The sequence below is a fragment of the Alsobacter sp. R-9 genome, assembly GCF_054612375.1.
The window spans coordinates 113,108-169,044 of sequence record NZ_JBTSWJ010000002.1; the positions used below are offsets into that span (position 1 = coordinate 113,108).

Sequence of the window (55,937 nt, forward strand, 5' to 3'; positions counted from 1 at the left end):
CGATCCCAAGGCCTCCAAGCGAGTCTCCGAGATCGCGTCCGCGGTGAAGGGCGCCGACCGGCTGATCCTCGCCACCGACCCCGACCGCGAGGGCGAGGCGATCTCCTGGCACATCCTCGAGGCGCTCAAGGCCCGCCGGGTGCTGAAGGACGTGCCCATCGAGCGCGTCACCTTCAACGCCATCACCAAGGACGCTGTGAAGGAGGCGATGGCGCAGCCGCGCGAGATCGACCAGGCGCTGGTCGATGCCTACCTCGCGCGCCGGGCCCTCGACTACCTCGTCGGTTTCCGGCTTTCCCCCGTGCTGTGGCGCAAGCTGCCCGGCGCCCGCTCGGCGGGCCGCGTGCAGTCCGTCGCCCTGCGGCTGGTCTGCGATCGCGAGCGGGAGATCGAGAGCTTCGTGCCGCGCGAATACTGGTCGCTCGTCGCCCATCTCGCCACGCCGGCCGGCGCCGCGTTCGAGGCGCGGCTCGTGGGCGCCGACGGCAAGAAGATCAGCCGCCTCGACATCGGCAAGGGCGAGGAAGCCGAGCGCTTCAAGCGCGACCTGGAGCAGGCCCGCTTCACGGTGACGGGCGTCGACTCGAAGCCGACGAAGCGCCACCCCTGGCCGCCCTTCACCACCTCCACCCTGCAGCAGGAGGCGAGCCGCAAGCTCGGCATGGCGCCGGCGCGCACCATGCAGGTCGCCCAGCGGCTCTACGAGGGCATCGACATCGGCGAGGGCACGGTCGGCCTCATCACCTACATGCGAACCGACGGCGTCGACCTGGCGCCCGAGGCCGTGCACGCCGCGCGGCGCGTCATCGGCAAGGAGTTCGGCGACGCCTACGTCCCGTCCGTGCCGCGCAAGTACACCTCCAAGCAGAAGAACGCGCAGGAAGCGCACGAGGCGATCCGCCCGACGGACATGGGCCGCCATCCGCGCGAGGTTGCCCGCTACCTCGAGCCCGAGCAGGCCCGGCTGTACGAGCTGATCTGGGTGCGCACGCTCGCCTGCCAGATGGAATCGGCCGAACTGGAACGCACCACCGTCGATATTGCGGCGCTTGTCGGCCTCCAGGGCACCAGCCCGCGCCACCTCGACCTGCGCGCCACCGGGCAGGTGGTGAAGTTCGACGGCTTCCTGCGCCTCTACCAGGAGGGCAAGGATGACGAGGGCGAGGACGAGGAGAGCCGCCGCCTGCCCCCGATGAATGCGGGCGACCCGCTCACCAAGCGCAAGATCGACGCGACCCAGCACTTCACCGAGCCGCCGCCGCGCTACTCCGAGGCGTCGCTCGTGAAGCGCATGGAGGAGCTCGGCATCGGCCGGCCCTCGACCTACGCCTCCACGCTCGCGGTTCTGAAGGACCGCGAATACGTCCGCCTCGACAAGAAGCGGCTCTACGCGGAGGACAAGGGCCTCCTCGTGACCGCGTTCCTGGAGAGCTTCTTCCGCCGCTACGTGGAATACGACTTCACGGCGGGCCTCGAGGAGGACCTCGACCGCATCTCGAACCACGAGGTGGACTGGAAGGAGATCCTGCGCCGCTTCTGGCAGGATTTCTCCGGGGCCATCGAGGGCACGAAGGACCTGCGCATGGGGCAGGTGCTGGAAGCCCTCAACGAGATGATGGGCCCGCACATCTTCCCGCCGAGGGGTGACGGCAGCGACCCGCGCGGCTGCCCGAGCTGCGGCAACGGCCAGCTGTCGCTGAAGCTCGGCCGCTACGGCTCCTTCATCGGCTGCTCGAACTACCCCGAGTGCAAGTACACCCGGCAGCTCGCGGCAGGCGGCGCGGACGGCGAGGCGGCCTCGGCGGACGGAACCGTCAGCGGCGGCCCCCGCACGCTCGGGCAGGATCCCGAGACGGGCCTCGACGTCACGGTCCGCGACGGTCGCTTCGGCGTCTACGTGCAGCTCGGCGAGGGCGAGAAACCCAAGCGGCAGACGCTGCCCAAGGGCATGACGCGCGACGGCGTCGACCTCGACACGGCGCTGCTGCTGCTGTCCCTGCCGCGCGAGGTTGCGCGGCATCCCGAAACGGGCGAGCCGATCCTCGCCGGCATCGGCCGCTTCGGACCGTACGTCCAGCACCGCAAGACCTATGCGAACATCGGCAAGGACGACGACGTTCTGGCGATCGGCGCCAACCGGGCGATCGACCTCATCGTGGCCAAGGAGAGCGGCGCCAGCTTCCGCCGCGGAGGGGCCGCCAACGCCGGCCGCGTGCTCGGCGACCATCCCGACGGCGGGCCGGTGACGGTGCGCGACGGACGGTACGGGCCCTACGTGAACCACGGCACTGTCAACGCCAACCTGCCGACGGGCACGGCGCCGGACACCGTGACGCTCGAGCAGGCGCTCGAGTGGATCAAGGCGCGCGCCGCCGCGGGCGGCGGCAAGGCGAAAGGCAAGGCGCGGGCCTCCGGCGCCGGGGCGCGCTCCGCCGGGACCAAGACCACCGCCGCCAAGGGGGCCGCCGGGAAGACGACGGGCGCCAAGGGCGCCGCCGGAAAGGCGGGCGGGAAAGCCTCGCCGGCCAAGTCTGCTGCCGGAAAGTCTGCCGCCGCCAAGAAGACCTGACGCGCCTCGGCCGGCGCCCGTCGCCTACCGGGACCGCGATCCGGGACCTCGACGGGCGGCGCGCAGTGCCGCCGTGCGCCCTCGTTGATCGGGGTCGCCCCGGGACGCGGCGTCAAGCCCGTGCATCGCGGGGCGACATGCTCCTGCACGCGCCATCGTGCGTCGCAGGACGGAGGGTTTGGCGAGCAGTCGCCTTGCGCCGCAAGCGATCCGACCCTGCCGCCTCCTTCGAAGGCACGGCGCGGACGACCCTCTGGCGGCGCGGAAGCGATGGCTCGGCCCTGCGCCTTGCCCGGATCTCAGGGGGCGGTCAATTTCGCCTGACGCCACGCCCGTGTGTCGTCCGGGGCTCCCAGCCGCGCCATTCGCGAGTCGGACCACTGCCGTTGGCCGGGCCCCCGCGGCAGGTCGTCGCGAGGTGACGATCACTGCATTCTGAATTCAGACAAAACGATGGAGCGGAATGAAAACAATCATGAGTTGAATACTACTACCATGGGCTGTGTTCGCTGTGATCATTTCGCAACATCAGCGTCTTGAGCGTTTTCAGGCGAGGATTGATCTCGCGAAGACTGTTGCAGTGAGGCGCCCGGCTGCTCATGGTCTGCTCAGCCCCGGGAAGGATTGTCCCGACGGCACTCTTTTTCAGGAGCCATTTCAATGCGTCTCAGCACCCTCCTTCTGTCCTCGGCGGCCCTGGTCGCCTCCGGGACCGTCGGCTTCGCGGCCGACCTGCCGTCGAAGAAGGCGGCCCCCGTCGAATACGTCCGCGTCTGCTCCCAGTTCGGTGCCGGCTTCTTCTACATCCCCGGCTCGGACACCTGCCTGAAGGTCTCGGGCCGTATCCGCGCGGATTACGCCTATGCGGAGCAGTTCACACGGGGCAACTCCGCGGCTACGAGCGCTGGAGCCAAGGGTGACGCTGTCACGCTCCGGGCCCGCGGTTACCTCGCGCTGGACTCGTATACGGCGACCGACTGGGGTCCGGTGCGCGCCACGACCCGCATCTATGTGACGAAGGACTCGGGCTCGGCTGCCACGACGACGCTCGACTGGGCCTACATCCAGTTCGCGGGCATCACCGCCGGCCGTCTTGCTACATCGATGTTCGAGTTCGCTCCGTTCGGCGGCATCTCGTATCTCGGCGGTGGCGCCAACGGCCGTGGTTCGGACCTTGGTTCGGTGAATGCTCTCGCCTACACCGCCACGTTCGGGGGAGGGTTCTCGGCCACTCTGTCGCTCGAGGACGGCACGGAGCGTCGCGTCGGCATCAACAACGTCTCCGACAATCTCCTGGTCAGCACCATGGGATCGCTCACCGGAGTGGCGGGGCAGCCGACGTTCGGCGGCAACGTGATGCCGGACGTTGTCGGACGCCTGGATTACACTGCCGGCTGGGGCCAGGTGGCCCTGACGGGAGCGGTCCATCAGACGCGTGTCGGTTCGCCCAGCGCGGTCACGTCATCGACCCAGACGGCCCCGGCTGGCGGCGGGGCGCTGGTGACCAACAACGTCTACGGCAACAGCTACGGCGGTCTCGTCGGCGATACCGAGTATGGGTTTGCCGTTCAGGGCGGCGTGAAGATCAATCTTCCCATGCTCGCCCCTGGCGACGCCCTGTTCATGCAGGCGGCCTATGCCACCGGCGCAAACAGCTACACCGGGTGGGGTACGGCCGGCTTCGGCACCGTCTCTCTCCCCACGGCTGACGTGATGTACGATACGAATGGGAACGGTCATCTGACCCAATCCTGGTCGGTGACCGGCGGTATGCTCCATTATTGGATTCCGACCGTCCGTCAGGGCCTCTACGCCGCGTACGGCGCGGTTGATCAGTATGGCCCGTGGTATGACATGTCGGCTTTCTCGATCGGCACCAACTTGATCTGGTCGCCCGTAAAGGGGCTCGACATCGGCGCTGAGGTGGGTTGGCAGTCGATGGTCGACAAGCCGAACTACATCACGCTGGCGCGGACGTCGACGTCCAACCCGTTCTATGGCGCCAACGACTCGCAGTGGTTCGGCCGCCTGCGGTTCCAGCGCGACTTCTGATCCGTCTGTCCTAAAACGTGGCGGAACCCCGGCGCAAACGCGCCGGGGTTTTTCCGTTTTTTGGCGCTGCCGAGCCCGTTCGGGAACTCCCGGCCGAGGTCAATTCGGCGTCGTCGAATCATCTGGGACTGATGTGGCGATCCCATCGTGCGAGCTGATGCCGGCCGGCTGAATCGGCAAAGCCTGCGAAAGACTTAGGCAGGGTGCACGTATCGAAAGCAAACTCGACCTTTGCAGTGTGGCCCGACAAACACAGCCGTTGAACGTTGTTTGTCGGAGTGCCGTTCAGGTCGCTTCAGTTGATTGCATGGAAGGTTTTGCGCTCCCAAGCTGACGTCACTTCGGCATTGCACAATGCCTGTGACCGGGTCGGGTTGGAGCATCAGATGCGCATCACTTCCCTGCTTCTCGGTTCGGCTGCGGCGATCTCGGCGGTGGCCGGGGCGTCTGCGGCGGACCTTCCGTCGAAGAAGGCAGCACCGGTCGAGTATGTCCGCGTGTGCTCCATCGGAGACGTGACCGGCTTCGTCATTCCCGGGACGGACACCTGCCTCAAGATCGCCGGCCGCATCCGCGCCGAGTACTATTACAACCAGCCGTTCAGCCGGAACGACAACACCACGTCGACCCGCGCCCGCGGTTACCTCACGCTCGACTCGATGACGAACACGGACTGGGGTCCCGTGCGCGCCACGACGCGCGTCTACGTCACCAAGGACAGCGGTTCGAGCGCGACGCCCACGCTCGACTGGGCCTACCTGCAGTTCGCCGGCATCACCGCCGGCCGCATCGCCACCTCGTTCTTCGAGTTCGCGCCGTTCGGCGGCATCTCCTTCGCCGGTGGCGACACGCTCGGCCGCGGGTCGGACCTGGGTTCCGTCAATACGCTGGCCTACACGGCCGCCTTCGGTGACTTCGCCGCGACCATCTCGCTCGAGGACGGCACGGAGCGCCGCGTCGGGCTTCAGAACGTCGGGATCAACTATCTCGCCGTGTCGACGCCGACCTACGGCGGCAACGTGATGCCGGACATCGTGGGGCGCCTCGAGTACAACCCGACGTGGGGCCAGGTGGCCTTGACCGGAGCCATCCATCAGTCGCGTGTCGGCGCGGGCAGCTCCGGGGCCGGCGCCAACGTGACACCCGCCGCCACCATCCTCGACACCACGTACGGCTTCGCCGTCCAGGGCGGCGTGAAGGTCAACCTGCCGATGCTCGCCCCTGGCGACGCGATCTTCCTGCAGGCGGCGTACTCGGACGGGGCCAACAGCTACACCGGCTGGACGAGCACAACGGCCGGCACGCTGGCGCCGAGCACCTGGGACGTCGTCTACGATGCCGCCGGCAACGCCAAGACGTCCAACGCCTGGTCAGTCACGGGCGGCCTGCTGCACTACTGGACGCCGACGATCCGCCAGGGCCTGTTCGCCGCCTACGGCGCGCTCGACCAGTACGGACCCTACTACGATACCGCTGCCTTCTCGGCCGGCTCCAACGTCATCTGGTCGCCGGTGAAGAACCTCGAGATCGGCGCCGAGGTGGTCTACAGCAAGCTCACCGACGTTCCGCTGAGCCTGCTCCCCGTCGGCCCCGGCAACTCCCGCGACAACTGGGCAGGCCGCATCCGCTTCGAGCGAGACTTCTGAGCTTCCGCGCCATCCCTGACGGAAGGCCCCGGCAGCGCCCGGGGCCTTCTGCGTTCAGGGCCTTCAGCCGCCCGCCGGCCGCGGCGCGTCCACGCCGTCCTCCACATGCGCGACGAACGATGCGATGGCGTTGATCGTGGCGCTGTCGCGCAGGAGCGGCGCGTGTCCCTGCCCGGGCACGGTGAGGGCCTGCAGCCCCGGATGGGCCTCCTCCATCGCGTCTAGGGTGGCAGCGCTCAGCAGGTCGGAGTTCTCGCCCCGGATGGCCATCACCGGCAAGGCCTTCAGCGCATGGAAGTAAGGCCAGATCGGCGGCAGCGGCGCCTCGAGGTCGAGCGCCGCGAGACCGCGGAAGAGCTGGGTGTCGTAGCTCGACACGAGGCGTCCGTCCTTCTCCGTCCACGAGCCGCGGGCCAGTGCCATCCAGTCGTCGTCGTCGAGCGCCGGGAAGCGGGCGTCGGAGATGCGCCGCAGGATGTCGACCGCCTCCTGCCAGTTGCGCGGCGGCGGCAGCTTCCCGACGTAGGAGCGGATGCGGATGAGCCCCTGCGCGTCGATCACGGGTCCGATGTCGTTGAGGACCACCCCCTTGAGCAGGCCGGGTCGGGCCGCCGCCAGGCCCATCGTCACGAGGCCGCCACGCGAGGTTCCGACAAAAACGGCATGCGCGACGCCGAGCGCGGCCAGCTGGTCCATGACGTCGGCCACCTCGATCCGCGGCTCGTAGCGCCGCCAGTCGGTGTCATGCTGCGACAGGCCACGGCCGCGCAGGTCGATCGAGACGACCCGGCGCGGCCGGTGGCGGTGAGTCGAGAGAGCCAACGCGAGGTCGTGGAAGTCGGTCGCGTTGCGGGTCAGGCCGGGCAGGCACACCACCGGAAGGCGCGGCGAGGACCGCTCGCCGTAGTCGCGGGCGTGAAGCTTCAACCCGTCCTGCGAGGTCGTGAAGACGCTTGCGTACTCGGTCATGGCGATGCTCCCGGCGCAGCGGCGCCGGCCCTGTCTTAGACGAGTCAGTCGTTGCCGGGAATGAGCGGGCGCCCGCTACCGGGCTGCGTCGCGGCGCACGACGGCGCCCCGGAGCAGGTCGGTGTCGATCAGCAGGGCCTGGTCGTGCCCGAGCCGCGAACGGTAGACCTGCAGGTTCTCCATCACCCGCTGCACGTAGTTCCGGGTCTCGTAGAAGGGGATGCGCTCCACCCAGTCGATGGCGTCGACCGAGGTTTGACGCGGATCGCCATAGGCTTCGATCCACTTCTTCACGTTGCCGGACCCGGCGTTGTAGGCCGCGATGGTGAGGATGTAGGAGCCCTTCCATTCCTCCACGAGGTCGCCGAGGTGGCTGGCGCCGAGCATTGCGTTGTAGGCGGGGTCGCTGGTGAGGCGTTCGAGGGCGAAGTCGACGCCGACCCTGCTGGCGGTCTGCTTCGCTGTGGCCGGCATCAGCTGCATGAGGCCGCGCGCCCCGGCGGGCGAGAGGGCGAAGGGATCGAACGAGCTTTCCTGCCTCGCGATCGCGAAGACGAGCGGCGTCTCCACGCCGTCGGCGGGCAGCTGTCCGGCCGGCAGGCCGCCCACCGGGAAGGCATGGCTGTCGAGCGGAAGGCCGCGCTGCACGGCCGCCTTGCCTGCCGCGACAAGGCCTCGCGTGTCGCCTGCGGCGGCGGCGGCATCGGCTGCGGCGGCGATGACGCCGGCGTCGGTTCCCCGCTGGGCGAGGTCGATCAGCAGCGGCATCGCCAGTTCCCGCGCGCCGGCGGCATAGAGGAGACGAACCGCCTGGACGGCAGGTGGCTCGTCGTCGGCTCCGGCTTCAGGCCGACGCACGGGCAGGTCGCGCTGACCGAGCCGGGCACGGGCCAACTGGCCATAGTAGGTCGTGGCGTGGACGGCGGCGCGCTCGTAATGCTCCTGCGCCGGCTGCGCCTGGGCCTCGGCGGCCCGGCCCTGCCAGTAGGCGGCGCGGGAGCGGGAGATCGGGGTGGTCGCCTCGGCGCCGGCGGCGGCGAAGTGGCGGGCGGCCACCTCCGGCTTCCCGAGGAACCGGAGGGCGATCCAGCCGGCATGGAACTCCGACTCGATCCGGACCGCGCCGGAGGACGGCGGCATGCCGGAGGCGACCGCATAGGCGCCGGCAGCGTCTCCCGAATCCAGCAGCTTGCGGGCGAGGGCGCGGCGCTCGTCCCACCACGCCTCGGCCGCGACCGGACCGGGATCCTTTCCGTTCTGCGAAAGCACGAGTTTCGCCGCGTCCGCCGCCTTGTCCTTCTTGCGCAGCGACTGGGCGCGGGCGAGCACGCCGCCCGGGTCGTCCTGCAGGGGCTTGGGGATCGCTTCCACCAGCTTGGGCGCGTCGCCGGCGTTCCGGGCGGCGGCGATGCGCGCGCGGATCAGCTTCAGGACGTCGTCGCCGGCGCGGCCGGCGGCGCGCAGCGCGTCCGTCCAGTCGCTGTCCGCGAGGAAGCGCTCCGCCCGGATCCGATGGTCGGTCGGCGTCAGGAGGCGGGGGAAGGCCTCGAGGATCCGGGCCTCGAGCTCGGGGCCGAAGTCGTCTTGGCGCCACGTCTCGCGGATCATGGCGCCGGCCTGGTGCGCCTTGCCCTCGGCGGCGAGGATTCGGGCGAGCGCGATGCGGCCGAGGACGGTCTGCGGCGGTTGATCCGCGAAGAAGGCCTTGACCGCGGCGGGCGGGCGCCTTTCGGCCAGCAGCGCCTCCTCGGCCCGACGCCGCAGCATGGGCTGCGTCGGATAGCCGGCATGGGCGGCAATGAAGGCCGTGATGCGCCTGAACCCGGCCTGCGTGGGGGCGAGCCGGAGGGCGAGCCACTCCGCGAGGATGCGCGCATCGCCTTCTGGGAGCGTTCGGGCCAGCGCATCCCCGCCGGGAAGGTCGCCGCGTCGATAGGCCTCGATCACGGCCTTCAGCGTCGTCACCTCGGGCGGCACGGGCTCGGCGACCGCGCGATCCGCGAGCGGTCCGGACGGGGGATCGAACTCCTCCAGCGCCGCCAGGGATCCGGCTGCCGGCTCGCCGTCGGCCGGCAGGATCTCGCTGCGGTCGGCCGGAACGACGGATCCGGTCTGCAGACGGTCGTCGGGGGACCGCACGGCCGGGGCGTCGGTTCGATTGGCCGGGAGGGTGGCGGAAGACGTCGGCCGCTCGTGTCCCGCGTCGCGCGTCGCCGCCCAGTATCCGGCGGCGGCGAGGCCCGGAAGGGCGACGGCCGTCAAGAGTGCGGTGACGCGGCGCGTCCGTGTCCAGCGGCCCATCCGGAGTCCGATCCGTTCAGCACGCCCCCGGTTCCAGCTTGCGGATGGCCCGTTGACGGCTCGTTAAGCAAGCAGGGTCGCGGCGTTGCCTATCCGCCATCCTTGTCCTCAATCCGGCAGGAGTAGGGCAGAGGCGGGTCGCCGAGCGACGGCGCGCCGGGACTTTCGCGGCGGCCCGCAAGCGTTTATGGAAAAGGGCGCGCGGCCCGGATGCCGCGCCAACAGCACCGCACGCAGGGACGAGGGCACGCCCGATGACGAAGAGCCGCATGTTCAAGGGGTCGCTGACGGCGCTCGTCACCCCGTTCAAGGACGGCGAGCTCGACGAGGGCGCCTTCCGCAGCCACGTCGACTGGCAGATCGAGAGCGGCACGCACGGCCTCGTCCCCGTCGGCACGACGGGCGAGAGCCCGACGCTGACGCACGATGAGCATCGCAAGGTGGTGGAGTGGTGCATCGCCGAGGCGCGGGGCCGTGTGCCCGTGATCGCCGGCGCCGGCTCCAACAACACGCGTGAGGCGGTGGATCTCGCCCGGCACGCCGAGAAGGCGGGGGCCGACGGCGTTCTGGTGGTGACCCCGTACTACAACAAGCCGACGCAGGAAGGGCTCTACCAGCACTTCAAGGCGATCAACGACGCCATCGGCATCCCGATCATCATCTACAACATTCCCCCGCGCTCCGTGATCGACATGTCGGTCGAGACGATGAAGCGTCTCTACGAGCTCAAGAACATCGCCGGGGTGAAGGACGCGACGAACTCCGTCGCCCGCATCTCGCAGCAACGTGCCGCCATGGGGCCGGATTTCATCCAGCTGTCGGGCGACGACATCATCGCGATGCCTTCGGTGGCGGCCGGTGCGGTCGGCACGATCTCGGTCGTCTCGAACGTGGCGCCGCGCCTGTCGGCGGACCGCATGGAGGCGGCGCTGGCCGGGAACGCGCAGCAGGCGCTCGCCCTGCAGGACCGGCTGCTGCCGCTCGACATGGCGATCTTCATGGAGCCGGGCGTCACCGGGTCGAAGTACGCTCTGTCCGTGCTCGGCCGGATGTCGGACGAGGTCCGCCTGCCGCTGATGCCGGCCGGCGAGGGCACGCGCAAGGCCATCCGCTCCGCGATGGTCCATGCCGGGCTCCTGAACGCCTGAAGCGCAGTCAGGGGTTATCGTGGCCATCAAGGGGAAGAACGATCCGAACTACAGGATCGCGGCGGAGAACCGGAAGGCCCGGTTCAACTACGAGATCGGCGAGACCTTCGAGGCCGGGATCGCGCTGTCCGGCACGGAGGTGAAATCCCTGCGCGGCGGCAAGGCGACGATCTCGGAGAGCTATGCCGGCGAGAAGAACGGGGAGATCTGGCTCGTCAACGCCTACATCCCCGAATATCTGCAGGCGAACCAGTTCAACCACGAGACGAAGCGTCCCCGGAAGCTGCTGCTGCACAAGCGCGAGGTGAACAAGCTCATCGGCGCGGTGCAGCGCGAGGGCATGACCATCGTGCCGCTGAAGATCTACTTCAACGACCGCGGCCGCGCGAAGGTCGAGATCGGGCTCGCCCGAGGCAAGAAGCTGCACGACAAGCGCGAGACGGAGAAGGCGCGCGACTGGAGCCGCGAGAAGGCCCGCGTCCTGCGCGACAAGGGCTGACCTCGCCGGGGCTCAGCGGGCCGCCGGCGTGAATCCCGTCGCGGTCGTGACGTCCCGCCACGCCCCCCGGAATGGGTGGAACGAGAAGATCACTGTGTGCCGCCCGGCCGGGACGGCCACGGCCCGGAAGAGCACGTTGGCGCGCAGGAGCCGTGCCGGCTGCCCGTCGACGGAGACCTCCCACCATGGGTGCCAGACGTCGTTGAGCACCAGCCAGCCTCCCTGGGGAGAGTCGGCCTCCACCTCGACGCGAGTATTGGCATAACGCAGGATCCGGGCCGTTCCCGCAGGTCGGGCTGCGCTCCCGCCTGCGAGCCCCGGCGACGCATCGAGCAGGACCGTCCGACGCGGATCGAATCCCTCGGGCCAGCGTCCTGTCGCGATGATCGCCTCGAAGTCGGCGCCCGCGGCCTGCGGCACCATCATCACCCGGGGCAGGGCACGCGGGTTCTCGTAGAGGAATGCGTCGGCGGTGCGCCCGATCTGCACCACGTCGCCGGGGCGCAGCGTGGGGTCCATCTGCTCGATCGGAACCCGCGTCGCGATGATCCGCAGCCCGAGCATGTCGGCGAGGAGAGAGCGGTACGAGGGGAAGAGCGCGGAGAAGGTGCGCTGGCTGGGAAGCGCGACGTGGTCCTGCGCCCCGGTAGCCCGCGTGTAGGCGTCGAGATGGACGGGGTTGTAGCCGAGCGTGTGGTCCATCCGGTGGACCATCGTGGCGTTCGGCCAGTGGAAGTCGATCCCGGCGAGTTCAACCCGGTCGCGGCGATCCGGGCCGACCTGTCGCGCGAGGGCGTCGCGGATCAGCGCGATGGTCTCGTTGGCCGTGTCGGCGCGCAGGACGTCGTAGGTCGCGGGCGGCAGCGCGGTGGATTCGTTGGGCCCGTTGTTCACCGCGAGGTCGGCGACGGTGACCCCGGCCAGCAAGGCGGTGGCCAGCACCGGGACTCTCGGTGCAAGGCGCGGCGCGGCCCAGAGGACGGCGATCGACAGGAGCGTGAAGCCGCCGGCGATCGCCAGCGGCGCCGTCGCCTGACCGAGCTTGCCCTTCCAGAAGGCCACGGCTGTGCTGGCGGCGAAGCCGGCGGCCAGCAGTCCGAACGCGAGCAGGAGGCGGGGGCCCGTCCACACCGGCAGGCTGCGCGTCATGTGGCGGTGGATGCAGTAGCCCGCGAGGATGGCGCCGAGGGCGCCGATGAGGAACAGCGCGTCCGCGGGCCGTCGCCAGAGGCCAACGCCAGGCAGGTGGAACAGGAGCGCGAAGGCCGGCGTGTACCGGCCCAGCGCGTAGAGCATGAGCACGACGAAGGCGGCGAGCAGGAACCGGATCTCGCGGGCGGCAAGGGCGCCCCGCGCGATGCCGAAAGCCAGCAGGGCCACGAGCGGCAGCGCGCCGAGATAGGCGTCGCTCATGTTCCGGGCGAGGAAGAGATCGGTCGGGCCCCAGTCGGGGCTCGGCTGGCCCCAGAAGTCCACGAGGGGCCCGTCGGTGCCGTAGATGTTGGCCACGAAGGCCGTCAGCAGCGACGCGGGGTGGAGCGAGCCGCGTTCGGCGCCGGCGAGGTCGATGACGCTCGCCCGGCTCACCTGCGAGGAGAGCAGCAGCGTCAGGACGAGCGGAACCAGCGTCACGACGGCGCCGGCGACGGTCGCGGCGGCGAGGGGCCTGACGGCGCCGATGAGGGCCCCGGTCCAGTCGGCGCGGAAGAACACCGTCGTCACGACGCGGGCCGCGAGCACGTAGGCGCCCAGCATCGCCACCTGGTCGCGCCCAAGCACCATGAAACCGGCGAAAAGCCCCGCGGCCATGCCCCATCCGGCCGACGATCGGGCCAACGCCCGTTCCAGAGCCCAGTAAGCGAGCGGGAACCAGCCGAGGCTGATGATCTGCCCGGTGTGCTGGACCCGCCATGCCGCGGCGGCGCCGAAGGCGAAGGCGAGCGCCGCGACGACGGCCCCCGCCGGGTGCCAGCCACGGTCGCGGAACAGGAGCACGATGCCCAGCGCGCCGAGCAGCAGCATCCCGAAGACGACGGCGTCGGCCGCGACGAGGCCCGGGGAGGGGTTCAGGGCAGCCATCGCAAGGTGAAGCGGCGAGAACACCAGCGACTGCGGGTCCGCCACGTGGGGGGAGCCGGCGAAGACGTAGGGGTTCCAGAACGGGCTTTCGCCGCGGTGCAGGCTGTCGGCGAGGAACTGCAGCTGCGGCTGGAAATGCGCCTTGGCGTCCCAGGGGATCGTGACACGTCCGCTCAGCCAAGGCGCCGCGAGGGCCGCCCAACCGAGCATGACGAGCAGCACGGGCGCGGCCAGCGGCCAGCGCGCGGTGCTGCGTGCGGTCATGGGAGCGACGGGCTCAGTCGTCGTTCGGGCGATGCGCGACGAGGTCGTCGAGGTCGATGAAGTGCCCCGCGCGGTCGCGCTTCGACGCGAGGTAGAGCACGTTCTCGTTCGTGCGGCGGCCGAGCACCCGGCGCTCCTCCACCACCTCGAGGCCGGCGCGCTTCAGGGCAGCGATCTTGACCGGGTTGTTGGTCATGATCTCGACCTGCTTCACGCCGAGCTGCTTCAGCATCTCCGCGGCGAAGTCGAACCGGCGCTGGTCGAGGTCGAAGCCGAGCATCTCGTCGGCGTCGTAGGTGTCGTAGCCCTGGCTCTGCAGCTTGTAGGCGCGGATCTTGTTGGCGATGCCGTTCCCGCGGCCTTCCTGGTCGAGGTAGAGCAGGATTCCGCCGCCGTTCTCGGTCATGAAGCGGATGGTGCCACGCAGCTGGTCGCCGCAGTCGCACTTCAGGCTGCCGAAGAGATCACCGGTCAGGCAGGCCGAGTGCAGGCGAACCGGCACTGGAAGGGAGAGGTCCGGCTTCCCGACGACGATCGCGACCTGGTCGCGGAGGCCCTCGCCGCCGCGGAACACGACGAACTCGGTCTCGCTGGCGCCCTCGAGCGGGACCGGCGCGCGGCTCACGAGCCGGGCGGTCTGGCCGGCCGACTGACGGTAGGCGCGCACAGCCTCGCCATCGACCCGGAGCACGTCGGCGGAGACGGCGGCGGGATCGACGGGAATGACCAGAACGGCCGGCAGCACCAGGGAGATCGTCGCGAGTTCGAGTGCGAGGAGATCGACGCCGGTCGCCGCGGCCACGGGCGCGTCGGCCCTGGCCTCGATCTTCAGCGCGAGCGCCTCGACGCGCTGGCGGTCGACGGTCGGGAAGGCGATCGAGCCGGGGGTCGTGCGCTCGAGACCCAGGCGGCGCAGGCGCGCCGACGGGAGCACCAGCCTCGCCCGCCCCGACGCGACCGCGTCGAGTTCGGCCGCGGCGGCCTCGTCGATCGCCTCCACGCCGATGACGAACGCCGCCTGATCGTCGGACAGGACGAGAACGGGTCTTCCCGAACGGAACTCGGCAATGGATCTTTCGGCGGCGGTGTGGGTCTTGTCCGCCACCAGACCAATGGAACGCTCGGGACGCAGCATCGAGACCTCGCGCCGGTAGGGCACCGGCAAGCCGCTGGAATTGACCGACATACGATAGGGTCTAGGTTTGTGTCTTCAAGTTGGCGCGGGACGCCGACCTGCCACAACCGAGACGTTAAACCCCGGACCCACGTGCTTCATTCACACGCCGATCGCCCAAAAGGCAAGCAGGACGACAACGCCGCGCCTTTCGCTTCGTTGCAAAGTCACGAAGGGCCGGAGCCCTACGTCGTCGCCCAGCTCGGCCAGTCGCTCGACGGCCGCATCGCCACCCCCACCGGACATTCTCGCTGGATCAACCGTGACGCGGCCCTCGATCACCTGCACCGGCTGCGTGCGAACGTCGATGCGGTGGTCGTGGGGGTGGGAACCGTCATCGCCGACAACCCGCAGTTGAACGTCCGTCGCGTCGAAGGCCGCAACCCGGTCCGGGTGGTCATCGATCCGGCGGGGCGCCTGCCGCCGGGCATGGCGTGCATGGCCGCGTGCCAGACGCCGCGGATAGTCTTCCGCAGCGCCCCGGGCCCGCTGCCGGGACCCGGGGTCGAGGAGATCGTGCTGCCGGCCGACGGGCGCGGCATCGCGCCGCGGGCGATCCTGGGGGCGCTGAAGGAGCGCGGCATCCGCCGCATCCTTCTCGAAGGCGGCGCCAACACCATATCCCGCTTCATCGATGCCGGCTGCGTCGACCGCTTGCACGTCCTTGTCGCGCCGATGATCATCGGCTCGGGAAAGACCGGGCTCGACCTCGCGCCGATCGACACGCTCGCCGGGGCGCTGCGGCCGCACACGACGGTGACGGTTCTGGCGGACGGGGACGTGCTGTTCGACTGCGACCTGCGCCGCCCGGCCTGAGCGGCGAGGTCCCCTGCGAGGAGGGAGCCATGGCACTTGCGACGTCCGATCCCGCCGTCAGGGGCTATTCGGCTCCCGCGAGGGCGCTGCACTGGCTTGCCGCGCTTTTCGTCGCGATCCTCGTCCCGGTGGGCCTCGCGATGACCCGCACCCCGGAAGGGGCGCTGACGAACGCGCTCTACGAGATCCACAAGTCGTTCGGGATCCTGATCTTCGTGGTCATGATCGCGCGGACGGCCCTGCGGCTCGTTCTGGGAGCGCCGCCGCCGGCACCGAGGCTCACCCGTTTTGAGCTGGTGCTCTCCAAGGCAGTGCACATCGCGCTCTACGTGCTGCTTCTCGGAATGCCGATCTCCGGGTTCATCGGCGTGTCGATGTGCTGCGCGCCGGTGAACCTCTTCTGGACGTGGCCGGTGCCGATCCAGTTCTCCGGCAGCGAGGCGACGGTGAAGCAGATCCTCGGCATGCACGAGATCGCCGGATACCTGCTGATCGGCCTCTTCATCCTGCACATGGCCGGCGTCATCCAGCACGCCATGATCCGCAAGGATGGCGTGCTGGCGCGGATGTGGCCGATCCGTTGAGGATCAGCCGGGCGGGAGCGCCAGGATGTCGACGTGGCCGACGACGGCCGACGCGCCGGCGCGTGCGTCGGCCCACGCCTTCGCGTCCTCCGCGGTGACCCGGCCGGTCTCGGCCGCGGCGCCGGCGATGCCCGAAGCCAGCTCGCGCACGAGCCCAGCGTCCGTTGAACCCAGCCGCCATGGGCTGCTGGCCGTCCCGACGCTGTAGCCGGCCCGACCGAACGCTTCGGCGAGGGCGTTGCCTGCAGCCGGCCCCGCGGCGGGACCGAAGCCCTTGTCGGTGCCCTGATGCGCGTGGAACGCGGACAGGACGGCGGCATCGAGCGGATGCGGCGGCGACCACTCCTCCGTCCCGTCATAAGTCAGCACCGTGTAGAGCGGCAGCGACCGGGCCGCCATCGACCCTGCGAAGCCCTCGATCCACGCCGTCGAGACGAGGTCGAAGAGCGCGGCGGCCGTGACGAGGTCGGGCCGCAGGTCGAGGCAGGCGTCGAGGTCCTTCGTCAGGTCGGCCTGCCGGAAGCTCACAGCCGCCTCGCGACCCTCGCGGGCGATGACGATGCCATCGGCGGTCTCCCGGTGGTGTTCGGCCCAGGCGCAAAGCCTGGCGCGGGCGGCGTCGAGCAGCCGCGCGTCCCAGTCCACCAGCGTCCACGCCTGCCGGGCGGGCAGCAGCGGCATCAGGGCGCGCAGGTTCGAGCCGGTGCCGCAGCCCATGTCGAGAACGCGGACATCGGGCCGCGCCGACAACCATGACGATAGCCTGCGGGCGAGGCCGGCGTCGCGGGCGCGGTGGTCCGCGGGCTCGCGCAGGGCGAGCCAGTCGGGCGAGAACCCGCTCATGATGCGTCTCCCGCGACCATCCGGAGGACCGCGGCGACACGCGCGGCGGTCTGCGTCCAGACCGGCAGCCGTTGCCCGGCCTGCCAAGCCGCGTCCGACAGGGCCGTCCGGCGGGCCGGATCGTCGATGAGGCCGGCAATCGCGGCACGCAACGCCGCTGCATCCCCCGGCGGCACCTTCAGCCCGGCGCCGTCGGGGACGGTCTGCGCCGCGGCGCCGCCGGTGGTGCAGACGATGGGAAGCCCGCGGGCCAGTGCCTCGGCGAGGACCATGCCGTAGCCTTCGTAGAGCGAGGCCATCACGAAGAGATCGGCCTTCGCGTAGGCCGCCTCGAGCTCGTCCGGGGCGAGCGCGCCGTCGAGGCGGATGCGGTCGGTCAGCCCGCGCTCGGCGATCAGCGACCGGACGCGGTCGGCCTCGGCCGGATCGCGGTCGTCCGGACCGACGATGCGCAGGGTCCATGGCCGGTTTGCGAGACCGGCGAGGGCCTCGATCAGGATCGGGTAGGCCTTGCGCGCGGTCACCGAGCCCACCGCCAGAAGGGCCGGGACGTGCGATCCGGACCCCATGGCCCGGGGCGCGGGGTCCGTGCCCGGCTCGGCGACGGTGATCTTTTCGCCGGGCACGCCGAAGTCGGCGACGAGGCCCTCGGCGGTCGGGCGGCTCGTGACGATGACCGCTCGGGCGCGGGCGAGGGCGCTTTTCTCGCTGGCGTGGAGTGCCCGGCGCTGGCGGTCGTTGAGCCCGGTCTCCAGCGCGAGAGGGTGGTGGACCAGCGCCACGAAGCGCCGGTCGATGTCCTTCAGCACGAGGTCCGTGAGCGCGCCATAGGCGAGCCCGTCGACCATCACCACCGCGTCCGGCGGCGTCTGCTTGATGAGATACCCAGCCTCTCCGAGTTGCGGGACGCTGGCGAAGGGGAAGCCGCCCGGCAGCTGCAGGTGGCGGATGGCGATGCCGTGGGCCGGAAGCTCCGCAAGGAGCCGCCGGTCGTAGGCATAGCCGCCGGTCGGTGTCGCGAGGTCGCCCGGGATCGCGAAGACGATTTCAGGCAACGACCGGCCCCTCGAACCAGGCGCGGGCCACGTGCGACTCATGCAGCTGGACGCGGATGCGCACGATGCCTTCGCCGCCGGGGCCGAGGTCGCCGTTGCGGGCGGCCGCGGCCATGCGGTCGAAGATGTGCTTGCAGAGGAACTCGGTCGTCGTCTGCTGGCCGGCGAACTCGGGGATCTCGTCGAGGTTGCGGTAGTTCAGCGGGCCGAGCGTCGCCTTCAGGGCGTCATGGGCGCGGCCGATGTCGACCACCACGTTGTCGGACGTGAGCGTCTCGCGGAAGAAGGCCACGTCCACGACGAAGGTGGCGCCGTGCAGGCGCTGGGCGGGGCCGAACAGCTCCCCCTTGAAGCTGTGCGCGATCATGATGTGGTCGCGCACTTCGACGGCGAACATGGGCTGGCTCCTCGGTGGTGGCACGGGCGTGCCGGTCAGGGATAGCGGACGGCGGTGACGAGGCCGGGGGCCCCGGCCGCAAGGATACGCGGGATCGCGCCCGGAAGATCTGGAAAGGCGATCTCTTCGGTGATCAGCGCGTCGAGCGCGGGGTCGCGCAGCAGGGCCAATGCCGCGTCCATGCGGCGCGCGTGGCTCCAGCGCGGACGCCGGGACGGGGAGACGTGGCCGACCTGGGATGACACGATCCGCAAGCGTCGGCTGTGGAATGCCCCGCCCAGCGGCGAAGGAACCGGGCCCTCGCCGTACCAGCTCATCTCGACCACGGTCGCCTCGAGCCCGGCTGCGCCGATGGCGGTGGCAAGGCCCGGCGCGCTGGCGCTGCAGTGGAAGACGACGTCCGCGTCCTCCGGCGCCTTGCCGGGCTCGGCAAAGGCCATCCCGAGCGCCTCGGCCAGCGGCCGCCGCGCCAGCTCGACGTCGACGAGCGTGACGCTGGCGCCGGGGAGGCGGGCGCAGAGCCAGCCCGTGAGCAGCCCCACCACGCCGCCGCCGACGACGACGATGCGGTCGGCGGGGCCGGCGCCCGAGTCCCAGACGGCGTTGAGCGCCGTCTCCATGTTGGCGGCGAGGATGGCGCGACGCGCCGGCACGCCAGCGGGCAGCGGACGGGCGAAGGCGAGGGGGGCGTCGAAACGGTCCTGGTGCGGGTGCAGGGCGAAGACGGTGCGGCCCCGCCAGTCGGGCGGGCCGTTCTCGACCTCGCCCACGGCGCAGTAGCCGTACTTCACGGGAAACGGGAAGTCGCCGGCCTGGAGCGGCGCGCGCATGCGCTCGCGCTCGGCATCCGGAACACGCCCGGACGCGACCAGCCGCTCGGTGCCGCGGCTGATGCCCGACCACAGCGTCCGGACCCTGAGGCCCTGCGGTTCGGCCGGCAGGGTCTCCGCCCGCGCCTCGGCCGTCATGGGTGCGACATACCAGAGCGCGGTGGCGTGTCCGGGACCTGACTCATTGCCCAATGGGGCGTTCCCCTCTATCTCCTGCGGCGGCTTCCGCCCCGTTGTGCCGTCCGGCGCGCGGTTTTTCCAGTCCTGGCGTCCGCTTCCATGGCATCGACCACCCCGGCCGGCCTCCAGTCAACGTCCGTGCTGGCGCGACGGCGCCTGATCGTGACGCTGCTCAACGTCGTGACCTATCTTGGCCTCGCCTACGCAATGGTGAAGGTGCTCGGCGCCGGCGGCTGGACGGTGATCGACGCCCTGATGCTGCTGTGCTTCCTGCTGGCCGCGCCGTGGAGCGTGCTCGGCTTCTGGAACTCCGTCATCGGACTCTGGCTGCTGCATGCGACCCGCAATCCCTGGAAGGAGGCCGCGCCTTTCCTCGAGGCCGAGCTCGACCCGCAGCCGCTGTCGATCCGGACCGCCGTGCTGCTGACCGTGCGCAACGAGGACCCGGCACGTGCGCTGGCGCGGCTGCGGATCGTCAAGGAGAGCATCGAGCGGACGGGGGAGGGGGCGCACTTCGCGTACTTCGTGCTGTCCGACACGAGCGACCCGACCGTGGCCGCTGCCGAGGAACTGGCCTTCGCGCAGATGAAGGCATCCGACCCGCATCCGGCCAGGCTCACCTACCGCCGTCGCGAGGTGAATACCGGCTTCAAGGCCGGCAATGTCCGCGATTTCTGCGACCGCTGGGGCCGCGAATACGAGCTCATGCTGCCGCTCGACGCCGACAGCCTCATGGACGGCGAGACGGTGGTGCGCCTTGCCCGCATCATGCAGGCCTATCCGCGCCTCGGCATCCTGCAGAGCCTCGTCGTCGGGCTGCCCTCGCGCAGCGCCTTTGCGCGGCTGTTCCAGTTCGGGATGCGGCAGGGCATGCGGCCCTACACGATGGGCAGCGCGTGGTGGGCGGGGGACTGCGGGCCCTTCTGGGGCCACAACGCGATGGTGCGCATCGCGCCGTTCATCGAGCACTGCCACCTGCCGGTGCTGCCGGGAAAGCCGCCGCTCGGCGGCCAGATCCTGTCGCACGACCAGGTCGAGGCGACCCTGATGCGCCGCGCCGGCTTCGAGGTGCGCGTGCTGCCGCAGGAGTGCGGCAGCTGGGAGGAGAACCCGCCGACGGTGCTGGAGTTCACCCGCCGCGACCTGCGGTGGTGCCAGGGCAACATGCAGTACTGGCGCCTCGTCGGCCTGCCGGGGCTCTACCCGATGAGCCGGTTCCAGCTCGCCTGGGCGATCCTGATGTTCCTCGGCATCCCGGCCTGGACGCTGATGTTCGCGCTGGCGGCGCTGAAGCCGTTCGAGACGGCCGACCTTGCCGGCGGCTACCCGGCCGGGCTCGCGCTCTTTGTCTATCTCGCCTTTCTTGTGATGTTCCTCGCGCCGAAGCTCGCGGGCAGCCTTGACGTGCTGCTGACGCCCGGCGGCGTCGCGCGCTACGGGGGAAGGGGCCGCTTCCTCGCCGGCGTCGCGGCGGAGCTCGTCTTCTCCTTCCTCGTCGGCGCCGTCACCACGCTGCGCACGAGCCTGTTCATGATCGGGCTGCTGTTCGGCAAGTCCGTCACCTGGAACGGGCAGGCGCGCGACGCGCACGCTCTGTCATGGGCCACGGCGCTGGCGGGGCTCTGGCCGCAGACGCTGTTCGGGAGCACCGTGATTCTCCTCCTCGCCGTCGGCTCGCCGACGGCGCTGTGGTGGGGCCTGCCGCTGCTGATCGGGTTCCCGCTCGCCATTCCCTTTGCCGTGTTCACGGCCGACCCGGCGCTGGGCGCCGCGCTGGCGCGGATGGGCCTCTGCGCGATCCCGGAAGAAATCTCGCCGCCGCCGGAGGTGCTCGCCCTCGGGCAGGGCGATGCCGACGACGCCGTGCTGCAAGCGGCCTGAGGGTTCGCCGCATGGATCTCGCCGGCCTGCGTGCCCTGTGGCGCTCCGTTCGCGTCTACCACCTCGACCGGAACCACCACCGGGCGATGGATGCGCTCTACGGCCGGTTCGTGGCGCCTGGCGACGTCGTGTTCGACGTGGGGGCTCACGTCGGCGACCGCGTCTCGTCCTTCCGGCGGCTCGGCGCCCGGGTCGTGGCGCTCGAGCCGCAGCCGGGGCCCGCCGGCGTCATTCGCCTGATCCACGGCAGGGACCCGTCCGTCACGCTGCTGCGGGCCGCGGCCGGAGCCACGGAAGGCGAACTCGTCCTGCGCGTGAACAGCCGCAACCCGACCGTGACGACGGCCTCGGACGCCTTCGTGGCCGCCGCTGACGGGGCGGGCGGTTGGGAGGGGCAGGTCTGGGACCGCACGCTGACGGTGCCGATGACCACTCTCGATGCCCTGCGGGCGCGCTTCGGCGAGCCGGCCTTCGTGAAGATCGACGTGGAAGGCTTCGAGGACGTGGTGCTTCAGGGGCTGAGCAGGCCCGTGCCCGCGCTCTCGTTCGAGTTCACGACCATCGCGCGCGACGTCGCGCTGCGTTGCCTCGACCGGCTGTCGGCGCTGGGTCCCTACCGCTTCGACATCGCGCTGGGCGAGAGCCAGCGCCTGCACTTCGGCACGCCCGTCGACGCCACGGCGATGGCCGCGCACCTCTCGGCCTTGCCTCACGAGGCCAATTCGGGCGACGTCTATGCCGTCCTGCCGTCCGGGCAGGGGGTAAGCACGGGCCGCTAAGCAACGCCCTCCCACCTCCTGCCGCCGCATCCGGAGCCGTCCATGAGCCTTCTGACCCGCCGCTCCCTCCTTGCCACCGGCCTCGCGGGCGCCGCGGCGCCTCTCCTCCCGGGACGCCTGCGCGCGGCGGACGATCTCGCCGTGACGGTGGCGAACCGCAGCGAGCCGGTGCTGTGCGCGGAGAAGGACAACATCGAGCTCACCTTTGCCTCGCCGCAGCTGCGCTCGCTGCGCATCCAGGCGGTGCATCCGGCCTTCATCGGCACCATCGTGGCGGACCGCTGGGCGCCGGACTTCACCAGTTGCGACATGTCCGCGGACCCCGTCTTCGCTGCACAGGCCCGCCGGTCGACCTTCTACGAGACCCCCGAACTCTGGCTCACCGGCTACACCTTCCCCTCGTTCTGGCGGCCGAACACGGTGCCCGTGAGGGTCGGTGACCGGGTGGAGCAGGGGTTCCATGTCGTGCAGCTGTGGGTGCTCTTCCGCGAGCGGGCGGAGGAGGTGCTCGTCTTCTATCCGCCGGACGGCTACTGGCGTGCGCGCCCGCTGCCGCCGCCGCACATGCGCTGGAGCGCCTACGGCAGCTCGTTCCTCGTGGGTCCGGTGGAGGTGCAGGAGCGGCCCATCGTGGCGCTGAAGGAGATCGTGTTCGATCCGGACAGCCGCAGCTTCACGCTGAACTTCCAGCGCGGCGGGTCGGCGCGCCTCACCATGGCGGTGCTCGACCAGGAGCACATGGCCATCGACGTCACCTATGACGGCCCGATGCCGGGCAATGCACCCTTCGCGGCCCTTCGCTCGATGTACGCCACCGAGTTCAACTCCGACGTGGCGCGCGTGGCGTGGCGGACGATGGGCGGCACCGGCTGGGGCGAGGCCCCGATCATGGGCTGGAAGGGCGCCGAGGCGACGGAGGTCTGGGCCGGCCGTGTCGTCCCGTCGCGACACAACACCAGCGCGCCCGACATGGTCTTCGGCCGCTTCTCGCGCCAGCCGGCGCCGGTGGCGAAGCCCGTCATCGGGCGGCCGATCACGCCCTAGCGGCGTCGAGCTCGGTCCGGACGGCGGCGAAGACGGCCTTGAACATGGCCGGCGTCAAGCGCCGCGTCTGCGTGTTGTAGCGGGAGCAGTGGTAGCTGTCGAAGAGCGTCACCGGGCCGATCCGGTGGCGCGCGCCATGGGCGAAGCGGGCGTCGTCGGCCCGTCGGCCGAGCGCCCTCAGGGTCGACTCGTGGGCAATCCGCCCCAGCGCGACGATCGCCGCCAGCCGCGGCAGGCCACCCAGCGTCGCCTCGAGGAAGGGGCGGCAGGTGGCGATCTCGCCGCCCGTCGGCTTGTTCTCCGGTGGCACGCAGCGCACCGCGTTGGTGAGCATGGCGTCGACCAGGACCAGGCCGTCGTCCGGCCGCGCCGCGAAGGTCCCGCGCGAGAAGCCGAACTCGGAGAGCGTCTCGTAGAGGAGGTCGCCGGCGTAGTCGCCGGTGAAAGGCCGGCCGGTGCGGTTGGCACCCTTCATGCCGGGTGCGAGCCCGACGATCAGGAGCCGCGCCGCCGGGTCGCCGAAGGAGGGCACCGGCGCGTTGTGCCAGGCCGGTTCGCGCGCCCGCGCCTCATGGCGAAACGCGACGAGCCGCGGGCAGAGGGGGCACTCGCGGCCGGGTTCGCAGGGAGACGGGGGCGGGGGGGACGCCGTGGATGTGCGCAGATCGGTCATGCCGCCGTTCTAGCCCACGGCGCGGCATGCCGCGACGGTGCAGAACGGCCTGTCCCCGGCCTTGTCGATGATGCCGGCCCGGCTAGGGCCGGCGAAAGCGTCAGCGGTCGTCGCCGGGATCGGCCGGCGCCGGCGCCGCGGGGGCGCGCCGCTCGAACGTCCGCGGCGGACGCTCGGCCCGCTCCGAGGGATCGCGCCCGATCCGCGGGATCAGCTGGACGATGTCGATGAACTCGTCGGCCTGGCGGCGCAACTCGTCGGCCACCATCGGGGGCTGCGACGTGATGGTGGAGACGACGGACACGCGGACGCCGCGCCGCTGCATCGCCTCGACGAGCGAGCGGAAGTCGCCGTCACCCGAGAACAGCACCATGTGCGAGATGAAGGGCGCGAGCTCCAGCGCGTCGATCGCGAGCTCGATGTCCATGTTGCCCTTGACCTTTCGGCGCCCGGTCGAGTCGACGAACTCCTTCGTCGGCTTGGTGACGACGCGGTAGCCGTTGTAGTCCAGCCAGTCGATGAGCGGGCGGATGGAGGAGTACTCCTGGTCCTCGATCAGCGCCGTGTAGTAGAAGGCGCGAACAAGGTTGCCGCGGGACTGGAACTCCTTGAGCAGGCGCTTGTAGTCGATATCGAAGCCAAGCGCCTTCGCCGTGGCGTAAAGGTTGGCACCATCGATGAAAATGGCAGTGCGCTCGGAGGATTGCATTGACGAGTCCCGGGCCCCGAAGAGGCGTTCGATCTTCACGGGGTATCAGAGCGCGGATTATAATCATTAACCCGCCCACCGCTGTTGTGCGGCAGTACTGACACCCTCCAGCGAAGCGTTTCAACTGAAAGTTGTTGGACTTAAGGTCGCCGGCTTTCTGCTGTCAAGCGTAGCCTTGGCCGCGCACGGGACAGCTTTTCGTTTCCGGGCCTTGCACGCGCAGCCCCCGTGGTGTATGCGCCGCGGTTCATTCGCCTTCAACCTCCGGAGCATCCATGGCTCGCGTCACAGTCGAAGACTGCATCGACAAGGTCGACAACCGGTTCGAACTCGTCCTGCTCGCCAGCCACCGGGCCCGGATGATCTCCTCCGGCGCGCCGCTGACGGTTCAGCGCGACCGCGACAAGAACCCCGTCGTGGCGCTGCGCGAGATTGCCGACCAGACGATCTCTCCCGAGGATCTCAAGGAAGAGTTCATCCACTCGCTCCAGAAGCATGTCGACGTCGACGAGCCGGAGCCCGAGACCGTGCCGATGATCGGCGCGGCTCCCGAGGGCGCCGACGATTCGAGCGTCGAGTTCGACCGCATGACGGAGGAAGACCTCCTGCGCGGTCTCGAGGGGCTGGTTCCGCCGGCCGAGACGGACGACGAGGGCGAGTGACGCCCGCTCGTCTCGCGTGACAAGCCCGGCTCCGGCCGGGCTTTTTCTTTTCTGCCGCCGCGTCGGCAGCGCCCTTGCGGCGGTCGTCGGCGATCCCGATACTCCCCTTGCGGGCGTCACGTCCGAGGTGCGGCGTTTCTGGAAGGCCGGCCGCCATGATGCGGCAGTATGAACTCGTCGAGCGCGTGAAGCGCTACAATCCCAACGCCGACGAGGCGTTGCTGAACCGCGCCTACGTCTACGCGATGAAGGCCCACGGTCCGCAGAAGCGTGCGTCGGGCGACCCCTACATGTCGCACCCGCTCGAGGTGGCGGCGATCCTCACCGACCTTCGGCTCGACGACGCCACCATCGTGGCCGGCGTCCTGCACGACACGATCGAGGACACCGAGGCGACGCGGGAGGAGATCGACCGGCTGTTCGGCCACGAGATCGGCGCGCTGGTCGAGGGGCTCACCAAGATCAAGAAGCTCGACCTCGTCTCCAAGAAGGCGGCGCAGGCGGAGAACCTGCGCAAGCTCCTCCTTGCCATCGCCGACGACGTCCGGGTCCTGCTCGTCAAGCTGTCCGACCGCCTGCACAACATGCGCACGCTGCACTACGTGCCCGTCGAGAAGCGCACGCGCATCGCGGAGGAGACCCTCGACATCTACGCGCCGCTCGCCGGGCGCATGGGCATGCAGGAGATGCGCGAGGAACTGGAGGATCTCGCGTTCCGCCATTTCTCGCCCGAGGCGCACGCCATGATCACGGCGCGGCTCGACGAGATCTCGGCGCGCAGCGGGCCGGTGATCGAGGAGATCGAGCGCGACATGGACGCGAAGCTGCGCGGCAGCGGCGTCCGGGCGCAGGTCAAGGGGCGGCGCAAGCGCGCCTACTCGATCTGGAAGAAGATGGAGCGCAAGTCCGTCTCCTTCGAGCAGCTCTCCGACATCTTCGGCTTCCGCATCATCGTCCCCGACGTCGCCGCTTGCTACGCGGTGCTGGGCATCGTCCACACGACCTGGCCGAGCGTGCCCGGCCGCTTCAAGGACTACATCTCGACCCCGAAGCAGAACGACTACCGCTCGCTCCACACCACGATCATCGGCCCCGGCCGGCAGCGCGTCGAGCTGCAGATCCGGACCGAGGACATGGACCGGATCAACGAGTTCGGCATCGCCGCCCACGCGCTCTACAAGGACGGGCGCGGCTCGGACCGCTCCGCGCTGGCGCGCGAGAGCCGTGCCTACGAATGGCTGCGGCGCACGGTGGAGACCCTGGCGGAGGGCGACAGCCCGGAGGAGTTCCTCGAGCACACCAAGCTCGAGCTGTTCCACGACCAGGTGTTCTGCTTCACGCCCAAGGGGCGGCTGATCGCGCTGCCGCGGGGTGCGACGCCGATCGACTTCGCCTATGCCGTGCACACGGACGTCGGCAACACGGCCGTGGGATGCAAGGTCAACGGGCGCATCGTCCCGCTTCTGTCGGAACTCCACAACGGCGACGAGGTGGAGATCGCGCGTGCGCCGGGGCAGGTGCCGCCGGCGGCCTGGGAATCGATCGTCGTCACCGGCAAGGCCCGCGCCGCCATCCGCCGCGCCACGCGCACTGCGGTGCGCCGGCAGTACGCCGGCCTCGGGCGGCAGATCGTCGAGCGCGCCTTCGAGCGGGGCAAGAAGGCCTATTCCGACGAGAAGCTGCGGGCCGCCCTTCCGCGCCTCGCGCGCACTTCGCTCGAAGACGTCCTCGCGGCGGTCGGGCGAGGCGAGATCTTCTCGGGGGACGTCGTGAAGGCGGTCTACCCGGACTACAAGGAGGAGCGGGTCGTCGCGCCGGACGTCCGACGGGCGGCCGAGGCGGGCTGGTTCGGCCTGAAGAAGGCCGAGGGCCTCGTCTTCAAGGTGCCGGGCCACGACCCCGTGGGCGAGGACGGGCCACGGCAGTCGATCCCGATCCGGGGGCTCAACGGGGACCTGCCGGTGCGCTTCGCCCCGAACGGAGGCGCGGTGCCGGGCGACCGCATCGTCGGCATCCTCACCCCGGGCGAGGGGATCACGATCTATCCCATCCAGTCGCCGGCGCTGACCGCGTTCGACGACCAGCCGGACCGGTGGCTGGACGTGCGCTGGGACATCGACGACGACCTTCCGCAGCGGTTTCCGGCCCAGCTCGCGCTCACCGTCATCAACGAGCCCGGCACGCTGGCCCAGATCGCCCAGATCATCGGCGACAACGACGGCAACATCGATTCGATCACGGTGACCGGCAAGGGCGCCACCGACTTTCGCGAGATGGTGATCGACGTCGAGGTCTGGAACCTCAAGCACCTCAACGGAATCATCAGCCAGCTGAAGCAGCGCCCGGTGGTGAGTTCCGTGCGGCGCGTGAACGGCTGACCGGCGGAGACCGGGGGTCGGAGCGCCCTTGCTTCCGCCTGCTTCATCTGCAATGCCTGACCCCGAAGGCGCAGGGATCGGTTCCATGACGAATGACGAGGTGCTGGCGGAGTTCCGCGACGCGGGAGCGCTGCTGGAGGGCCATTTCATCCTCTCCTCCGGGCTCAGGAGCCCGGTGTTCCTTCAGAAGATGTTCGTCTTCCAGGATCCGGTCCGGACGGAGCGGCTCTGCCGCGCGCTTGCCGCGAAGGTGAAGGCCGCTTTCGGTCGCGTCGACGTCGTCGTCTCCCCAGCCGTCGGGGGAATCGTCCCCGGCTACGAGACGGCCCGCCACCTTGGCGCCAAGGCCATCTTCGTGGAGCGCGAGGAGGGGCGGTTCCGGCTTCGCCGCGGATTCGAGATCGCGCCCGGAGCCCGCGTGCTGATGGTCGAGGACATCGTGACGACGGGCCTGTCGTCCCGGGAGTGCCTCGATGCCATCCGCGATGTCGCGGACACGATCGTGGGCGCGGCCTGCCTCATCGACCGCTCCGGCGGAAAGGCGGACATCGGCGTGCCGTTGATCAGCCTCGCGCAGCTCGACATTCCCGCGTATCCGGCCGACCAGCTTCCGCCTGAACTGGCCGCCATCCCGCCGGTGAAGCCCGGCAGCCGCCCCATGCCGAGGTGAGGCCATGACGTCCCCGGGTCCTTCGTCCCCCGCCAAGCTTCGGCTCGGCGTCAACGTCGACCACGTCGCGACCCTGCGCAATGCGCGCGGCGGGTCCCGGCCCAACCCGATCCGCGCCGCACTGCTCGCGGTTGAGGCCGGCGCCGACGGAATCACGGCGCACCTGCGCGAGGACCGGCGCCACATCCGCGACGCGGACATGCGCGCGCTGAAGGACGCGATCGGCGTCCCGCTCAACTTCGAGATGGCGGCAACGTCCGAGATGGTCGGCATCGCGCTGGACGTCATGCCCCACGCCGTCTGCCTCGTGCCCGAGAAGCGCGAGGAGCGCACGACGGAGGGTGGGCTCGACGTCGTCGGCGGGCACAACCACCTCGCCCCGATCATCGGCCGACTCGTCGACGCGGGAATACGCGTGTCCCTGTTCATCGAGGCGGATGCGGCGCCGGTGGAGATGGCGGCGAAGCTGCGCGCGCCGGTGGTCGAGCTTCACACGGGGACGTGGTGCGAGGCGGTGGAGGCCGGCAACGGGGAGCGAGCCGAGGCGGAGTTCGAGCGCCTGCGGCGGGCTGCTGCGTTCGGAGCCTCGCTCGGCCTCGAGGTCCATGCGGGCCATGGCCTCGATTACATCACGGCCCGCCGGATTTCCGGGCTGCCGGAGTTGCGGGAACTGAACATCGGGCATTTCCTCGTCGGCGAGGCGGTGTTCGTCGGCTTCGCGGAGGCCATCCGGCGGATGCGGGCGGCGATGGACGCGGGACGCACCGCGGGACCGGCGGCGTGATCGTCGGCATCGGATCCGACCTGATCGACATCCGGCGGATCGAGAAGACGCTGGAACGGTTCGGAGAGCGTTTTGTGCAGCGGGTGTTCACGCCGGTCGAGCAGGCGAAGTCGGAGCGGCGGGCGCAGCGAGCAGCGTCCTATGCGAAGCGCTTCGCGGCAAAGGAGGCCTGCTCGAAGGCGCTGGGCACCGGCTTCAACCGTGGCGTGTTCATGCGCGACATCGGGGTCGTCAACCTGCCGTCCGGAGCACCCACCCTCGCCCTCGGCAACGGGGCGCGGGAACGTCTCGCTGCGCTCGTGCCGGCGGGCCACGAGGCCGTGATCCACGTGACGCTGACGGACGACTATCCTCTCGCGCAAGCCTTCGTGGTCATCGAGGCGCGCCCGGTCGGCTGAGGCCGGTCGCGTTGCCTTGGAGGGGCCGGAGGTCTATATCGCGCTGCCGGTGGGCCACTCGCGGCCTGCCATCCTGACGACGGGCCTGCCCGGGAAGTGACGAACATGACGGAGCCGACTGGCGTGGCCGGAACGACCAAGGGCAAGGAGGAGGGCGGAATCCTCGAGACGGTGAAGGTCATCGTCCAGGCGCTGCTCATCGCCGCCGTCGTGCGCACGTTCCTCTTCCAGCCGTTCAACATCCCCTCGGGATCGTTGATCCCGACTCTGCTGATCGGCGACTACCTGTTCGTCTCCAAGTACTCCTACGGGTATTCGCGCTACTCCATCCCGTTCAGCCCGCCGCTGTTCTCGGGGCGCGTCTGGGCCGCCGAGCCGCAGCGCGGCGACATCGCGGTGTTCAAGCTGCCGCGCGACAACTCGACCGACTACATCAAGCGCGTCATCGGCCTGCCCAACGACCGGATCCAGATGGTCGACGGCATCCTGACCATCAACGGCCAGCCGGTGAAGAAGGAGCGGGTGGGCAAGCAGGACGTGTCGGCGGGCGCCGGCCTGCGCGACCAGGCGACCTTCTACCGCGAGACCCTGCCCAACGGGATCAGCTACACGATCCAGGAGCTGGACTTCTACGGCAACCGGCTGGGCCGCAACACGCCCGTCTACGTCGTGCCGCCGAACCACTACTTCATGATGGGCGACAACCGGGACAACTCGCTCGACTCGCGCGACATGTCCTCCCAGGGCGTCGGCTACGTGCCCTTCGAGAACTTCATCGGCCGGGCCGAGGTGATCTTCTTCTCGATCACCGAGGAGGGAACGGCGTGGAAGATCTGGGAATGGCCGTGGACGGTGCGGTGGAACCGCATCTTCAAGCCGGTCGGCTGATGGCGCGGGGCAAGCCCGGGCTCGACGCCCTGGAGCAGGCCATCGGGCACCGCTTCGCCGACAGGGCGCTGCTGGAGCGGGCGCTCACGCACATCACCGCGCTGCCGGGATCGCCGGTCGACGGGCCGCACTACCAGCGCCTGGAGTTTCTCGGCGACCGCGTGCTCGGCCTCGCGGTGGCGGCCATGCTCTACCGGTCGTTTCCGCAGGCGACGGAGGGCGAGCTCTCCCGGCGGCTCGCGCAGCTGGTGCGGCGCGAGACCTGCGCCGCCGTCGCCACCGAATGGAACGTCAGCCCCCACGTGCGCCTGGGTGTGGGCGAGCGCCAGACCGGCCTGCGCCGGAAGGAGGCGCTGCTGGCGGACGTCTGCGAGGCGATCATCGCCGCCGTCCACCTCGACGCCGGCTTCGAAGCGGCGCGGGCCCTCGTGGAGCGCGCCTTCGGCGGGCGCATGGAAGAACCCGGCCGGGCCGTCCGCGACGCCAAGTCCGCGCTGCAGGAGTGGGCCATGGGCCGCGGGCTGCCGGCGCCGGCCTATGTGGAGATCGGCCGCAGCGGGCCCGACCACGCGCCGGTGTTCAAGATCGAGGCACGGGTCGTGGGGTACGAGCCGGTGGTCAGCGAAGGCCGTTCCAAGCGGATCGCCGAGCAGGCCGCAGCGGAAGGGTTCCTCCGCCGCGAGGGACTGAGAGAGGACGAGGCATGACCGGCGACACGAGCGAAACGCCCCAGCGCTGCGGCTACGTCGCCCTCATCGGCGCGCCGAACGCGGGAAAATCGACGCTCCTCAACGCCCTCGTGGGGGCCAAGGTCTCGATCGTCTCCCGCAAGGTGCAGACGACGCGCTCGCTGGTGCGCGGCATCGCGCTCGCCGGCCCGGCCCAGATCATCTTCGTCGACACGCCCGGCATCTTCGCGCCCAAGCGCCGGCTCGACCGTGCCATGGTCACGTCGGCCTGGGGCGGGGCGGGCGACGCGGATGTCGTCGGCCTGCTGGTCGATGCGCGCAAGGGCGCGGACGAGGAGGTCGACGCGATCCTCGGCCGGCTGTCGGAACTGCGGCAGAAGAAGGTGCTGATCCTCAACAAGGTCGACACGGTCGAGCGGCCGTCGCTGCTCGCGCTCGCGGCCTCGCTCAACGAGCGCCACGCCTTCGCGGAGACCTTCATGGTGTCGGCCCTGACGGGGGACGGCGTCGCCACGATGCGCGAGAAGCTCGCGGCGATGATGCCGGAGGGACCCTGGCTCTTCCCGGAGGACGAGGTGTCGGACGCGCCGCTGCGCTCGCTGGCGGCGGAGATCACCCGCGAGAAGCTCTACGAGCGGCTGCACGACGAGTTGCCCTATCAATCGACGGTCGAGACGGACTCGTGGAAGACGCTGAAGGACGGTTCCGCGCGCGTCGAGCAGACCATCTTCGTCACCCGCGAAAGCCAGCGCCGCATCGTGCTCGGGCAGGGCGGGCGCACGATCAAGGCGATCGGGGAGGCGGCCCGCAAGGAGATCGCAGAGGCCGCCGACTGCACGGTCCACCTGTTCCTGTTCGTGAAGGTGCGCGAGAACTGGATCGACGATCCCGCGCGTTACCGGGAGATGGGACTGGAGTTCCCGAAGGAGTGACCCGCGGCCCGGTGCGGCGCTCCCGGCAGGAGCGGGGCCGAAACAACCTTTTCGGGCAAGACGGATTCATCGTGTCCTCCGAGGCCCTTGTGCCGGAGTCTGCAGATGGAGTGGCAGGACGAAGGCATCGTGCTCGGTGTTCGCCGCCACGGCGAGGCGAACGTGCTGCTCGAGGTCATGACGCGCGAGCACGGCCGCCATCTCGGCCTCGTGCGGGGCGGCCGCTCGGCCCGGCTGCAGCCGGTGCTCCAGCCCGGCAACGGTGTCGCCCTGCGCTGGCGGGCGCGGCTCGAGGAGCATCTGGGCCAGTACAGCGTCGAGGGCACGACACTGCGGGCCGCAGGGCTCATGCTGCGGCCGGCGTCTCTCTACGGGCTCTCGGCGCTCGCGGCCGTCGTCCGGCTCTTGCCGGAGCGGGAAGCCAATCCCGGCCTCTATGAAGCGCTCGGCATCGTCGTCGACGCGCTCGACGACCCGCAGATCGCCGCTCCGCTCATGGTCCGCTTCGAGATCGCGGTCCTCGCGGAGCTGGGAGTGGGCCTCGACCTCGCCGCCTGCGCCCTGACCGGTTCGGCAGAGGGGCTCGCTTTCGTCTCGCCCAAGTCAGGTCGGGCCGTCTCTGCGTCCGCCGCCCAACCGTGGGCCGGTCGGCTGCTTCGCCTGCCGGCGTTCCTGACGGAGGGGCAGGGGCGGGGAATGCCGCAGGCCGTTGACCTTGCTGCGGGTTTCGCCTTGACCGGCCATTTCCTCTCGCGTCATGTCCTCGAACCGAGAGGCATCCCCATGCCCGACGTGCGCACCGCCTTCATCGCGGCCGTCACGGCGGGCGGTCCGATGACGGAAGGACACGACGCATGAGCGCGAGACACGCCGGCGCCGCGGGCGCCGCCCTGGTTCTGCTGGCTGCGGCCGCGGCGGCGCAGACGCCGCCGAGCCAGGCGCCCGGCCCCGGCACGACAGCCCCGCAACTGGTCCAGATCATCGTACGGGCCCAAGGCACGGGCGACCGCTACGCCTCGACCTACTCGGTCCTGTGCGAGGAGGGGCGGTTCTGTACGGCGGTGTTCGACGTCAACCGCCGCCGCGCCGCGGGAGCGGCCACCACGCCGCCGACCCGTGTGGAGATCGGCATCTGGTCGCGGCCCGACGGCGAGGTGGTGCTCGTCCCCGTGACCGGCACGACCAAGCTGATGCTCAACTGCAAGCCGTCGCAGACCGTCGCCACCAAGGGCCGCGGCGACGCTCCGCGCATCCGGTACTCCGTGCATGAGCCGGACAGCGCCTGCGGCGGTGCCGTCGACCGGGCGCCGCCGGAGAAGGCGATCGCGGCGATCGAGGTCGTGGTGCGGCCGGCAGCCCTGCTGCGCGGCCAGCGCACCTGAGGCAGACGAAACTGGGGACGGCGGCCGGGACCAGGCCGGTCGCGCTTGCCGCGACTCGCCATGTTCGCTAGACGTTCCGCCCTTCAAGCGGGTTACGCGAAGGGAAGAGGCCGTTGGGCAAGCCAGTCGATCCGCCGGCTCCGGGCGAGGGCGTCGAGAACATCGACCTGAAGGCGGCGCTCGAGGAGCGCTACCTCGCCTATGCTCTCTCCACCATCATGCACCGCGCGCTGCCCGACGCGCGCGACGGCCTGAAGCCGGTCCATCGGCGCATCCTGCACGCCATGCGGCTGCTGCGGCTCGATCCGGGCCAGGCCTACAAGAAGTGCGCCCGCATCGTCGGCGACGTCATCGGCAAGTTTCACCCCCACGGCGACCAGGCGGTCTACGACGCGCTGGTGCGCCTCGCGCAGGATTTCGCCCAGCGCTATCCCCTGGTCGACGGGCAGGGCAACTTCGGCAACATCGACGGCGACAACGCCGCCGCCTACCGCTACACGGAGGCCCGGCTGACCGAGGTTGCGCGGCTCCTTCTCGACGGGATCGACGAGGACGCGGTCGACTTCCGCGAGACCTACAACGGCGAGGACGAGGAGCCGCTCGTCCTGCCCGCCGCCTTCCCGAACCTGCTGGCGAACGGCTCGCAGGGCATCGCGGTTGGCATGGCGACCTCGATCCCGCCGCACAATGCGGCCGAGCTCTGCGACGCAGCGCTCTACCTGATCGGCCACCCCAAGGCGACGCCGGACCAGCTGCTGACCTTTGTCCCCGGCCCGGACTTCCCGACCGGCGGCGTGATCGTCGAGCCCCGTGCCTCCATCGCCGAGACGTACCGGACGGGCCGCGGCTCCTTCCGGGTGCGTGCGCGGTGGGAGAAGGAGGACCTCGGCCGCGGGGGCTGGGTCATCGTCGTCACCGAGATCCCGTATCTCGTGCCGAAGTCGCGGCTCATCGAGAAGATGGCCGAGCTCATCAACGAGAAGAAGCTCCCGCTGCTCGCCGACATCCGCGACGAGTCGACCGAGGACGTCCGCATCGTGCTGGAGCCCCGCTCCCGCACGGTCGACCCGGCGATCCTGATGGAGTCGCTCTTCAAGCTCACCGAGCTGGAGAGCCGCATCCCGATGAACATGAACGTGCTGACGGGTGGCGTCGTGCCGCGCGTGCTCGGCCTGTCGGAGGCGCTGCGCGCGTGGCTCGACCACCGGCGCGAGGTGCTGCTGCGGCGCTCGCGCTTCCGGCTGGGGCAGATCGACAAGCGCCTCGAGATCCTGCGCGGCCTGCTGATCGTCTACCTCGACCTCGACAAGGTGATCCGCATCATCCGCGAGGAGGACGAGCCCAAGGCCGAGCTGATGCGGGTCTTCGAGCTCACGGACGTTCAGGCCGAGGCCATCCTCAACACGCGCCTGCGCTCGCTGCGCAAGCTCGAGGAGATGGAGCTCAAGCGCGAGCTCGACACGCTGACCGCGGAGAAGAGCCAGATCGAGGGGCTTCTCGGATCCGAGCAGCAACAGTGGAAGACGATCTCGTGGCAGATCCGCGAGGTCCGCAAGACCTTCGGCCCGGAAACGAAGATCGGCAAGCGTCGCACCCAGTTCGCCGAGGCGCCGGAGACGTCCGACATCGACCTCGCGGAAGCGATGGTCGAGAAGGAGCCGATCACGGTCGTCGTCTCGCGCATGGGCTGGATCCGGGCCCTGAAGGGGCACGTGCAGGACCTGTCGTCCCTCCAGTTCAAGGGCGACGACGGGCTCTCCGTCTCCTTCCACACGGAGACGACCGCGCGCATCCTGGTGCTTGCGTCGAACGGCAAGGTGTTCACGCTGGAGGCGTCGAAGCTTCCCGGAGGCCGCGGCTTCGGCGATCCGATCCGCCTCATGGCGGACATCGACGAGGGCGCCGACATCGTGACGGTATGGCCGCACAGGCCCGGCGGGCGGCTGCTGTTCGCGACGAGCGAGGGCCGCGGCTTCGTCGCGCCGGGCGACGACGTGCTGGCCAACACCCGCAAGGGCAAGAACGTCCTCAATGTCGATGCGCCGTTCCGCGCGGTGATGGCCATCCCGGCGGAGGGGGACCATGTCGCCGTGGTCGGCGAGAACCGGAAGCTTCTCGTGTTCCCGATCGAGCAGATCCCGGAGATGGGGCGCGGCAAGGGCGTCCGGCTGCAGCGCTACAAGGACGGCGGGCTGTCCGACGCCAAGGTGTTCGCGATCGAGGGCGGGCTCACCTGGATCGACACGTCCGGCCGGACGTGGACGGTCGCGCAGGCCGAGTTGCGCGACTGGGTCGGCAACCGGGCCGAGGCGGGCCGGCTCCCGCCGAAGGGCTTCCCCAAGTCGAACAGGTTCTCCGGCTGACCGGGCGTCGCGGTCAGGCGGATCCTGCGGGCCGCAGCCTGTTCAGGTCCGGTGCGCCGTCTCCTCCGCAGAGGGGCGACTGAGGCAGGAAGAAGACGCCGATTGTCCGGTCATAGGCCCCGGCCAGCCTGCGAAGCTGGTCGAGGCTTGGGCGTGCAAGACCGTTTTCCCACGACACGAGGGCCTCGAGCTCGATGTCCGCGCGCTGCGCGGCATCCTCGGGGCTGAGCGACGCGTCCTGGCGGGCGCGGGTCAGGGCGTCGTGCACGAGCAGGGCGAGCAGGCGATGGGGCATGGCAGCCTCCAGCGATCGGGGGCGGGATCGGCACTTCGACGGCGCAGGCGGATCGGGACGAGGGCGCGCCGCCGGTCACCCGGGCGTTGAAGCTCGGGCGTTCCTGCAGGCGAGGCGCATGCGAATGATCGGCGATGCGGACGGGCCGGCTGACGACGCCACCGGCCGTCGCGGCGATCCAGGGCCGACTCGGACTGGAGCGTAGCGGCAAGTGGACGCTACGCGGCGTCAAGGATAATTGTCAATCAACCGGTTGCACAACTTTTGGTCGACGGTGCTACGCCATCAAGAGTGGTGGGCGACGCGCTCCGTGAACCGGTTGCACCTGTCCGCGGCGCTGCTCTAGCCTGAGCGGGCTCAGGGAGCGACGGGGGACAAGATCATGAGGACTCGCATCCTGCTCATGCTGCCGGTGGCCGCGGCGTCGCTTTCGGCCGCGTCCGCGCGGGCCGACGACGTCGACATCGTGGCGCTGTTCGGAAAGGCACAGGCCGACGGACGCGTCGGCATGGCGTCGAAGACCAAGCCGGTGGATGGGCGCCCGGCCGTGGTGGGCGAGGTGATCGTCACGATCATCAAGGGCGAGGGCGTCGAGACGAAGAGCAAGCCGGCCGAGGCGGGCGACCTCGTGGTGCGCAACCGCTGCCCGGAGACGGGCAACGAGGAGTACCTGATCAAGGCCAACCGGGTGAAGGACCGCTACGGTGAGCCGAACGGCACCGCCGACTCCGCCGGGTGGCAGGCCTATGCGCCCAAGGGCGTGCCGATGCGCTACTTCATCCTCGGCGCAAGCGAGGGGCCCTGGACCTTCAAGGCGCCATGGGGGGAGTCGATGGTGGCGAAGCCGGGCGACGCCATCGTGCAGGATCCGTCGAACCCCAAGGACACCTACCGGATCGCGGCGGCTTCGTTCCGCTGCACCTATGAGGTGACCAAGGCGCCGGGGGCCTGATCCGGCACCCTTCGTGGCCAGGTGGGTCAGTCGACCCGGACCCACCCCGCCGGGCCGAGCCGCTCCTGCGGCGTGTAGCGCGACTTGTAGCCCATCTTGGTCGAGCCCTCGACCCAGTAGCCGAGGTAGACGTGCGGCAGGCCCATGCGCCGCGCCCGGGCGATATGGTCGAGGATCATGAAGGTGCCGAGCCCGCGGTCGGCCGCCTCGGGCTCGTAGAACGAGTAGACCATCGAGAGGCCGTCGCCGAGGACGTCGGTCAGCGCGGCGGCGAGGAGGGGCCCCGTTCCCCGCCCCGTGAAGCCGCTGTCCGGTCCGCGCCGGCGGTACTCGATCACGCGGGTTTCGACATGGCTGTCCTCGACCATCATGGCGTAGTCGAGCGCCGTCATGTCGGCCATCCCGCCATGGGCGTGCCGCCCGTCCAGATAATGACGGAAGAGCGAGTACTGCTCGGAGGTCGGGGTGTTCGGCTTCATCTCGCCGATGAGATCGTCGTTGCGCTCCAGCACGCGGCGCATGTTGCGCGAGAACCGGAAGTCGTCGACCAGCACGCGCACGGACACGCACGCCCGGCAGCCGTCGCACGCAGGACGGTAGGCGATCGTCTGCGAGCGGCGGAAGCCGCCATGCGTCAGGACGTCGTTGAGTTCCCCGGCGCGCTTGCCGATCAGGTGGGTGAAGACCTTGCGCTCCTGCCGGCCGGGCAGATAGGGGCATGCCGTCGGCGCGGTGAGGTAGAATTGCGGTTGGTCCCGGGACTGGCTGGTCACACCCTCTGATCCTCAGTGCGGCCCGCGTGTGGCGCCCGCGAAGCAGCATCCTTCATACGATAGCAGCCGACCGCCGCGTCTCAAGGGGCGCGGTCACGATCCCTTGCGGACCGCGATCACGCCGGAGAGCAGATCGTGGATCATCCGGCGATCCTCGCGCACCAGACCGAAGAGCAGGATGAAGGGCGTCAGCGTCGTCACGGTCACGTAGTAGAAGAGGGCATGCACCGCGGCGACGACGAAGGCGGGCGTGTTTCCGCTCACCGTGCGCATCTCGACGCCGAAGAGCCGCATGCCGATGGTGCCCCGGTGGCGTCCCGACACGGTCAGCCCGTTGTAGAGCAGGGCGACGATGGGGAAGAGCGGGGCCAGCAGCAGCCACGACAGGCCGAAGGTGAGGAAGCCCAGCACGAACAGGACCACCGTGAAGAGCAGCCACAGGAAGAAGACCACGACGACATCGACGCAGAACGCGCCGATCCGCGCGCCGAGCACGCCGCGCACGTCGGGTGCGCTCGGATAGGCGGGAAGCGTGTTGGTCATGCCGGTCTCCTGTCGCCCGGTCCTCGCGGACGGGCACGATCGTCAAATGGCCTTTCCGGACGGCTGCTTCAATGGCCGCCCCTCCGGGCTGTCGCTTCCGGCGCTCATGTGGCGCTGCGCCTGTCGATGCGGCGCGGCTCGTAGCCGCCCGCCTGCAGCGCCGAGACGATCTCGGCCGTGTGCTCCCTTCCCCGCGTCTCCACCGTCACGTCGAGCGAGACGCCCTTTGCAGGGACGTCGAGGAACAGGCGCCCGTGGGACACTTCGAGGATGTTCGCGCCGAGGCTGCCGAGCAGCGACGCGATCGTGCCGAGAAGCCCCGGCCGATCGGCCGTGGTGATGCGGATGTGGGCGATCCGGTCCTGGCGCTCCAGCGAGCGGATCATGATGGAGGCGAGCAGCCGGGCGTCGATGTTGCCGCCGCACAGCACGAGGCCGACCCGGCGGCCGCGGAAGCGGGCCGGCTCGGCGAGGACCGCGGCCAGGCCGGCGGCGCCGGCTCCCTCCGCCATGGTGCGGGCGAGCGTCGCATACCCGTTCACGCCCGCCTCGATGGCGGCCTCGTCCACGAGCAGGATGGCGTCGGCGAAATCGCGGACGATCGGCAGGGTCAGCCGGCCGACCGTCTTCACCGCGATGCCCTCGGCGAGCGTCGGGCCGCCGATTGGCCTGTCGCCGCCGTCGATGGCGTTGACGAAGGAGGGGTAGAGGTCGGCCTCGACGCCGAAGAGGCCGATTCCGGGGCTCACGGCCCGCGCCGCGACGGCCATGCCAGCGAAGAGTCCCCCGCCGCCGATGGGGATGACCATGCAGTCGAGGTCCGGGACGTCCTCCAGCATCTCCAGCGCCACGCTGCCCTGTCCGGCCATGACGCTGGCATCGTCGTAGGGATGGACGAGGGTGCGACCCTCGCGTGCCACAAGTTCGGCCGCCTTCTCGGCGGATTCGTAGAGCGTCGCGCCATGGAGGATCACGCTGGCGCCGTAGCTGCGGGTGTTCTCCACCTTCACGAGGGGCGTCGGCTCCGGCATGACGATGGCCGCGTCGATGCCGAGGCGGGCGGCGTGGTAGGCGACCGCCTGTGCGTGGTTGCCGGCCGACATGGTGACGACGCCCCGGCGTCGCTCGTCCTCGCTCAGCCGCGAGAGGCGGACCAGCGCGCCGCGCTCCTTGAAGGAGCCCGTCGTCTGCATGTTCTCGTACTTGACGAAGATCTCGGCGCCTGTCGCTGCGGAGAGCCGCGGGGCCGGCAGCATCGGCGTGCGCTGGACCTGCCCGTCAATGATGCGGCGGGCCGCGCGCACGTCGTCGATGCCGATGGCATGGCGGGTGTCCTGACCGGCTCCCATCGCCGTCCTCCCTCCGCGCGGCCGCGGCTCAGACGCGCCGGGGCAGCAGGTCGCCGAACCCCCTGAGCCCGCCCGGGCGCAGGGCGAGAACCACGGACAGCAGTACGAACACGGCAATGTCCCGGGACTCGATGGGCATCGTAGCCGACCAGAGGGCTTCCGCCAGCCCGATGGCCAGCCCGCCCACGAGGGCGCCTCCCACCGAGCCAATGCCGCCAAGGACGGCCGCGACAAGGGCCTTGAGCCCGAGGATGAGCCCGGCGCCATAGCCGACTCCGCCGTAGAAGGCCGTCATCACGAAGCCCGCGAAGCCGGCCAGCGACGCCGCGAGCGCGAAAGTCGCGCCGACGATGCGGTTGCGGTCGACCCCGAACAGGCTTGCCGCCAGTGGATCGTCCGCATAGGCGCGCCACGCCCGGCCGAAGGACGAGCGCTGCATCAGCACCAGCAGGGCGCAGGAGACGAGTGCTGCCGTGCCGGCCGTCAGCAGGGCGACTGGCGTCGTCGTCGCGGTGAACGTTCCGGCGCGGACCAGCGCCACCGGCGTGTTGAAGACCGGCGGGATCCACCGCAGGTCGCTCCCCTGCAGGATCCGGAGGTATTCCGACAACAGGAGCATGAGCCCGGTCGTGGCGATCAGCACGGGCAGGGGCCGCGAGAGGAGGGGCCCGACGATCACCCGGCCGATGACGCTGCCGTGCACCATCGCGCCGTAGACGGCGAGCATGGCGGCCACGGCGAGGGCGACGAGCGGGTTCACCGTGCCGGCCTGCAGGGCGAGCGTCACCCCGAGCAGCGCGCCATAGCCTCCCAGCGCGGCGAGTTCCCCGAAGCCGAACACGATGCGGCCGACGAGGCCGTAGATGAGCGAGTAGCTCGCCGCCAGCAGGCCGTACGTCCCGGCCTGCGGGAGGCCGTTGAGAACGGTCTGCAACCCATACGCGGTGGTGAAGGAGACTTCCGGCAGGCCTGCTGCGCTTCCCGGGCCGCCCGGGTCCTCCAGCGCGAACTCCGCGGAACGCAGCACGAACCGCTCGAGGAAAAGGAAGGCGGCCTCCCCGAGGGGGCCGCGTTCCGTCGCGACCGCGACGAGTTCCGCGCGGCTGCGGGACAGCGCATCGCCCCGGAAGCTGCAATCGAGGTAGCGGTTGCGGGTGCCTCGGTCCGGATCGCGGGCCGTGTAGACGACGCGGATGCGGCCGGCCAGCTCGGTCGGCACCACCCGCGTCACCGAGACCTGTGTTCCCGGGGCATTGAGGGCCGGGACCAGCGACCGGCAGATGCGGGCCTGATCGGAATCGACCGTGCGGGCGCATCCTGCAGCGAACAGCAGCCCGCCAAGCAACGCGGCAAGGAGGAAGGCGCGCCGCGGTCGCGACAGTGGGCGCAGGTCAGGCGCCTTTCTTCAGCTTCTCGGCTGCGGCGGGCGCAAAATATGTGAGGATGCCGTCCGCTCCCGCGCGCTTGAAGGCGAGCAGGCTCTCCATCATGGCCTTCTCGCCGTCGAGCCAGCCGTTCTGGGCGGCTGCCCGGATCATCGCGTACTCGCCCGAGACCTGATAGGCGAAGGTGGGGACGGCGAACGTCTCCTTCACCCGACGGACGATGTCGAGATAGGGCATCCCGGGCTTCACCATCACCATGTCCGCGCCTTCCTGGAGGTCGAGTTCGACCTCCCGCAGCGCCTCGTCGCTGTTGCCGGGGTCCATCTGGTAGGTGCGCTTGTCGCCGGTGAGCGTCGTGCTGGTGCCAACCGCCTCGCGGAAGGGACCGTAGAAGGCGGAGGCGTACTTGGCCGCGTAGGCCATGATCTGGACGTCCTGGAAGCCGGCCTCGTCAAGGCCGCGGCGGATCTCGCCGACGCGCCCGTCCATCATGTCGGACGGCGCGACGATGTCGGCGCCGGCCTGGGCCTGGTTCACCGCCTGGCGGACGAGCACCTCGACGGTCTCGTCGTTCAGGATGCGGCCGTCATCGAGAAGGCCGTCGTGGCCGTGGCTGGTGTAGGGATCCAGCGCCACGTCCGTCAGGAGGCCGATGTGCGGCACCGCCTGCTTGATCGCCTTGCACGCGCGGCAGACCAGGTTGCCCGGGTTTAGCGCCTCGCCGCCACGCTCGTCGCGAAGCGCCCGGTCGGTGTTCGGGAAAAGCGCCAGGACCGGAATGTCGAGCGACGCGGCGCGTTCGGCCGCGCGGACGGCCTCGTCGACGGTGAGACGCTCCACACCCGGCATCGACCCGATCGGCTCACGGCGCCCGTCGCCGTCGATGATGAAGATCGGCCAGATGAGGTCGTCGGCGGTGAGCGAGTTCTCCCGGACGAGTCGTCGCGCCCAGTCTGATTTCCGGTTGCGGCGAGGCCGGTGCACCAATCCCAGATCGCGGGTGGCGGGCTCGATCGCGGACGGGATCACGGGGAACGGGCGCGACGCCATGGTGCGTCTCCTCGGCAGGGTCGTGCGGGCAACGACGACGATGCCCACAGAGTTAGCATTGTTTTCCCGCCGGCCGGAAGGTGGACGTTGGGTGGGTCGCGTTGACAAGCGTTGCGGCGGCCGGGCTAACTCGACGTCGGTGAGGGACGGGGACGTGTGAGATGGGCGGGGAGACGGACGTCGCCGTCGGGGCCGACGCCGAGGCGGTGTGCACGGTGCGCGGTGCCGCGGGCCACATCCTGCTGAACCGCCCCAAGGCGTTGAACGCCCTCACGCACGGCATGGTGCGCACGATCCACGCCGCCCTCGACGCCTGGGCGGACGATCCAGCGATCCGCTGTGTCGTCGTCGAGGGCGCCGGGGACCGTGCCTTCTGCGCGGGCGGGGACATTCGCGTGCTGCATGATCTCGGCCGCGCCGGGAAGAAGGCGGAGGCGCTGTCCTTCTGGCGGGACGAGTACGAACTCAACATCCGGATCAGGCGCTATCCGAAGCCCTACGTGGCGCTCGTGGACGGAATCGTCATGGGCGGCGGCGTCGGCGTGTCCCTGCATGGAAGCCACCGGGTCGCTGGCGAGCGCTATTCGTTCGCGATGCCGGAGGTGGGAATCGGCTTCTTCCCGGACGTCGGGGCGACCCATGCGCTGCCCCTCCTGCCTGGGCAGGTTGGCCGCTATCTCGCGCTGACGGGGCAGCGGATCGGCGCCGCCGACGCGGTGGGCACCGGACTGGCGACGGCCGCCGTGGCCAGCGGTTCGCTGGCCGGGCTGGTCGCGGCGCTGTCCGAGGGACAGGACGTCGATACGGCCATCGCCGCCTGCGCCCCGAGCGCATCCGTCGTCGCGCTGGGGCCCGCCGAACGCGCCGTCATCGCCCGCTGCTTCGGGCACGACAGCATCGCCGCCATCCTCGCCGCCCTCGACGCGGACGCTTCGGGCGGTTCGTCCTTTGCCGCCAAGACGGTGTCCGTGATGCGCTCGCGCTCGCCGCTGAGCCTGAGCATCGCGCTCGAGCAGATGCGCCGGGGCGCCGCCATGACGTTCGAGGAGGCGATGCGCACCGAGTTCCGGATCGTCTCGCGCATGCTCGACAACGCGGATTTCTACGAAGGCGTGCGCGCCGCGGTGATCGACAAGGACCAGTCCCCGCGCTGGTCGCCGGCGACTCTCGACGCCGTGTCCAGCGACCGTGTCGCCGCCTTCTTAGCGCCCCTGGCGGACGAACTCGTCGCCGACGGCCGCCTGCGATGAGCGAACCGCTGACCAGTGGGCGGTCGGGGACCGCCGCGGAGGAGGGCGCACGCGCCTTCGCGTGGGACCGGATCCTCGTCTGGTTCATGCGCATCGTTTCGGCCGTCTGGCTGGTCAAGGGCCTGGCGGGGTGGCTGGTGATCCTTGGCGTGCGCATTCCGGGCATCCCGGCCTTTGCCGACCTCGTCTATCCCTCCAAGGCGGCGATCGTCGCCTTCGCGGTGATCGACCTCGTGGCCGCCATCGGCCTTTGGCTGACGAGCACCTGGGGCGGCGTCATCTGGCTGCTGGCCATGATGGTCAATGTCGTCGTGAGCCTGCTTCGGCCCGGCGAGATCGGGACCGCGCACGTGCTGACAGGGGCGCAGGTGCTGCTTCTGTGCGCCTACGTCACCCTTTCGTGGCTTGCCTCGCGCGAAGCGTAAAGCTCTCGGCCGCAGCAAGAGATCGTTTACCTGAACGATCCGTAGCCTTTGAATTAAACTCGTTCAGTAGAGTGAATTCCTGATTCATTCCGTTGTTTAAACTCGTCTTCATGCCCTCCGGTTACAACAATGGAAACGAAGGCCGGACAAACGCGGCCAACAGGGCAGTGCAGTGAGGCAGAACATGAAGACCGCTCTCAAGACTCTCGACCAGCGCGACAGTGCGGCCGGAACCGCGGATGTCAGCCCTCTCTACATCGAGGCGCTGACCCTCGTCGAACGGCTGCACCGCCGGCTTCTGGACGTCATCAAGGACGAGTTCGACCGCCGCGGACGCTCCGACGTCAACAGCGTCCAGGCGCTGCTGCTCTACAACATCGGCGACAAGGAACTCACCGCCGGCGAACTGCGCACGCGCGGCTACTATCTCGGCTCGAACGTCTCCTACAACGTGAAGAAGCTGGTCGAGATGGGCTACCTCCATCACCAGCGGTCGCGGGTGGACCGGCGCTCGGTTCGCATCAGCCTCACCGAGCAGGGCCGCGAGGTCCACGAGATCGTGAAGTCGCTCTACGACAAGCACGTCCGCACGGTGGAGCAGATCGGCGGCATCTCGTCCGAGGACTTCAAGCAGGTCAACACGGCGCTCGCCCGCCTCGAGCGCTTCTGGACGGACCACATCCGCTACCGTCTCTGACGGATCCTGCACGCCCGAAACCGATGGCGGCCGGAGCGATCCGGCCGCATTTTCATGCCGCCGACCGATCCTCGGCGGACCGCTCCGCGACAGGCGCAGACGGGGGGCGCGGCACGAAGGCGCTGGTGCGCGCTGCATAGTCGGCGAAGCCGGGGCGCTGCGACAAATGCGCCTCCAGCGGCGGGATGCCCGACACCCGCATCAAGAGCCATGTCAGGAGCGCGGGCCCGACCAGCGCCACCGCCGAGCCCGACAGGGCGAAGGCGTAGAGCCCCAGGCCCCACCACAGCATCGCTTCGCCGAAGTAGTTCGGGTGGCGGCTCCACGCGAACAGACCCGTGGTGAGCAGCCGCCCGCGGTTCGCGGGGTCCGCTTTGAACATCACCAGTTGCCGATCCGCTGCAGCTTCCAGGGCGAAGCCGCTGACGAACAACGCAGATCCTGCGACAAGAAGCCACGTCGCAGGTTCGGGCGCGAGGGTGTCGGCGACGGCCATGTGGACGGGCGACGCGACGAGCCACATCACCACGGCCTGCAGCATGAAGACCATCCAGAAGCTGCGGCGCGGCCAGTTCACGGGGTCATTCTGCCGCATCGCCGCATAGCGAGCGTCTTCCTCCTCGGCTGCACGGTGGCGCAGCAGGAGGTGGATGCCGAGCCTCAGCGACCACAGCGTCACGAGGCCGATGAACACGAGACGCGCCGGCGTAAAGCCGCCGACCAGCCCCGCCTCCACCCACGCGATCACGGCGAATCCGAAGCCCCAGTAGAGGTCGACGACGCTGCAGTCCTCGCGGCGCAGGCTGTAGAGCCAGAGGGCGGCAAAGACCGCGACAGTCACGACGAGCGCCGCCAGCGCCGCGCCGAGACCCGTCGTCAACCCGATGGCCGCCATCATCGTCGCACCGCCCCTTCACAGTCCCGCGGCTGATAGCTCACAGGCGCCGCTTGCCTTAAATTCGCCGGACTGCACGGCGTTTTTGCCGCTGCGCCGTTTCCGGAACCGGGTTAAGTGGTGACGGATCGTTTACCCTGCCCTGCGAAGGATCGGCCGAAGCGTCCGTCACTCGCCAACCGGTACTGATACGACCCATGACCGTCTTCAGATCCATGAGCCGCCGCGAGTTCCTCCCGGCCTTCGCCTCTCTGATGGCCACGGCAGCCGGTGCGGGCCCTGCGCTCGCGCAGGAACTGCTCGGAGGGCAGGCGGAGTGGAAGCAGAGCTATGACGCCGCCACGAGCCTGCGCGTCAATCGCTCCACCGTTCCCGTACTGTCGCCGCTGACCCTGCAGGCGACGGAGCAGATGATCGACACGTACCGGCAGCTGGTCGCGGCCGGGGGCTTCCCGACAATGCCGCAGGTGACGCTGCGGCTGGGCAGCAAGGGCCCGCAGGTCGTCGCGCTGCGCCGCCGCCTGATCGCGTCGAAGGATCTCGATCCGTCGCTCGGCAACTCGCAGGTGTTCGACAGCATCGTTGAGGCCGGCGTGAAGCGCTTCCAGGAGCGCCACGGCCTCATCCCGACGGGCGTCCTGAACACGCAGACCGTCACGGCCATGAACGTGTCGGCGGATGTGCGCCTGCGCCAGCTCGAGACGAACGTGGTGCGCCTGCGCTCCTATGCCGGCAACCTCGGCAACCGCTTCGTCGTCGCCAACATCCCGGCGGCGCTGGTTGAGACGGTCGAGAACGGCCAGGTCATGACCCGCCACGCCGCCGGCGTCGGCAAGATCGACCGTCAGTCGCCGGTGATGACGACCCGGGCTACGGACATCAACTTCAACCCGTTCTGGACGGTGCCCGCCTCGATCATCAAGAAGGATCTGATCCCGAAGATGCAGGCGGATCCGAACTACCTGACCGAGAACAAGATCCGCATCTACACGCAGCAGGGCCAGGAGCTCCAGCCGTCCCAGGTCAACTGGCGGTCGGACGAGGCCACCCGCTACATGTTCCGGCAGGATCCGGGCGGCGAGTTCAACTCGCTCGGCTTCGTGCGCATCAACATCGCCAATCCCTATGGCGTGTATATGCACGACACGCCGGCCAAGGGCATCTTCGGCGACGACTTCCGCTTCGTCTCCTCGGGCTGCATGCGCGTGCAGAACGTGCGCGACTACATCACGTGGCTGCTCAAGGACACGCCCGGCTGGAGCCGCGAGCAGATCGACGCGGCGATCGAGGGCGGCCAGCGGGTCGACGCGCGGCTGGCGCAGCCGGTGCCGGTCTACTGGGCCTACATCACGGCCTGGGCGACGCCGGACGGGCTCGTCCAGTTCCGCGACGACATCTACAACAAGGACGGCCTCGGCCCGATTCCCGTCGCCTCCATGCAGAAGGCCAACGACGACGAGTGATCCTCCGGGCGTCATTCCGACCGAGTTGCGGCGCCTCCGGGCGCCGCCTTTCGTTTCGGCGGCCGAAGCCGCGGCGAAGGGTGGCGTCGCGTCGCGCCCGGTTGGCGCGCGGGGAGGGGGCGTGTTAGGAGACCGGCGACCGCGGGCCGGTCTGCTGTCGTCGACGGCCCCCACACCCTGACGAGCCTCCGCAGCGGGGCCGAGGAGTTCCACGATGTCCGTGCAGCGTGACGAACGCCACCTCTCCAACAGCTTCTTCTCGGCGAGCCTCGCTGACCGCGACCCCGAGATTGCCGACGCCATCGGCAAGGAACTCGGTCGCCAGCGCGACGAGATCGAGCTGATTGCCTCCGAGAACATCGTCTCGCGGGCCGTCCTCGAGGCGCAGGGCTCGGTGATGACGAACAAGTACGCGGAGGGCTATCCCGGCCGCCGCTACTATGGCGGGTGCCAGTTCGTCGACATCGCCGAGACGGTGGCGATCGACCGCGTGACGCGGCTCTTCGGCTGCCGGTTTGCCAACGTCCAGCCGAATTCCGGCTCGCAGGCCAACCAGGCCGTGTTCATGGCGCTGATGAAGCCCGGCGACACCTTCATGGGTCTCGACCTCGCCGCCGGCGGCCACCTGACTCACGGCGCGCCGCCGAACATGTCGGGCAAGTGGTTCAACGTCGTCAGCTACGGCGTGCGTCCCGAGGACCAGGTCATCGACATGGACGCGGTCGCCCGGCTCGCGCAGGAGCACAAGCCGAAGCTGATCATCGCCGGCGGCTCCGGCTATGCCCGGCACTGGGACTTCGCCCGCTTCCGCGAGATCGCCGATTCGGTCGGTGCATTCTTCATGGTGGACATGGCGCACTTCGCGGGACTGGTCGCGGGCGGGTCGCATCCCTCGCCGTTCCCGCACGCCCACGTCGTGACGTCGACGACCCACAAGACGCTGCGCGGGCCGCGCGGCGGCCTGATCCTCACCAATGACGAGGACATCGCCAAGAAGATCAACTCCGCGGTGTTCCCGGGCCTGCAGGGCGGACCGCTCATGCATGTCATCGCGGCCAAGGCGGTGGCCTTCGGCGAGGCGCTGACGCCGGAGTTCAAGGCCTATGCGCGGGCCGTGGTCGACAACGCGAAGGTGATGGCCGACACGATCAATGCGGCGGGCTACGCCATCGTGACGGGCGGCACGGACAACCACCTGATGCTCGTGGACCTGCGGCCGAAGGGCCTCACCGGCAAGGCCGCAGAGGCATCGCTCGGGCGCGCGCACATCACCTGCAACAAGAACGGCGTGCCCTTCGACACGCAGAAGCCGACGATCACCTCGGGCATCCGCCTCGGTTCGCCGGCGGCGACGTCGCGCGGCTTCGGCGTGGCCGAGTTCCGCCAGGTGGGCGAACTCATCGTGGAGACGCTGGACGGCCTCGCCCAGAATGGCGAGGAAGCAAACGGTGCCGTCGAGGCGGCCGTGAAGCAGCGCGTCCACGCGCTGACCGCACGCTTCCCGATCTACTGAGGGCGCTGATCGCGGCGGAGAGGGACGACGATGCGCTGCCCCTATTGCGGGTCCCTCGACACCCAGGTGAAGGACTCGCGCCCCACCGACGACCATTCCTCGATCCGCCGCCGCCGGGTGTGCCCGGACTGCGGCGGGCGGTTCACGACGTTCGAGCGGGTGCAGCTGCGCGAGCTCTACGTCGTCAAGCGGTCCGGCCGGCGCATCCCGTTCGACCGCGACAAGCTGGCCCGCTCCGTGGACGTGGCCTTGCGCAAGCGGCCGGTGGAGCCGGAGCGCGTCGAGCGGATGGTCAATGGCATTGTGCGCCAGCTCGAGAGCATGGGTGACGGCGACATCCCGAGCGCCACCATCGGGCAACTCGTCATGGAGGGGCTGAAGAACCTCGACGACGTGGCTTATGTCCGCTTCGCCTCGGTGTACCGCAACTTCCGCGAGGCGAAGGACTTCGAGGAGCTGATCGGCCAGCTGACCGCCGACGAGACGCCGGAGGCGGCGCCGGCCCGCGAGCGCGCTCCGGGCCGCGACGGCGGCTGATGGGCGGCCCCCGCGGCCCGGCCGGCGTGAGGCTATCGCCCGAGCGGCAGGCGCGGGTCGACGAGGCGATGATGGCGATGGCCCTCTCGCTGGCACGCCGCGGCCTCGGCAACACATGGCCCAACCCGGCGGTCGGCGCCGTCGTCTGGCACATGACCGAGAGCGGGCCGCGGATCGTCGGGCGAGGATTCACGCAGCCCGGAGGGCGCCCCCACGCCGAGACGGTGGCCCTCGCCCAGGCGGGGGAGCAGGCCCGCGGCGCCTCGATGGCGGTCACGCTCGAACCCTGCTCGCATCACGGCCGGACGCCGCCCTGCTGCGAGGCCGTGGTGGCGGCGGGCATCGCGCGGGTCGTGTCCGCCATCGAGGATCCCGACCCGCGCGTGAACGGGCGAGGGCATATCTTTCTGCGCGCGCAGGGCGTGGAGGTCACCGTCGGCACGCTGGCGCGCGAGGCCCGGCGGGTGAACCAGGGGTTCATCCGCAAGGTGGTGGACAACCGCCCGATGGTGACCGTGAAGCTCGCCCGGACGGCTGACGGCTTCGCCGCGGCGGCGGGCCCGGAGCGCCTGATGATCACGGGCAGGGCCGCCGCTGCGAAGGTCCACAAGATGCGGGCCCGTCACGATGCGATCATGGTCGGCATCGGGACCGTGCTCGCCGACGACCCGCTCCTGACATGCCGCATGACCGGGTTGTCGCACCGTTCGCCGGTGCGTGTCGTTCTCGACCCGTCGCTTCGCATCCGACCCGACGCCCGGATCGTGTCGGGCGAGGGCGGTCCGGCCACGTGGATCATCGCGGCCGACGACGCGCCGTGGGGCGTCGAGCAGGGGCTCGCGGCCTTCGGCGTCCCGGTCGACCGCGTCCGTCGCGCGCCGGGCGGCGTCGATCTCCGGGCGGCGCTCGCGGCGCTCGCCCGGCGTGGCATCACCCGCGTGTTCTGCGAGGGCGGGCCACGGCTCGCCGACGCGCTTGCCGCCGACGGCCTCGTGGACGATGTCGTGCTGCTCACCGGTCCCCGCCGGCTGGACGGTCCGGGCCTGCCCGCCGCAGGGCCGTCGCTGCAACGTCTGATGGACGACCGCGCCCAGTTCGAGGCGCTGCCGCCCCGTATGCTCGGGGGGGACGAGATGCGCTGCTTCAGGAGGATCATCTGATGTTCACCGGCATCGTCACCGACGTCGGCACGGTCGTTGCCGTCAACGACGTCCACGCCTCGCTGCGGCACCTGCGGATCGAGGCGTCCTACGATCCGGCGACGCTCGTTCTCGGTGCATCCATGGCGTGTTCCGGCCCCTGTCTCACCATCGTGGGTTTCGGCCCGCGCGAGGGCGGAGGCTGCTGGTTCGAGGTCGACGCGGCGGCCGAAACGCTCGCCCGCACCACCGTCGGCACCTGGCAGCCGGGCACGCGGGTGAACCTCGAGCGCCCGCTGCGCATCGGCGACGAGCTCGGCGGCCATCTCGTCTCCGGCCATGTCGATGCGGTGGCGACCATCGTCGCGCGCGACGACGTGACGGGGGAGGGGCCGTGGGGCGCGACGGCGCGGTTCACGATCCGGGTGCCGGGCGAACTCGCGCCGTTCATCGCGGAAAAGGGATCGGTCAGCCTCGATGGGACGTCGCTCACCGTGAACACCGTGGAACGCGATCTCTTCACGGTCTTTCTCATCCCGCACACCCTGTCCGCGACGACGTGGGGGACCGCCCGCACCGGCGACCGGATCAATCTCGAGGTCGACCAGATGGCCCGCTACGCCGCACGGCTTGCGGAAGCGCGCCAGCAGGGCTACTCACCCTTTTCACGCAGCGCTTCCGACGATTGAGACCGAGACACCGATGGCCGCACCCCGTTTCGCCAGGGCGACCCACGACGGCATCCCGACGCACGGGCGCGTCCTGGTCGTCGAGGCGCGCTTCTACGACGACATCGCTGACGAACTGCTGGCCGGCGCCAAGGCGGTCCTGGAGGCCGAGAAGGCGCATTTCGACGTCATCACGGTGCCCGGAGCGCTGGAAATTCCCGCCGCAGTGGCGATCGCGCTCGACGCGGCGGAGGCGCACGGCGAGCCCTACGACGCGGTCGTCACCCTGGGCTGCGTGATCCGCGGCGAGACGGGGCACTACGACATCGTCGCCGGGGAGAGCGCTCGGGCGCTCATGGACCTCGCCGTGGCGCGCCGGATGCCGCTCGGCAACGGCATCCTCACCGTCGACACCGAGGCGCAGGCCTGGGCGCGCGCCCGCGTCGGCGAGATGAACAAGGGCGGCGGCGCCGCGGAGGCGGCGCTGGCGGTGCTGCGCATCAAGCGCCGCGTCGCGGCCGGGAAGGTCTGAGCATGTCCAAACGCGAGAAGCGTGCCGCCGCGAGGCTCGCGGCGGTGCAGGCGCTTTACGAGATGGAGATCTCCGGCAAGCCCGTGAACGAGGCGATGGCGGAGTTCGAGGCCCATTGGATCGGCCGCGAGATCGATGGGGTCGCGTTCAAGGAGGCGGATGCGCCGTTCTTCCGCGATCTCGTCGGCGGCGTGGTGCAGGAGCAGGTCCTCATCGACCGCCGGGTCGACGAGGCGCTGGCCAAGGGCTGGCCGCTGAAGCGCATCGAGGCGGTGCTGCGCGCCATCCTGCGCTGTGGCGGCTACGAACTGCTGCGCCGGGCCGACGTCCCCGCCCGGGTCGTGATTACCGAGTACGTCGACGTGACGCACGCATTCTATGCCGGCGAGGAGCCGGGAATGGTCAACGCCGTGCTCGACTCGATCGCCCGCGAGGCCCGTGCGGCCGAGCTGGGGCCCCGCGCCGGCTGACGCGGGACGCGCGATGGCCCGGGCCTCGTCCGCATCGCCCTCCCGCCCCTCCGAGGACGACCTCATCGCGCGCCACTTCGCGCCTCTGGCGGGCCCCGCGGGGCTCGGCCTGCGCGACGATGCCGCGTGCCTCGCCATGGAGGCAGGGCACGATCTGGTGCTCACGGCCGACGCCGTCGTGGCGGGGGTGCACTTCTTTCCGGACGACCCTGCCGATGCGATCGGGTGGAAGGCGCTGGCCGTGAACCTCTCGGACCTCGCGGCGAAGGGAGCCGACCCGGTCGGCTTCCTCCTGACGCTGGCGCTCCCTCCGGACTGGGACGACCCCTGGCTGGCGGCTTTTTCGGCGGGGCTGGGCGCCTGTGCCCGCGCCGGCGGCTGCCCTCTGCTCGGGGGCGATACCGTCAAGACGCCGGGCCCGCTGACGCTCTCGATCACGGCGCTCGGTCGGGTGCCGGCAGGGCGCATGGTACCGCGGACCGGCGCGCGGCCGGGGGATCGGCTCGTCGTCACCGGCACGATCGGCGATGCCGCGCTCGGCCTGAAGCTGCGGCTGGAGCCCGGCCTCGGCTGGGCGACGGGCGACCACCGCGCTCACCTGCTCGACCGCTATCTTCGGCCGCAACCCCGCCATGCGCTTGCCGCGGCGCTGCGGACCCATGCAACGGCCGGTATGGACGTCTCGGATGGCCTGGTCGGCGATCTCACCAAGATGATGCGCGTGTCCGGGACGTCGGCCACGGTGCATCTGGAACGCGTTCCCCTCTCGCCCGCGGCGCTTGCGGCCGTTTCCGTCGAGCCCAAGCTGCTGGAAGCCGCCGTGACAGGCGGTGACGACTACGAGGTCCTGGCCGCGGTGCCTCCCGCGGCAATGGCGGACCTCATGGCGGAAGCCGGCAGGCAGGGGGTGCGGCTGGCGGAGATCGGGACGGTGACACCGCTTGCCGAGGAGATGAATTTTCTCCACAAGGGGCGGCGCGTGGCCTTCGCCACCGGATCGTTCACCCACTTCTGAGGCGGCCGTGACGCAGACTTTCGATGGCGGCGACCGCCTCGCCCGGCGTAATGCCCTGATCCTCGCCATCGCGGGGGCTCTCGCAGGCGCCAACTCCACGGTGATCTTCGCCACCGGCGCTATCATGGGCGTCCAGCTGGCACCGGACCCGTCGCTGGCGACGCTGCCGATCTCCATCTTCGTCGTCGGCATGGCGGCGGCGACCCTGCCGACCGGTCGCATCTCCCGGCTCTACGGCCGCCGCACCGCCTTCATGCTAGGCACCGGCTGCGGGATGATGATGGGGCTGCTGGCGGGGCTGGCCGTGATCGGCGCCTCGTTCTGGCTGTTCTGCCTCGCGACCTTCTTCGGCGGCTGCTACGCCGCGGTGACCCAGTCCTACCGCTTCGCTGCGGCGGACACGGCCAGCGAAAGCTTCAAGCCCAAGGCGATCTCGTGGGTCATGGCGGGCGGCGTCGTCGCCGGCGTCGTGGGGCCGCAACTCGTCCAGCACACGATGGATGCCTGGCCGCCCTATACGTTCGCGGTCAGCTACGCGACCCAGGCCGTCGTCGCCCTCGTCGCCATGGCGATCGTGGCTCAGGTGAAGATCCCGCTGCCTCCCGAGCCCAAGGTGGGGGAAGGGCGGCCGCTGCGCGATATCGCCCTGCAGCCGCGATTCGTGTCCGCGGTGATCTGCGGCGTCGTCAGCTACGGGCTGATGAACCTGGTCATGACCTCGGCGCCGCTCGCGATGAAGATGTGCGGACACGCGATCAGCGACTCAAACCTCGCCATCCAGTGGCACGTGATCGCCATGTATGCCCCGGGCTTCTTCACCGGCTCGCTCATCGCGCGCTATGGGGCGCCAGCGGTGATCGCGGCGGGGCTTGCGCTGCTCGCGGCGGCGGGCGTCGTCGACATGGCCGGGACGACCGTGTCGCACTTCTGGATCGGACTGATCCTGCTCGGCGTCGGCTGGAACTTCGGCTTCGTCGGCGCCTCGGCGCTCGTGGCGCAGATGGCGGCGCCCTCGGAGCGCAACCGCGTGCAGGCCCTCAACGATTTCCTGATCTTCGGCACGATGGCGATCGGCTCGTTCTCGTCCGGCCAGATCCTGGCCCACTACGGCTGGTGGACGGTCAACGAGGTGGTGTTCCCGTTCGTCGCCATCGCCGCGGGTGCTCTTTTCTGGCACAGACGGCACGTCCGGCGCATGGCAGCTGCCGAATAACGTCCTGTCGGCGCGTTTTTCTCGGGCTTTTGGTCGAAGTCCCTACGGTTCCGTTTGCGTCCGCCGCCCAAGTTTGGCACTCCTGTGGCGCCTCTGAAGAGGGCGGGTACGAAACGAGTGGCGCGGGACCGCCGGGGGGCGGTCTCGATGCAGAACTGGGTTAGGGACGGAACATGATCTGGCTGATTATTCTCGGGGGGCTGCTCTCGGTCGCCTATGGCGCGTGGGCGATTGCCGACGTCAACAGTCGTGACGCGGGCACCCAGCGCATGCAGGAGATCGCGGCGGCGATCGCGGAGGGCGCACAGGCCTACCTCCGCCGTCAGTACACCACCATCGCCGGCGTGGGTGTCGTCCTCTTCGTCGTCATCGGCCTGCTGCTCGGCTGGGCCGTGGCCGTCGGCTTCCTGATCGGCGCCGTGCTGTCGGGCGCCGCGGGCTTCATCGGCATGAACGTTTCGGTGCGCGCCAACGTCCGCACCGCGCAGGCGGCCTCGCAGTCGCTGGCGGGCGGCCTCGACGTCGCCTTCAAGGCGGGCGCCGTGACCGGCATGCTGGTGGCGGGTCTCGCGCTCCTCGGCGTCGCCGTCTACTACTGGGTCCTCACCGGCCCGATGGGCCTGCAGCCCGCGAGCCGCGGCGTCATCGACGCGCTGGTCGCGCTCGGCTTCGGCGCCTCGCTGATCTCCATCTTCGCGCGTCTGGGCGGCGGCATCTTCACGAAGGGCGCCGACGTCGGCGCCGACCTCGTGGGCAAGGTCGAGGCCGGCATCCCCGAGGACGATCCGCGCAACCCGGCCACGATCGCCGACAACGTCGGCGACAACGTCGGCGACTGCGCCGGCATGGCGGCCGACCTGTTCGAGACCTACGCGGTGACCGTGGTCGCCACGATGGTGCTCGCGGCAATCTTCTTCGGCGGGCAGGCGGTCCTCGCCTCGACGATGCTCTATCCGCTCGCCATCTGCTCGGCCTGCATCCTGACCTCGATCGTCGGCACCTTCTTCGTGAAGCTGGGCGCCAACAACTCGATCATGGGCGCGCTGTACAAGGGCCTGTGGGCCACCTCGATCCTGTCCGTCGTCGGCCTCGGCCTCGCGACCTGGGCCACGGTCGGCTTCGGCACCATCGGCACGGTGGCCGGCCAGACGATCACCGGATCGGCTCTGTTCATCTGCGGCATCATCGGCCTCGTCGTGACGGGCCTGATCGTGTGGATCACCGAGTACTACACCGGCACGGGCAAGCGCCCGGTGGTCTCGATCGCCCAGGCGTCGGTCACCGGCCACGGCACCAACGTCATCCAGGGCCTCGCCGTCTCCCTCGAGTCGACGGCTCTGCCGGCGCTCGTCATCGTCGGCGGCATCCTGGCTACCTACCAGCTGGCCGGTCTCTTCGGCACCGCGATCGCCGTGACGTCGATGCTCGGCATCGCCGGCATGATCGTGGCGCTCGACGCCTTCGGCCCTGTCACCGACAACGCCGGCGGCATCGCCGAGATGTCGGGCCTGCCGAAGGAGGTCCGCCACTCGACCGACGCGCTCGACGCGGTCGGCAACACGACCAAGGCGGTGACCAAGGGCTACGCCATCGGTTCGGCCGGCCTCGGCGCCCTCGTGCTCTTCGCGGCCTACAGCTACGACCTGCAGTACTTCGCCACCGAGGCGAACAAGGCTGGCTCGACGCTCTATCCCTACTTCAAGGGCATGGGCACCGTGTCGTTCGACCTCTCCAACCCCTATGTCGTCGCCGGCCTGATCTTCGGCGGCCTCATTCCGTACCTCTTCGGCGGCATCGCCATGACGGCCGTGGGCCGTGCGGCTGGGTCGGTGGTGATGGAGGTTCGCCGGCAGTTCAAGGAAATGCCCGGCATCATGGAGGGCAAGCAGCGTCCGGACTACGGCCGGGCGGTCGACATGCTGACCCGCGCGGCGATCAAGGAGATGATCATCCCGTCGCTGCTGCCGGTTCTCGCCCCGATCGTCGCCTACTTCGGCGTGCTGCTGATCTCGGGCTCGAAGGCCTCCGCCTTCGCCGCGCTCGGCGCCTCGCTGCTCGGCGTGATCGTCAACGGCCTGTTCGTCGCCATCTCGATGACCTCGGGCGGCGGCGCGTGGGACAACGCGAAGAAGTCC

52 protein-coding genes (2 of these 52 running past the window's edge) are annotated in these 55,937 nt (G+C 70.0%); 35 read left to right on the forward strand and 17 right to left on the reverse strand.

Going from position 1 to position 55,937, the window contains the following annotated elements; genetic code table 11:
- From topA to ACX9GQ_RS03230, 3 genes are all read left to right on the forward strand, one after another.
- Positions 1 to 2,569, forward strand: partial view of a type I DNA topoisomerase gene (gene topA / locus ACX9GQ_RS03220; protein ID WP_459628098.1) — the 3' portion only. Its footprint begins 161 nt before the window's first position; 2,569 of the gene's 2,730 nt are visible here — the last part of the coding sequence; its start codon lies beyond the left edge, outside the window; its stop codon occupies positions 2,567 to 2,569.
- A gap of 660 nt (positions 2,570 to 3,229) precedes the next feature.
- Entirely contained in the window at positions 3,230 to 4,621 is a 1,392-nt protein-coding gene (locus ACX9GQ_RS03225; protein WP_459628099.1) for a porin, read from the forward strand.
- Positions 4,622 to 5,007: 386 nt separating this feature from the next.
- Positions 5,008 to 6,267 (forward strand): porin, encoded by a 1,260-nt coding sequence (locus tag ACX9GQ_RS03230; protein ID WP_459628100.1) that lies wholly within the window; start codon positions 5,008 to 5,010, stop codon positions 6,265 to 6,267.
- A 63-nt stretch (positions 6,268 to 6,330) separates the two neighbouring features.
- Here ACX9GQ_RS03230 and ACX9GQ_RS03235 read toward each other — a convergent pair whose 3' ends face one another.
- Together ACX9GQ_RS03235 and ACX9GQ_RS03240 are read right to left on the reverse strand one after the other, a co-directional pair.
- Positions 6,331 to 7,236, reverse strand: coding sequence for an alpha/beta fold hydrolase (locus ACX9GQ_RS03235; RefSeq protein WP_459628101.1), 906 nt, complete (start codon positions 7,234 to 7,236; stop codon positions 6,331 to 6,333).
- A 75-nt stretch (positions 7,237 to 7,311) separates the two neighbouring features.
- Positions 7,312 to 9,537 (reverse strand): lytic transglycosylase domain-containing protein, encoded by a 2,226-nt coding sequence (locus ACX9GQ_RS03240; protein WP_459628102.1) that lies wholly within the window; start codon positions 9,535 to 9,537, stop codon positions 7,312 to 7,314.
- 254 nt (positions 9,538 to 9,791) lie between these two features.
- Between ACX9GQ_RS03240 and dapA the strand changes: the two genes are divergently transcribed.
- Positions 9,792 to 10,685, forward strand: coding sequence for a 4-hydroxy-tetrahydrodipicolinate synthase (gene dapA / locus ACX9GQ_RS03245; protein WP_459628103.1), 894 nt, complete (start codon positions 9,792 to 9,794; stop codon positions 10,683 to 10,685).
- 25 nt (positions 10,686 to 10,710) lie between these two features.
- Positions 10,711 to 11,184 carry an SsrA-binding protein SmpB gene (smpB, locus tag ACX9GQ_RS03250; RefSeq protein ID WP_459628527.1) on the forward strand — a complete coding sequence of 158 codons (474 nt, stop codon included), beginning with the start codon at positions 10,711 to 10,713 and terminating at the stop codon, positions 11,182 to 11,184.
- A 12-nt stretch (positions 11,185 to 11,196) separates the two neighbouring features.
- Here smpB and ACX9GQ_RS03255 read toward each other — a convergent pair whose 3' ends face one another.
- Positions 11,197 to 13,527: a hypothetical protein gene (locus tag ACX9GQ_RS03255; RefSeq protein ID WP_459628104.1), complete on the reverse strand. Its 2,331-nt coding sequence runs from the start codon at positions 13,525 to 13,527 to the stop codon at positions 11,197 to 11,199.
- A gap of 13 nt (positions 13,528 to 13,540) precedes the next feature.
- Positions 13,541 to 14,713 carry a GTP cyclohydrolase II RibA gene (gene ribA / locus ACX9GQ_RS03260; protein ID WP_459628105.1) on the reverse strand — a complete coding sequence of 391 codons (1,173 nt, stop codon included), beginning with the start codon at positions 14,711 to 14,713 and terminating at the stop codon, positions 13,541 to 13,543.
- Positions 14,714 to 14,794: 81 nt separating this feature from the next.
- On the opposite strand from ribA, the gene ACX9GQ_RS03265 reads away from it, so the two are divergent.
- Together ACX9GQ_RS03265 and ACX9GQ_RS03270 are read left to right on the forward strand one after the other, a co-directional pair.
- On the forward strand, positions 14,795 to 15,517 hold the full coding sequence (locus ACX9GQ_RS03265) for a RibD family protein (RefSeq protein WP_459628106.1): 723 nt from the start codon (positions 14,795 to 14,797) through the stop codon (positions 15,515 to 15,517).
- Positions 15,518 to 15,546: 29 nt separating this feature from the next.
- Entirely contained in the window at positions 15,547 to 16,101 is a 555-nt protein-coding gene (locus ACX9GQ_RS03270; protein WP_459628107.1) for a cytochrome b, read from the forward strand.
- Positions 16,102 to 16,104: 3 nt separating this feature from the next.
- On the opposite strand, the gene ACX9GQ_RS03275 is transcribed toward ACX9GQ_RS03270, so the two are convergent.
- The 4 genes from ACX9GQ_RS03275 to ACX9GQ_RS03290 are packed head-to-tail and all read right to left on the reverse strand — an operon-like array spanning position 16,105 to position 19,364.
- The gene (locus tag ACX9GQ_RS03275; RefSeq protein ID WP_459628108.1) at positions 16,105 to 16,944 is read right to left on the reverse strand and encodes a class I SAM-dependent methyltransferase; all 840 of its coding nucleotides are present in this window, start codon (positions 16,942 to 16,944) and stop codon (positions 16,105 to 16,107) included.
- A complete protein-coding gene (locus ACX9GQ_RS03280) occupies positions 16,941 to 17,999 on the reverse strand; it encodes a glycosyltransferase family 4 protein (protein ID WP_459628109.1) in 1,059 nt (352 codons plus the stop codon). Before ACX9GQ_RS03280 ends, ACX9GQ_RS03275 begins: the two co-directional genes overlap by 4 nt.
- A complete protein-coding gene (locus ACX9GQ_RS03285) occupies positions 17,992 to 18,396 on the reverse strand; it encodes a 6-pyruvoyl trahydropterin synthase family protein (protein WP_459628110.1) in 405 nt (134 codons plus the stop codon). The genes ACX9GQ_RS03280 and ACX9GQ_RS03285 overlap by 8 nt, the downstream gene beginning before the upstream one ends.
- A 35-nt stretch (positions 18,397 to 18,431) precedes the next feature.
- Positions 18,432 to 19,364 carry a zinc-dependent alcohol dehydrogenase gene (locus ACX9GQ_RS03290; protein ID WP_459628111.1) on the reverse strand — a complete coding sequence of 311 codons (933 nt, stop codon included), beginning with the start codon at positions 19,362 to 19,364 and terminating at the stop codon, positions 18,432 to 18,434.
- Between the two features lie 75 nt (positions 19,365 to 19,439).
- On the opposite strand from ACX9GQ_RS03290, the gene mdoH reads away from it, so the two are divergent.
- From mdoH to ACX9GQ_RS03305, 3 genes are read left to right on the forward strand one after another with little or no spacing between them, the layout of a single operon-like run.
- Positions 19,440 to 21,287, forward strand: coding sequence for a glucans biosynthesis glucosyltransferase MdoH (gene mdoH / locus ACX9GQ_RS03295; RefSeq protein ID WP_459628528.1), 1,848 nt, complete (start codon positions 19,440 to 19,442; stop codon positions 21,285 to 21,287).
- A gap of 11 nt (positions 21,288 to 21,298) precedes the next feature.
- Positions 21,299 to 22,066, forward strand: coding sequence for an FkbM family methyltransferase (locus tag ACX9GQ_RS03300; RefSeq protein WP_459628112.1), 768 nt, complete (start codon positions 21,299 to 21,301; stop codon positions 22,064 to 22,066).
- Between the two features lie 42 nt (positions 22,067 to 22,108).
- Positions 22,109 to 23,110 (forward strand): hypothetical protein, encoded by a 1,002-nt coding sequence (locus ACX9GQ_RS03305; protein WP_459628113.1) that lies wholly within the window; start codon positions 22,109 to 22,111, stop codon positions 23,108 to 23,110.
- Here the strand turns inward: ACX9GQ_RS03305 and ACX9GQ_RS03310 are convergent.
- Complete coding sequence (locus tag ACX9GQ_RS03310; protein ID WP_459628114.1) at positions 23,100 to 23,783, reverse strand: uracil-DNA glycosylase; 684 nt, start codon at positions 23,781 to 23,783, stop codon at positions 23,100 to 23,102. The genes ACX9GQ_RS03305 and ACX9GQ_RS03310 overlap by 11 nt on opposite strands.
- Positions 23,784 to 23,883: 100 nt before the next feature.
- Positions 23,884 to 24,492 carry a LabA-like NYN domain-containing protein gene (locus ACX9GQ_RS03315; protein ID WP_459628115.1) on the reverse strand — a complete coding sequence of 203 codons (609 nt, stop codon included), beginning with the start codon at positions 24,490 to 24,492 and terminating at the stop codon, positions 23,884 to 23,886.
- 275 nt (positions 24,493 to 24,767) lie between these two features.
- Between ACX9GQ_RS03315 and rpoZ the strand changes: the two genes are divergently transcribed.
- From rpoZ to parC, 11 genes are all read left to right on the forward strand, one after another.
- Positions 24,768 to 25,154, forward strand: a complete 387-nt coding sequence (rpoZ, locus tag ACX9GQ_RS03320) for a DNA-directed RNA polymerase subunit omega (protein WP_459628116.1) — start codon at positions 24,768 to 24,770, stop codon at positions 25,152 to 25,154.
- 155 nt (positions 25,155 to 25,309) lie between these two features.
- Positions 25,310 to 27,532 (forward strand): RelA/SpoT family protein, encoded by a 2,223-nt coding sequence (locus tag ACX9GQ_RS03325; RefSeq protein ID WP_459628117.1) that lies wholly within the window; start codon positions 25,310 to 25,312, stop codon positions 27,530 to 27,532.
- A gap of 85 nt (positions 27,533 to 27,617) precedes the next feature.
- On the forward strand, positions 27,618 to 28,202 hold the full coding sequence (gene pyrE, locus ACX9GQ_RS03330; protein ID WP_459628118.1) for an orotate phosphoribosyltransferase: 585 nt from the start codon (positions 27,618 to 27,620) through the stop codon (positions 28,200 to 28,202).
- Positions 28,203 to 28,206: 4 nt separating this feature from the next.
- The gene (locus tag ACX9GQ_RS03335; protein WP_459628119.1) at positions 28,207 to 28,986 is read left to right on the forward strand and encodes a pyridoxine 5'-phosphate synthase; all 780 of its coding nucleotides are present in this window, start codon (positions 28,207 to 28,209) and stop codon (positions 28,984 to 28,986) included.
- Positions 28,983 to 29,384 carry a holo-ACP synthase gene (gene acpS / locus ACX9GQ_RS03340; protein ID WP_459628120.1) on the forward strand — a complete coding sequence of 134 codons (402 nt, stop codon included), beginning with the start codon at positions 28,983 to 28,985 and terminating at the stop codon, positions 29,382 to 29,384. The genes ACX9GQ_RS03335 and acpS overlap by 4 nt, the downstream gene beginning before the upstream one ends.
- Positions 29,385 to 29,489: 105 nt before the next feature.
- Positions 29,490 to 30,272, forward strand: coding sequence for a signal peptidase I (gene lepB, locus ACX9GQ_RS03345; RefSeq protein ID WP_459628121.1), 783 nt, complete (start codon positions 29,490 to 29,492; stop codon positions 30,270 to 30,272).
- A complete protein-coding gene (gene rnc, locus ACX9GQ_RS03350; protein ID WP_459628122.1) occupies positions 30,224 to 30,979 on the forward strand; it encodes a ribonuclease III in 756 nt (251 codons plus the stop codon). The genes lepB and rnc overlap by 49 nt, the downstream gene beginning before the upstream one ends.
- Positions 30,976 to 31,893: a GTPase Era gene (era, locus tag ACX9GQ_RS03355; protein WP_459628123.1), complete on the forward strand. Its 918-nt coding sequence runs from the start codon at positions 30,976 to 30,978 to the stop codon at positions 31,891 to 31,893. The genes rnc and era overlap by 4 nt, the downstream gene beginning before the upstream one ends.
- Positions 31,894 to 31,998: 105 nt before the next feature.
- Positions 31,999 to 32,751 carry a DNA repair protein RecO gene (gene recO, locus ACX9GQ_RS03360; RefSeq protein WP_459628124.1) on the forward strand — a complete coding sequence of 251 codons (753 nt, stop codon included), beginning with the start codon at positions 31,999 to 32,001 and terminating at the stop codon, positions 32,749 to 32,751.
- Positions 32,748 to 33,275, forward strand: coding sequence for a hypothetical protein (locus ACX9GQ_RS03365; RefSeq protein WP_459628125.1), 528 nt, complete (start codon positions 32,748 to 32,750; stop codon positions 33,273 to 33,275). Before recO ends, ACX9GQ_RS03365 begins: the two co-directional genes overlap by 4 nt.
- A 113-nt stretch (positions 33,276 to 33,388) precedes the next feature.
- The gene (parC, locus tag ACX9GQ_RS03370; protein WP_459628126.1) at positions 33,389 to 35,638 is read left to right on the forward strand and encodes a DNA topoisomerase IV subunit A; all 2,250 of its coding nucleotides are present in this window, start codon (positions 33,389 to 33,391) and stop codon (positions 35,636 to 35,638) included.
- A gap of 13 nt (positions 35,639 to 35,651) precedes the next feature.
- Here the strand turns inward: parC and ACX9GQ_RS03375 are convergent, their stop codons facing one another.
- Positions 35,652 to 35,933 (reverse strand): helix-turn-helix domain-containing protein, encoded by a 282-nt coding sequence (locus ACX9GQ_RS03375; protein ID WP_459628127.1) that lies wholly within the window; start codon positions 35,931 to 35,933, stop codon positions 35,652 to 35,654.
- A 382-nt stretch (positions 35,934 to 36,315) separates the two neighbouring features.
- Between ACX9GQ_RS03375 and ACX9GQ_RS03380 the strand changes: the two genes are divergently transcribed.
- Positions 36,316 to 36,885: a hypothetical protein gene (locus ACX9GQ_RS03380; RefSeq protein WP_459628128.1), complete on the forward strand. Its 570-nt coding sequence runs from the start codon at positions 36,316 to 36,318 to the stop codon at positions 36,883 to 36,885.
- A 26-nt stretch (positions 36,886 to 36,911) separates the two neighbouring features.
- On the opposite strand, the gene ACX9GQ_RS03385 is transcribed toward ACX9GQ_RS03380, so the two are convergent.
- The 5 genes from ACX9GQ_RS03385 to hemB form a co-directional block, all read right to left on the reverse strand.
- Complete coding sequence (locus tag ACX9GQ_RS03385; RefSeq protein ID WP_459628129.1) at positions 36,912 to 37,658, reverse strand: arginyltransferase; 747 nt, start codon at positions 37,656 to 37,658, stop codon at positions 36,912 to 36,914.
- Positions 37,659 to 37,751: 93 nt separating this feature from the next.
- Positions 37,752 to 38,201: an RDD family protein gene (locus tag ACX9GQ_RS03390; protein WP_459628130.1), complete on the reverse strand. Its 450-nt coding sequence runs from the start codon at positions 38,199 to 38,201 to the stop codon at positions 37,752 to 37,754.
- A gap of 104 nt (positions 38,202 to 38,305) precedes the next feature.
- The gene (locus ACX9GQ_RS03395; protein ID WP_459628131.1) at positions 38,306 to 39,550 is read right to left on the reverse strand and encodes a threonine ammonia-lyase; all 1,245 of its coding nucleotides are present in this window, start codon (positions 39,548 to 39,550) and stop codon (positions 38,306 to 38,308) included.
- A 28-nt stretch (positions 39,551 to 39,578) separates the two neighbouring features.
- Entirely contained in the window at positions 39,579 to 40,769 is a 1,191-nt protein-coding gene (locus tag ACX9GQ_RS03400; RefSeq protein ID WP_459628132.1) for a branched-chain amino acid ABC transporter permease, read from the reverse strand.
- A gap of 172 nt (positions 40,770 to 40,941) precedes the next feature.
- Positions 40,942 to 41,985, reverse strand: a complete 1,044-nt coding sequence (gene hemB / locus ACX9GQ_RS03405) for a porphobilinogen synthase (RefSeq protein WP_459628133.1) — start codon at positions 41,983 to 41,985, stop codon at positions 40,942 to 40,944.
- Between the two features lie 161 nt (positions 41,986 to 42,146).
- Between hemB and ACX9GQ_RS03410 the strand changes: the two genes are divergently transcribed.
- The 3 genes from ACX9GQ_RS03410 to ldtR all read left to right on the forward strand — a co-directional run bounded on the left by ACX9GQ_RS03410 (position 42,147) and on the right by ldtR (position 44,357).
- Positions 42,147 to 43,235, forward strand: coding sequence for an enoyl-CoA hydratase/isomerase family protein (locus tag ACX9GQ_RS03410; RefSeq protein ID WP_459628134.1), 1,089 nt, complete (start codon positions 42,147 to 42,149; stop codon positions 43,233 to 43,235).
- Positions 43,232 to 43,660 (forward strand): DUF6163 family protein, encoded by a 429-nt coding sequence (locus ACX9GQ_RS03415; protein WP_459628135.1) that lies wholly within the window; start codon positions 43,232 to 43,234, stop codon positions 43,658 to 43,660. Before ACX9GQ_RS03410 ends, ACX9GQ_RS03415 begins: the two co-directional genes overlap by 4 nt.
- Positions 43,661 to 43,844: 184 nt before the next feature.
- Positions 43,845 to 44,357: a transcriptional regulator LdtR gene (gene ldtR, locus ACX9GQ_RS03420; protein WP_459628136.1), complete on the forward strand. Its 513-nt coding sequence runs from the start codon at positions 43,845 to 43,847 to the stop codon at positions 44,355 to 44,357.
- 52 nt (positions 44,358 to 44,409) lie between these two features.
- Here ldtR and ACX9GQ_RS03425 read toward each other — a convergent pair whose 3' ends face one another.
- Positions 44,410 to 45,255, reverse strand: a complete 846-nt coding sequence (locus ACX9GQ_RS03425) for a DUF1295 domain-containing protein (RefSeq protein WP_459628137.1) — start codon at positions 45,253 to 45,255, stop codon at positions 44,410 to 44,412.
- Between the two features lie 194 nt (positions 45,256 to 45,449).
- Between ACX9GQ_RS03425 and ACX9GQ_RS03430 the strand changes: the two genes are divergently transcribed.
- The 10 genes from ACX9GQ_RS03430 to ACX9GQ_RS03475 form a co-directional block, all read left to right on the forward strand.
- Positions 45,450 to 46,715, forward strand: coding sequence for a L,D-transpeptidase family protein (locus ACX9GQ_RS03430; RefSeq protein ID WP_459628138.1), 1,266 nt, complete (start codon positions 45,450 to 45,452; stop codon positions 46,713 to 46,715).
- A gap of 214 nt (positions 46,716 to 46,929) precedes the next feature.
- On the forward strand, positions 46,930 to 48,228 hold the full coding sequence (gene glyA / locus ACX9GQ_RS03435) for a serine hydroxymethyltransferase (protein WP_459628139.1): 1,299 nt from the start codon (positions 46,930 to 46,932) through the stop codon (positions 48,226 to 48,228).
- Positions 48,229 to 48,258: 30 nt separating this feature from the next.
- Positions 48,259 to 48,765: a transcriptional regulator NrdR gene (nrdR, locus tag ACX9GQ_RS03440; RefSeq protein ID WP_459628140.1), complete on the forward strand. Its 507-nt coding sequence runs from the start codon at positions 48,259 to 48,261 to the stop codon at positions 48,763 to 48,765.
- Positions 48,765 to 49,925, forward strand: a complete 1,161-nt coding sequence (gene ribD / locus ACX9GQ_RS03445) for a bifunctional diaminohydroxyphosphoribosylaminopyrimidine deaminase/5-amino-6-(5-phosphoribosylamino)uracil reductase RibD (protein WP_459628141.1) — start codon at positions 48,765 to 48,767, stop codon at positions 49,923 to 49,925. Before nrdR ends, ribD begins: the two co-directional genes overlap by 1 nt.
- Positions 49,925 to 50,593 carry a riboflavin synthase gene (locus tag ACX9GQ_RS03450; RefSeq protein WP_459628142.1) on the forward strand — a complete coding sequence of 223 codons (669 nt, stop codon included), beginning with the start codon at positions 49,925 to 49,927 and terminating at the stop codon, positions 50,591 to 50,593. Before ribD ends, ACX9GQ_RS03450 begins: the two co-directional genes overlap by 1 nt.
- A 13-nt stretch (positions 50,594 to 50,606) precedes the next feature.
- Positions 50,607 to 51,104 carry a 6,7-dimethyl-8-ribityllumazine synthase gene (gene ribH / locus ACX9GQ_RS03455; RefSeq protein WP_459628143.1) on the forward strand — a complete coding sequence of 166 codons (498 nt, stop codon included), beginning with the start codon at positions 50,607 to 50,609 and terminating at the stop codon, positions 51,102 to 51,104.
- Positions 51,105 to 51,106: 2 nt separating this feature from the next.
- Complete coding sequence (nusB, locus tag ACX9GQ_RS03460; protein WP_459628144.1) at positions 51,107 to 51,574, forward strand: transcription antitermination factor NusB; 468 nt, start codon at positions 51,107 to 51,109, stop codon at positions 51,572 to 51,574.
- 13 nt (positions 51,575 to 51,587) lie between these two features.
- On the forward strand, positions 51,588 to 52,589 hold the full coding sequence (gene thiL, locus ACX9GQ_RS03465) for a thiamine-phosphate kinase (RefSeq protein ID WP_459628145.1): 1,002 nt from the start codon (positions 51,588 to 51,590) through the stop codon (positions 52,587 to 52,589).
- Between the two features lie 7 nt (positions 52,590 to 52,596).
- A complete protein-coding gene (locus tag ACX9GQ_RS03470; RefSeq protein WP_459628146.1) occupies positions 52,597 to 53,802 on the forward strand; it encodes an MFS transporter in 1,206 nt (401 codons plus the stop codon).
- 173 nt (positions 53,803 to 53,975) lie between these two features.
- A protein-coding gene (locus tag ACX9GQ_RS03475) for a sodium-translocating pyrophosphatase (protein WP_459628147.1) crosses the window boundary here: on the forward strand, positions 53,976 to 55,937 show its 5' portion. Its footprint extends 189 nt past the window's final position; the window shows 1,962 of its 2,151 coding nt (coding positions 1-1,962); the start codon lies at positions 53,976 to 53,978; the stop codon falls past the right edge of the window.

Coding starts and splice junctions, on each gene's coding strand:
- ribH (WP_459628143.1), top strand. CDS start 50,607: ATGGCCGCACCCCGTTTCGCCAGGGCGACCCACGACGGCATCCCGACG.
- nusB (WP_459628144.1), top strand. CDS start 51,107: ATGTCCAAACGCGAGAAGCGTGCCGCCGCGAGGCTCGCGGCGGTGCAG.
- ACX9GQ_RS03415 (WP_459628135.1), top strand. CDS start 43,232: ATGAGCGAACCGCTGACCAGTGGGCGGTCGGGGACCGCCGCGGAGGAG.
- hemB (WP_459628133.1), bottom strand. CDS start 41,985: ATGGCGTCGCGCCCGTTCCCCGTGATCCCGTCCGCGATCGAGCCCGCC.
- recO (WP_459628124.1), top strand. CDS start 31,999: ATGGAGTGGCAGGACGAAGGCATCGTGCTCGGTGTTCGCCGCCACGGC.
- ribD (WP_459628141.1), top strand. CDS start 48,765: ATGGGCGGCCCCCGCGGCCCGGCCGGCGTGAGGCTATCGCCCGAGCGG.
- ACX9GQ_RS03315 (WP_459628115.1), bottom strand. CDS start 24,492: ATGCAATCCTCCGAGCGCACTGCCATTTTCATCGATGGTGCCAACCTT.
- ACX9GQ_RS03375 (WP_459628127.1), bottom strand. CDS start 35,933: ATGCCCCATCGCCTGCTCGCCCTGCTCGTGCACGACGCCCTGACCCGC.
- ACX9GQ_RS03365 (WP_459628125.1), top strand. CDS start 32,748: ATGAGCGCGAGACACGCCGGCGCCGCGGGCGCCGCCCTGGTTCTGCTG.
- ACX9GQ_RS03450 (WP_459628142.1), top strand. CDS start 49,925: ATGTTCACCGGCATCGTCACCGACGTCGGCACGGTCGTTGCCGTCAAC.
- ACX9GQ_RS03395 (WP_459628131.1), bottom strand. CDS start 39,550: ATGGGAGCCGGTCAGGACACCCGCCATGCCATCGGCATCGACGACGTG.
- ACX9GQ_RS03430 (WP_459628138.1), top strand. CDS start 45,450: ATGACCGTCTTCAGATCCATGAGCCGCCGCGAGTTCCTCCCGGCCTTC.
- ACX9GQ_RS03305 (WP_459628113.1), top strand. CDS start 22,109: ATGAGCCTTCTGACCCGCCGCTCCCTCCTTGCCACCGGCCTCGCGGGC.
- thiL (WP_459628145.1), top strand. CDS start 51,588: ATGGCCCGGGCCTCGTCCGCATCGCCCTCCCGCCCCTCCGAGGACGAC.
- pyrE (WP_459628118.1), top strand. CDS start 27,618: ATGACGAATGACGAGGTGCTGGCGGAGTTCCGCGACGCGGGAGCGCTG.
- ACX9GQ_RS03425 (WP_459628137.1), bottom strand. CDS start 45,255: ATGATGGCGGCCATCGGGTTGACGACGGGTCTCGGCGCGGCGCTGGCG.
- nrdR (WP_459628140.1), top strand. CDS start 48,259: ATGCGCTGCCCCTATTGCGGGTCCCTCGACACCCAGGTGAAGGACTCG.
- ACX9GQ_RS03300 (WP_459628112.1), top strand. CDS start 21,299: ATGGATCTCGCCGGCCTGCGTGCCCTGTGGCGCTCCGTTCGCGTCTAC.
- ACX9GQ_RS03285 (WP_459628110.1), bottom strand. CDS start 18,396: ATGTTCGCCGTCGAAGTGCGCGACCACATCATGATCGCGCACAGCTTC.
- ACX9GQ_RS03240 (WP_459628102.1), bottom strand. CDS start 9,537: ATGGGCCGCTGGACACGGACGCGCCGCGTCACCGCACTCTTGACGGCC.
- ACX9GQ_RS03290 (WP_459628111.1), bottom strand. CDS start 19,364: ATGACGGCCGAGGCGCGGGCGGAGACCCTGCCGGCCGAACCGCAGGGC.
- ACX9GQ_RS03270 (WP_459628107.1), top strand. CDS start 15,547: ATGGCACTTGCGACGTCCGATCCCGCCGTCAGGGGCTATTCGGCTCCC.
- era (WP_459628123.1), top strand. CDS start 30,976: ATGACCGGCGACACGAGCGAAACGCCCCAGCGCTGCGGCTACGTCGCC.
- ACX9GQ_RS03225 (WP_459628099.1), top strand. CDS start 3,230: ATGCGTCTCAGCACCCTCCTTCTGTCCTCGGCGGCCCTGGTCGCCTCC.
- lepB (WP_459628121.1), top strand. CDS start 29,490: ATGACGGAGCCGACTGGCGTGGCCGGAACGACCAAGGGCAAGGAGGAG.
- glyA (WP_459628139.1), top strand. CDS start 46,930: ATGTCCGTGCAGCGTGACGAACGCCACCTCTCCAACAGCTTCTTCTCG.
- ACX9GQ_RS03390 (WP_459628130.1), bottom strand. CDS start 38,201: ATGACCAACACGCTTCCCGCCTATCCGAGCGCACCCGACGTGCGCGGC.
- dapA (WP_459628103.1), top strand. CDS start 9,792: ATGACGAAGAGCCGCATGTTCAAGGGGTCGCTGACGGCGCTCGTCACC.
- rnc (WP_459628122.1), top strand. CDS start 30,224: ATGGCCGTGGACGGTGCGGTGGAACCGCATCTTCAAGCCGGTCGGCTG.
- ACX9GQ_RS03275 (WP_459628108.1), bottom strand. CDS start 16,944: ATGAGCGGGTTCTCGCCCGACTGGCTCGCCCTGCGCGAGCCCGCGGAC.
- ACX9GQ_RS03380 (WP_459628128.1), top strand. CDS start 36,316: ATGAGGACTCGCATCCTGCTCATGCTGCCGGTGGCCGCGGCGTCGCTT.
- ldtR (WP_459628136.1), top strand. CDS start 43,845: ATGAAGACCGCTCTCAAGACTCTCGACCAGCGCGACAGTGCGGCCGGA.
- ACX9GQ_RS03310 (WP_459628114.1), bottom strand. CDS start 23,783: ATGACCGATCTGCGCACATCCACGGCGTCCCCCCCGCCCCCGTCTCCC.
- rpoZ (WP_459628116.1), top strand. CDS start 24,768: ATGGCTCGCGTCACAGTCGAAGACTGCATCGACAAGGTCGACAACCGG.
- ACX9GQ_RS03235 (WP_459628101.1), bottom strand. CDS start 7,236: ATGACCGAGTACGCAAGCGTCTTCACGACCTCGCAGGACGGGTTGAAG.
- ACX9GQ_RS03335 (WP_459628119.1), top strand. CDS start 28,207: ATGACGTCCCCGGGTCCTTCGTCCCCCGCCAAGCTTCGGCTCGGCGTC.
- ACX9GQ_RS03230 (WP_459628100.1), top strand. CDS start 5,008: ATGCGCATCACTTCCCTGCTTCTCGGTTCGGCTGCGGCGATCTCGGCG.
- ACX9GQ_RS03325 (WP_459628117.1), top strand. CDS start 25,310: ATGATGCGGCAGTATGAACTCGTCGAGCGCGTGAAGCGCTACAATCCC.
- ACX9GQ_RS03410 (WP_459628134.1), top strand. CDS start 42,147: ATGGGCGGGGAGACGGACGTCGCCGTCGGGGCCGACGCCGAGGCGGTG.
- ribA (WP_459628105.1), bottom strand. CDS start 14,713: ATGTCGGTCAATTCCAGCGGCTTGCCGGTGCCCTACCGGCGCGAGGTC.
- ACX9GQ_RS03255 (WP_459628104.1), bottom strand. CDS start 13,527: ATGACCGCACGCAGCACCGCGCGCTGGCCGCTGGCCGCGCCCGTGCTG.